This is a genomic window from Clostridium sp. JN-9 (assembly GCF_004103695.1).
Taxonomy (GTDB): Bacteria; Bacillota; Clostridia; order Clostridiales; family Clostridiaceae; genus JN-9.
The window spans coordinates 749,728-807,398 of the sequence record NZ_CP035280.1; the positions used below are offsets into that span (position 1 = coordinate 749,728).

The 57,671-nt window shown below is 32.4% G+C and carries 49 protein-coding genes and 1 other annotated feature (2 of these 50 only partly in view); of the genes, 33 read left to right on the plus strand and 16 right to left on the minus strand.

Features of this window, described 5'->3' with window-relative positions; genetic code table 11:
* Both EQM05_RS03620 and EQM05_RS03625 read right to left on the minus strand, forming a co-directional pair.
* Positions 1-645 carry the 5' portion of an ABC transporter permease gene (locus tag EQM05_RS03620; RefSeq protein ID WP_128748773.1) on the minus strand. The gene continues 159 nt to the left of window position 1, outside the view, so only the first 645 of its 804 coding nucleotides appear in the window; its start codon is at positions 643-645; its stop codon lies beyond the left edge, outside the window.
* Positions 645-1,403 (minus strand): ABC transporter ATP-binding protein, encoded by a 759-nt coding sequence (locus EQM05_RS03625; protein ID WP_128748774.1) that lies wholly within the window; start codon positions 1,401-1,403, stop codon positions 645-647. Before EQM05_RS03625 ends, EQM05_RS03620 begins: the two co-directional genes overlap by 1 nt.
* Positions 1,404-1,674: 271 nt before the next feature.
* On the opposite strand from EQM05_RS03625, the gene EQM05_RS03630 reads away from it, so the two are divergent.
* The 10 genes from EQM05_RS03630 to EQM05_RS03675 all read left to right on the plus strand — a co-directional run bounded on the left by EQM05_RS03630 (position 1,675) and on the right by EQM05_RS03675 (position 14,815).
* Complete coding sequence (locus tag EQM05_RS03630; protein WP_128748775.1) at positions 1,675-1,989, plus strand: hypothetical protein; 315 nt, start codon at positions 1,675-1,677, stop codon at positions 1,987-1,989.
* A gap of 10 nt (positions 1,990-1,999) precedes the next feature.
* The gene (locus tag EQM05_RS03635; protein WP_128748776.1) at positions 2,000-3,040 is read left to right on the plus strand and encodes a V-type ATPase subunit; all 1,041 of its coding nucleotides are present in this window, start codon (positions 2,000-2,002) and stop codon (positions 3,038-3,040) included.
* Positions 3,041-3,079: 39 nt separating this feature from the next.
* Complete coding sequence (locus tag EQM05_RS03640; protein WP_164917184.1) at positions 3,080-5,104, plus strand: V-type ATPase 116kDa subunit family protein; 2,025 nt, start codon at positions 3,080-3,082, stop codon at positions 5,102-5,104.
* Positions 5,105-5,119: 15 nt separating this feature from the next.
* Positions 5,120-5,554: an ATP synthase subunit C gene (locus tag EQM05_RS03645; RefSeq protein ID WP_347560229.1), complete on the plus strand. Its 435-nt coding sequence runs from the start codon at positions 5,120-5,122 to the stop codon at positions 5,552-5,554.
* A 30-nt stretch (positions 5,555-5,584) separates the two neighbouring features.
* Positions 5,585-5,893 carry a V-type ATP synthase subunit F gene (locus tag EQM05_RS03650; protein ID WP_128748778.1) on the plus strand — a complete coding sequence of 103 codons (309 nt, stop codon included), beginning with the start codon at positions 5,585-5,587 and terminating at the stop codon, positions 5,891-5,893.
* A 10-nt stretch (positions 5,894-5,903) separates the two neighbouring features.
* A complete protein-coding gene (locus EQM05_RS03655) occupies positions 5,904-6,515 on the plus strand; it encodes a V-type ATP synthase subunit E family protein (protein ID WP_128748779.1) in 612 nt (203 codons plus the stop codon).
* 12 nt (positions 6,516-6,527) lie between these two features.
* Positions 6,528-8,294, plus strand: a complete 1,767-nt coding sequence (locus EQM05_RS03660; protein ID WP_128748780.1) for a V-type ATP synthase subunit A — start codon at positions 6,528-6,530, stop codon at positions 8,292-8,294.
* 11 nt (positions 8,295-8,305) lie between these two features.
* Positions 8,306-9,685, plus strand: coding sequence for a V-type ATP synthase subunit B (locus EQM05_RS03665; protein ID WP_128748781.1), 1,380 nt, complete (start codon positions 8,306-8,308; stop codon positions 9,683-9,685).
* Positions 9,685-10,302 (plus strand): V-type ATP synthase subunit D, encoded by a 618-nt coding sequence (locus EQM05_RS03670; protein WP_128748782.1) that lies wholly within the window; start codon positions 9,685-9,687, stop codon positions 10,300-10,302. The genes EQM05_RS03665 and EQM05_RS03670 overlap by 1 nt, the downstream gene beginning before the upstream one ends.
* 214 nt (positions 10,303-10,516) lie before the next feature.
* Positions 10,517-14,815, plus strand: coding sequence for a 2-hydroxyacyl-CoA dehydratase (locus EQM05_RS03675; RefSeq protein WP_128748783.1), 4,299 nt, complete (start codon positions 10,517-10,519; stop codon positions 14,813-14,815).
* A gap of 817 nt (positions 14,816-15,632) precedes the next feature.
* On the opposite strand, the gene EQM05_RS03680 is transcribed toward EQM05_RS03675, so the two are convergent.
* Positions 15,633-16,115 (minus strand): hypothetical protein, encoded by a 483-nt coding sequence (locus EQM05_RS03680; RefSeq protein WP_128748784.1) that lies wholly within the window; start codon positions 16,113-16,115, stop codon positions 15,633-15,635.
* Positions 16,116-16,311: 196 nt separating this feature from the next.
* Between EQM05_RS03680 and EQM05_RS03685 the strand changes: the two genes are divergently transcribed.
* The 3 genes from EQM05_RS03685 (at position 16,312) to tnpA (ending at position 18,668) form a co-directional block, all read left to right on the plus strand.
* A complete protein-coding gene (locus EQM05_RS03685; RefSeq protein WP_128748785.1) occupies positions 16,312-16,602 on the plus strand; it encodes a hypothetical protein in 291 nt (96 codons plus the stop codon).
* A gap of 519 nt (positions 16,603-17,121) precedes the next feature.
* Positions 17,122-17,571, plus strand: a complete 450-nt coding sequence (locus EQM05_RS03690) for a helix-turn-helix domain-containing protein (RefSeq protein ID WP_128748786.1) — start codon at positions 17,122-17,124, stop codon at positions 17,569-17,571.
* A 641-nt stretch (positions 17,572-18,212) separates the two neighbouring features.
* Entirely contained in the window at positions 18,213-18,668 is a 456-nt protein-coding gene (tnpA, locus tag EQM05_RS03695) for an IS200/IS605 family transposase (protein WP_128748787.1), read from the plus strand.
* Positions 18,669-18,811: 143 nt separating this feature from the next.
* On the opposite strand, the gene EQM05_RS03700 is transcribed toward tnpA, so the two are convergent.
* Positions 18,812-19,855, minus strand: a complete 1,044-nt coding sequence (locus EQM05_RS03700) for an ABC transporter substrate-binding protein (RefSeq protein ID WP_128748788.1) — start codon at positions 19,853-19,855, stop codon at positions 18,812-18,814.
* A gap of 126 nt (positions 19,856-19,981) precedes the next feature.
* Here EQM05_RS03700 and EQM05_RS03705 point away from each other — a divergent pair, with 126 nt between their 5' ends.
* The 7 genes from EQM05_RS03705 (at position 19,982) to EQM05_RS03740 (ending at position 28,711) form a co-directional block, all read left to right on the plus strand.
* Positions 19,982-21,817 carry an ATP-binding protein gene (locus tag EQM05_RS03705; RefSeq protein ID WP_128748789.1) on the plus strand — a complete coding sequence of 612 codons (1,836 nt, stop codon included), beginning with the start codon at positions 19,982-19,984 and terminating at the stop codon, positions 21,815-21,817.
* Between the two features lie 26 nt (positions 21,818-21,843).
* Complete coding sequence (locus EQM05_RS03710; RefSeq protein ID WP_128748790.1) at positions 21,844-22,428, plus strand: tetratricopeptide repeat protein; 585 nt, start codon at positions 21,844-21,846, stop codon at positions 22,426-22,428.
* Positions 22,429-22,762: 334 nt separating this feature from the next.
* Positions 22,763-24,442: a potassium-transporting ATPase subunit KdpA gene (gene kdpA, locus EQM05_RS03720; RefSeq protein WP_128748791.1), complete on the plus strand. Its 1,680-nt coding sequence runs from the start codon at positions 22,763-22,765 to the stop codon at positions 24,440-24,442.
* A 14-nt stretch (positions 24,443-24,456) separates the two neighbouring features.
* Positions 24,457-26,466, plus strand: coding sequence for a potassium-transporting ATPase subunit KdpB (kdpB, locus tag EQM05_RS03725; RefSeq protein WP_128748792.1), 2,010 nt, complete (start codon positions 24,457-24,459; stop codon positions 26,464-26,466).
* Positions 26,467-26,507: 41 nt separating this feature from the next.
* Positions 26,508-27,068: a potassium-transporting ATPase subunit KdpC gene (gene kdpC / locus EQM05_RS03730; protein ID WP_128748793.1), complete on the plus strand. Its 561-nt coding sequence runs from the start codon at positions 26,508-26,510 to the stop codon at positions 27,066-27,068.
* Between the two features lie 20 nt (positions 27,069-27,088).
* Positions 27,089-28,213 carry a KdpD-like non-kinase potassium sensor gene (gene kdpDN, locus EQM05_RS03735; protein WP_128748794.1) on the plus strand — a complete coding sequence of 375 codons (1,125 nt, stop codon included), beginning with the start codon at positions 27,089-27,091 and terminating at the stop codon, positions 28,211-28,213.
* Between the two features lie 135 nt (positions 28,214-28,348).
* Complete coding sequence (locus EQM05_RS03740; protein WP_128748795.1) at positions 28,349-28,711, plus strand: four-helix bundle copper-binding protein; 363 nt, start codon at positions 28,349-28,351, stop codon at positions 28,709-28,711.
* 185 nt (positions 28,712-28,896) lie between these two features.
* On the opposite strand, the gene EQM05_RS03745 is transcribed toward EQM05_RS03740, so the two are convergent.
* Positions 28,897-29,196 carry a hypothetical protein gene (locus EQM05_RS03745; protein ID WP_128748796.1) on the minus strand — a complete coding sequence of 100 codons (300 nt, stop codon included), beginning with the start codon at positions 29,194-29,196 and terminating at the stop codon, positions 28,897-28,899.
* 241 nt (positions 29,197-29,437) lie between these two features.
* Positions 29,438-29,698 (plus strand) — a binding site (T-box leader).
* A gap of 71 nt (positions 29,699-29,769) precedes the next feature.
* Between EQM05_RS03745 and EQM05_RS03750 the strand changes: the two genes are divergently transcribed.
* The 3 genes from EQM05_RS03750 (at position 29,770) to EQM05_RS03760 (ending at position 35,080) form a co-directional block, all read left to right on the plus strand.
* Complete coding sequence (locus tag EQM05_RS03750; protein ID WP_128748797.1) at positions 29,770-32,418, plus strand: valine--tRNA ligase; 2,649 nt, start codon at positions 29,770-29,772, stop codon at positions 32,416-32,418.
* 25 nt (positions 32,419-32,443) lie between these two features.
* Entirely contained in the window at positions 32,444-33,781 is a 1,338-nt protein-coding gene (locus EQM05_RS03755) for a folylpolyglutamate synthase/dihydrofolate synthase family protein (protein WP_128748798.1), read from the plus strand.
* Positions 33,782-34,168: 387 nt separating this feature from the next.
* Complete coding sequence (locus EQM05_RS03760; protein ID WP_128748799.1) at positions 34,169-35,080, plus strand: IS1 family transposase; 912 nt, start codon at positions 34,169-34,171, stop codon at positions 35,078-35,080.
* 182 nt (positions 35,081-35,262) lie between these two features.
* Here the strand turns inward: EQM05_RS03760 and EQM05_RS03765 are convergent, their stop codons facing one another.
* Entirely contained in the window at positions 35,263-35,508 is a 246-nt protein-coding gene (locus EQM05_RS03765) for a TIGR03905 family TSCPD domain-containing protein (protein WP_128748800.1), read from the minus strand.
* A 175-nt stretch (positions 35,509-35,683) separates the two neighbouring features.
* Here EQM05_RS03765 and EQM05_RS03770 point away from each other — a divergent pair, with 175 nt between their 5' ends.
* On the plus strand, positions 35,684-36,574 hold the full coding sequence (locus EQM05_RS03770) for a YncE family protein (RefSeq protein ID WP_128748801.1): 891 nt from the start codon (positions 35,684-35,686) through the stop codon (positions 36,572-36,574).
* Here EQM05_RS03770 and EQM05_RS03775 read toward each other — a convergent pair.
* Entirely contained in the window at positions 36,564-37,091 is a 528-nt protein-coding gene (locus tag EQM05_RS03775) for a DUF4364 family protein (protein ID WP_128748802.1), read from the minus strand. The genes EQM05_RS03770 and EQM05_RS03775 overlap by 11 nt on opposite strands.
* 113 nt (positions 37,092-37,204) lie before the next feature.
* Positions 37,205-37,432, minus strand: a complete 228-nt coding sequence (locus EQM05_RS03780) for an alpha/beta-type small acid-soluble spore protein (RefSeq protein ID WP_128748803.1) — start codon at positions 37,430-37,432, stop codon at positions 37,205-37,207.
* Between the two features lie 341 nt (positions 37,433-37,773).
* Here EQM05_RS03780 and pdaB point away from each other — a divergent pair, with 341 nt between their 5' ends.
* The 3 genes from pdaB (at position 37,774) to EQM05_RS03795 (ending at position 40,014) form a co-directional block, all read left to right on the plus strand.
* Complete coding sequence (pdaB, locus tag EQM05_RS03785; RefSeq protein WP_128748804.1) at positions 37,774-38,499, plus strand: polysaccharide deacetylase family sporulation protein PdaB; 726 nt, start codon at positions 37,774-37,776, stop codon at positions 38,497-38,499.
* A 196-nt stretch (positions 38,500-38,695) separates the two neighbouring features.
* Entirely contained in the window at positions 38,696-39,196 is a 501-nt protein-coding gene (locus EQM05_RS03790; protein ID WP_128748805.1) for a hypothetical protein, read from the plus strand.
* Positions 39,197-39,279: 83 nt separating this feature from the next.
* On the plus strand, positions 39,280-40,014 hold the full coding sequence (locus tag EQM05_RS03795; protein WP_128748806.1) for a single-stranded DNA-binding protein: 735 nt from the start codon (positions 39,280-39,282) through the stop codon (positions 40,012-40,014).
* A 45-nt stretch (positions 40,015-40,059) separates the two neighbouring features.
* On the opposite strand, the gene dapD is transcribed toward EQM05_RS03795, so the two are convergent.
* The gene (dapD, locus tag EQM05_RS03800; RefSeq protein ID WP_128748807.1) at positions 40,060-40,770 is read right to left on the minus strand and encodes a 2,3,4,5-tetrahydropyridine-2,6-dicarboxylate N-acetyltransferase; all 711 of its coding nucleotides are present in this window, start codon (positions 40,768-40,770) and stop codon (positions 40,060-40,062) included.
* Between the two features lie 163 nt (positions 40,771-40,933).
* Between dapD and EQM05_RS03805 the strand changes: the two genes are divergently transcribed.
* On the plus strand, positions 40,934-42,103 hold the full coding sequence (locus EQM05_RS03805) for an aminotransferase class I/II-fold pyridoxal phosphate-dependent enzyme (RefSeq protein ID WP_128748808.1): 1,170 nt from the start codon (positions 40,934-40,936) through the stop codon (positions 42,101-42,103).
* Positions 42,104-42,147: 44 nt separating this feature from the next.
* Here EQM05_RS03805 and glgA read toward each other — a convergent pair whose 3' ends face one another.
* From glgA to EQM05_RS03820, 3 genes are read right to left on the minus strand one after another with little or no spacing between them, the layout of a single operon-like run.
* Positions 42,148-43,578 (minus strand): glycogen synthase GlgA, encoded by a 1,431-nt coding sequence (gene glgA / locus EQM05_RS03810; protein WP_128748809.1) that lies wholly within the window; start codon positions 43,576-43,578, stop codon positions 42,148-42,150.
* Positions 43,579-43,620: 42 nt separating this feature from the next.
* Positions 43,621-44,730, minus strand: coding sequence for a glucose-1-phosphate adenylyltransferase subunit GlgD (gene glgD, locus EQM05_RS03815; protein ID WP_128748810.1), 1,110 nt, complete (start codon positions 44,728-44,730; stop codon positions 43,621-43,623).
* A 30-nt stretch (positions 44,731-44,760) separates the two neighbouring features.
* A complete protein-coding gene (locus tag EQM05_RS03820) occupies positions 44,761-45,894 on the minus strand; it encodes a glucose-1-phosphate adenylyltransferase (RefSeq protein ID WP_128748811.1) in 1,134 nt (377 codons plus the stop codon).
* A 186-nt stretch (positions 45,895-46,080) separates the two neighbouring features.
* On the opposite strand from EQM05_RS03820, the gene addA reads away from it, so the two are divergent.
* Together addA and EQM05_RS03830 are read left to right on the plus strand one after the other, a co-directional pair.
* On the plus strand, positions 46,081-49,881 hold the full coding sequence (gene addA, locus EQM05_RS03825) for a helicase-exonuclease AddAB subunit AddA (protein ID WP_128748812.1): 3,801 nt from the start codon (positions 46,081-46,083) through the stop codon (positions 49,879-49,881).
* 103 nt (positions 49,882-49,984) lie between these two features.
* Positions 49,985-50,932, plus strand: a complete 948-nt coding sequence (locus tag EQM05_RS03830) for an L-lactate dehydrogenase (RefSeq protein ID WP_128748813.1) — start codon at positions 49,985-49,987, stop codon at positions 50,930-50,932.
* A 334-nt stretch (positions 50,933-51,266) separates the two neighbouring features.
* Here the strand turns inward: EQM05_RS03830 and EQM05_RS03835 are convergent, their stop codons facing one another.
* The 3 genes from EQM05_RS03835 to EQM05_RS03845 all read right to left on the minus strand — a co-directional run bounded on the left by EQM05_RS03835 (position 51,267) and on the right by EQM05_RS03845 (position 53,672).
* Positions 51,267-51,827 (minus strand): hypothetical protein, encoded by a 561-nt coding sequence (locus tag EQM05_RS03835; protein WP_128748814.1) that lies wholly within the window; start codon positions 51,825-51,827, stop codon positions 51,267-51,269.
* 381 nt (positions 51,828-52,208) lie between these two features.
* Complete coding sequence (locus EQM05_RS03840; RefSeq protein WP_128751023.1) at positions 52,209-52,847, minus strand: amino acid ABC transporter permease; 639 nt, start codon at positions 52,845-52,847, stop codon at positions 52,209-52,211.
* A 24-nt stretch (positions 52,848-52,871) separates the two neighbouring features.
* On the minus strand, positions 52,872-53,672 hold the full coding sequence (locus EQM05_RS03845) for an amino acid ABC transporter substrate-binding protein (protein ID WP_128748815.1): 801 nt from the start codon (positions 53,670-53,672) through the stop codon (positions 52,872-52,874).
* 213 nt (positions 53,673-53,885) lie between these two features.
* Here EQM05_RS03845 and EQM05_RS03850 point away from each other — a divergent pair, with 213 nt between their 5' ends.
* The gene (locus EQM05_RS03850; RefSeq protein ID WP_128748816.1) at positions 53,886-54,833 is read left to right on the plus strand and encodes an HD domain-containing protein; all 948 of its coding nucleotides are present in this window, start codon (positions 53,886-53,888) and stop codon (positions 54,831-54,833) included.
* Between the two features lie 73 nt (positions 54,834-54,906).
* A complete protein-coding gene (locus EQM05_RS03855) occupies positions 54,907-55,989 on the plus strand; it encodes an aminopeptidase P family protein (RefSeq protein ID WP_128748817.1) in 1,083 nt (360 codons plus the stop codon).
* Positions 55,990-56,036: 47 nt separating this feature from the next.
* Here the strand turns inward: EQM05_RS03855 and EQM05_RS03860 are convergent, their stop codons facing one another.
* Positions 56,037-57,329, minus strand: a complete 1,293-nt coding sequence (locus EQM05_RS03860) for an amidohydrolase family protein (RefSeq protein WP_128748818.1) — start codon at positions 57,327-57,329, stop codon at positions 56,037-56,039.
* 188 nt (positions 57,330-57,517) lie between these two features.
* Between EQM05_RS03860 and EQM05_RS03865 the strand changes: the two genes are divergently transcribed.
* A protein-coding gene (locus EQM05_RS03865; RefSeq protein ID WP_128748819.1) for a D-alanine--D-alanine ligase crosses the window boundary here: on the plus strand, positions 57,518-57,671 show its beginning. 752 nt of this gene lie beyond the right edge of the window; 154 of the gene's 906 nt are visible here — the first part of the coding sequence; its start codon is at positions 57,518-57,520; its stop codon lies off the right edge, out of view.

The window sequence follows — 57,671 nt, forward strand, 5'->3', positions numbered from 1 at the left end:
AACCAGGAATTCACCCATTATAACACCTACCCAGGACAATCCCACATTGATTTTAAGTGCAGACATAAAAGTAGGTATTGATGCAGGCAGAATTAAATTCGTAAGGATTTGAATTTTTTTGGCGCCAAAAGTTTTTAATAATTTAATTTTATCCTCATCTACTTCATTAAAGCCATTGAGAACTGATATTATAGTGACAACAACTGATATTAAAAGAGCTATAACAATTATTGCAGTTATACCATTACCAACCCAGAATATAATAATAGGTGCTAATGCAACTTTTGGAAGTGCATTTAAAACTACTAAATATGGTTCCAGAACTTTGTTTAAAAAATCTGACCACCATAGTAATACAGCTATTAATGTACCAAGTAATGTACCTAGGACAAATCCAATAATGGTTTCATAACATGTTATGAAAATGTGCCTGAATAAAGTACCTTCATTGTAGACTTTCACTAAGCTTTTAACCATTCTGCTTGGGGTACTTGTAAGAAAGGGATCTATAATTTTTAAGTCTCCAAGAAGTTCCCATAGAGCAAAGAAAACTATCAGAATCAGTATTCTGACAAATACTATTTTCCTTTTTCTTGACCTTACATTTTTTAAATATTTATTATGTTCCTCAAATTCATTTATCACTAATTATTCAACTCCTTCCATATATCGTTAAAGTAGTCTTTGAATTCCTTAGCTTTTCTGGATTTTAATGGAGAGTTATACTGCTCTGAAAAAGTAATATCAAATATTTTACTTATATGAGAAGGACGCCTTGTAAGAACGATTACTCTGTTGGACATACTGATTGCCTCTGAAATATCATGTGTTACCATTATAACTGTCTTTTTTTCTTTTTTTATAATATTAAATATCTCATCGCTTATATTAAGTCTTGTCTGGTAATCCAGGGCAGAAAAAGGTTCATCTAAAAGCAGTACCTCAGGGTTTAATGCCAAAGTTCGAATTAGTGCAACCTTCTGCCTCATGCCCCCTGATAATTCATTAGGATAATGACTTATAAAGTCTGAAAGGCCATAGGATTTAAGCATTTCTGTAACTTTTCCTTTTGTTTCATCATTTATTTTATGTTGAATTTTAAGGCCTAAAAGCACATTATCCAATACGCTAAGCCAGTCAAATAACTGATCTTTTTGAAACATATAGCCTATTTTTGGAGAAAAGCTGGTGCTTAATTCCTGATCTATATACACTTCACCATGGGAAGGCTTAAGAAGTCCTGCAATTATGTTCAAAAGAGTGGATTTACCACAGCCTGAAGGGCCTACAATGCTTAAAAATTCACCATCCTCAACATTAAAAGTGATATTCTCAATTGCAGTGGTTAAATTATCTATTGAATGGTAGTTCATAACAATATTATTTACTGCCACTTTATTCATAAAAATCATCTCCTAGGATTTATATTTTAGTATATGAAAGTAAATAATATAGTGTTAAAAGTATTTCATCCAGCATATAACATATGTGTACTGAATATTACAAATAACATTGTTTATTGTTACAATCTAGAGTAAAATGGCTTTTCTTCTGGTTTATAATCAGTTTTGTTGATTTATCTTTGAAAAACTATGTAATTTGCAATTTTTAAAATATATTAAAAAGTTGTAATATTTATATTATATAGTTTAGTGATTAAGGAGGGTAGGTTGTATGGAGTATACAATTAAGAAAATTATATCCATTGATAAAGATGCAGAAAATTATAGAAAATCGCTAAATCAGAGACTTACCAATGAAAAAAAGGATTTAGAGAATACCCTGGCGGATATGAGGAATGATTCTAAAAAAAATTTAGAAAAATTAAAGAAGGAAGTAATAGAAAAGAAATTAGGTGAATCAGATAAAATGGCAGAGCAGATTAGAAATGAAAAGGCTATAGAAATGGAGAATATAAATAAAAAAATCAATGACATAAAGGGAAAAATAATAAGTGATACCATGAATAATATACTAAGCTCCAGATAGGAGGGATACCTTGGGAAGCGTTGTAAAGTTTGCTGCAGTAAATACAAAGATAAAATCACTGGAGGGGAAGTTCTTAACTTCAGAGCAGTATACTAAATTACTCCAGTGTAAAAGCTATGGTGAAGCATTAAGATTTCTAAAAGAAGAAACAAGCTATGGCGAAGCTTTGAAGCCATATAATGTATCAGAAATAAACAGAGGAAAGCTTGAAATAATATTAAAAAAATATTATGTAAAGAAATTTGGAACTCTTAGGCACTATTTCGATGGTGACTATATGAAATTGTTTAATATACTTTTTATGAGATATGAAATTGAAGATCTAAAGGTAATATTAAGAGGGAAATATATTGAAAATGATAAGGAACAGATATATTCTCTTATAACCTATGAGAGCCCGCTAAATTATATTAACTATGACAATCTGATAAATGCTAAAAATATTGAGGATTTAGTGGATAAGCTAGCTGATACAAAATATTATAAATATATGAAACCTTTAGTCCAAAGTGTTGATAAAGAAGGATTATTCAGAATGGAAACTTCACTGGATTTTTCATATTTCTCTACATTTAGAAAGTTTGTTAAAAGAATTAACAAAGAAGACAGAGAAATACTTAAAAGAGTAAATGGCATTTACTGTGATCTGCTGAATATACAGTGGATTGTAAGGGGAAGGAAATATTACAATTTAATTCCGGAAGTGCTTTTTAACTACACCATTCATGACGGTAAATACTTAAATAAAGAAGAAATAAAACAATTATGTTATGCCAAGACTAATGAAGAGTTTTTTGAAATTATAAAAGGAACTCCTTATAGAAAAGTATTTAATACAGAAGAAGATTGCCTGACAGAAAGAAAAATGCTCACATATTTAAGAGATGATCTTAATAAGCTGAGAATAAGAGGTGAAATGAATATTTCCTGTTTAATTGCATATTTGGAATTATTTCAAATTGAAATACGGGACTTAATTTCCATAGTGGAAAACAAGAGATATAATATAAATTTTGATGAAGCAGTAAAACATTTGACAGTTACTATTTAGATGGCTGGGGGAACCCCATATGTATTGCGAGGTGGTTATGTGTCAATAGAAAGAATGCTCATGGTAGATATGGTGGGGCACATTGATGATTTGGATATTATGGCTAAGAAAGTTGTAATTTCAGGATGCCTTCACCCTGTAAGTGCACTTCAGGAAATTGAAGCCACAAACTTTACTATATCTACTACGGAGAATAATTTAGATGCTTTAGTGGATGTATGCTATATAAGACCATATGTTGAAGAAAAAGACTATACAGCATTAAGCAGCACACTAAAAATAATAAAAAGCAGCAGTTATAATTTTAACAAGGGTGTAAGTACAGATGAGCTCATATTAGATAACGATGAATTAGAAAAAGATATTAATGAAGTTGGAAGTTCCGTAATAAATCTTCATGATGCCTTAAATGCTAAAACAGCTGAAAAAAATGATACAGAAAAGTATATTGAATATTTTAGTTACTTAAGCAGATTAGATTTTCCAATTGATGAATTCATCAATCTTAAAAATTTCAATTTTAGTATATACAGGGTATCAAAGGAAAACATGGTAAAGATTAAGGAGAATTATGAAAATATCCCTTCCATTATATATAAAATATATGAAGAAAACGAATGTAATATAATAATGGCATTTACTCCAGTATTATTAAAAGCAGAGGCAGATAGAATATTCAGATCTCTGAATTGTGAGGTACTGGACATTGACAGTGATTTTAAGGGAACTCCAAAATCCATAGTCAGCAATTTAAAGGAAAAGCTTATAGATATCAATAAAGAAATATCCAGCTTAAATGAAAAATTAGATTCTTTGGAAAAAGAAAATATGAAGAAAATAAAAATTCTTGATAAGAGCCTGGAACTTGAGCTGAAAGCATCAGAAATAAAATCAAATATGGCATGTACAAATGAATTTTTTTATCTTTGCGGATGGATACCGGAAGATACATTGCAGAGGTTTAAAGACAGTCTTGGAGAAATTGCAGACAGGACTATAATAATTGAAAAAAGTGTAGATGAAATTCAAGATAAAAGTATGGTGCCTCCAACAAAAATGAAAAATAATGCTTTGGTCAGGCCTTTTGAATCAATGGTTGGAATGTATGGTATTCCATCCTATAATGAACTTGATCCAACTACATTTTTAGGTATAAGCTATATGATTATGTTTGGAGCAATGTTTGGAGATCTTGGACAAGGACTTGTTTTTGTAATTGCAGGGCTTTTATTGAAGTATAAAGGAAGAAGGCCTAATTTTGGAGGGGTACTTTCAAGGCTTGGTGTAGCATCAAGTTTCTTTGGAGTTATGTATGGAAGCTTCTTTGGATTTGAAAATGTGATACCAGCTCTTGTGGTAAGGCCAATGGAAGATATTAAGGATATGCTTCTTTATGCAGTAGCCTTTGGCTGCGGCCTTTTAATAATTGGTTACATTTACAACTTAATAAATAGCGCAAAGAGAAAAGACATTGAAAATGGAGTGTTTGGTAAAAATGGACTGGCAGGCTTAATATTTTATGTGTCTGCGCTTATTTTTACTATAACTAAAGTCATGGGCATTAACACAATGCCAAACTCAGTTTGGATTACAATTTTCATTGTTCTTCTAGCTTTAATATTGCTTAAAGAGCCATTAACAAATATTATTCTGAAAAAAGAACCATTATATTCTGAAAGTAAACAGGATTATTTTATTGAGGAAGGTTTTGGAGTTATAGAAACTTTGCTCAGTATGTTTTCAAACACTGTGTCTTTTATAAGAGTTGGTGCATTTGCTCTTAACCATGTGGGATTGTTCGTGGCTTTTGCAGCACTGGCAAATATGATGAGTAACAGTGCTGGAAGCGCATTTATGTATGTGCTTGGTAATTTAATAATTATTGGGCTTGAGGGTCTGATAGTATTTATACAAGGGTTAAGGTTAGAGTACTACGAGTTGTTCAGCAAATATTATGAAGGAGCTGGAGTAGCATTTAATCCTGTAAAGCTGTTTGACGAAACTTCCGATGTGGAAGTAAAAGTTTATAAAAAAATTATTACAAGTAAATTAGTAAACGAATAATAGGAGGATGTTAATATGATGTATATTATTTTATTAATTACTTTAGCAGTTGTGATCAGTACTATTACTTATGGATTTGTTGTTAGAGCCAAGGGGGATTTAAATGGTAAATCCAAAATAAGAAAAGCCTTAAAAATAAACTTAGCTTCCTTTATTCCTGTAATTGGAACTATGATAATATTCTTCATTGCACCAGGAATCGTTCATGCAGCTGGTGCAGGTACTGCAAATTCATCTGCTGCAGGCCTTGGATATATAGGTGCAGCATTATCTACAGGACTTGCTACAGTTGGTGCCGGATATGCTGTTGGAGCCGTTGGCTCATCAGCACTTGGAGCAATTTCAGAGGATCCTAAGTTACTTGGTAAAACACTTATATATGTAGGACTTGGTGAAGGTATTGCCATATATGGCTTAATAATTTCAATTATGATTTTATCAAAACTTTAATAATTAGCCCTTTGAATGGGAGAGATTAAAATGAAAGCATATTTTATAAGTGATAACAATGACAGCTTTGTAGGCTTAAAAATAGCAGGAATCAGAGGTATTGTATTACACGAAAGAAAACAGGTTTTAGAAAAATTAGAAGAAATAAAAATGGACAATTCAATTGGAATTATTATATTGACTGAGAAGATATCCATGCTTGTTCCAGATGAGGTTAAAGAAATGAAGCTGAAAAAGCATGCACCATTAATTGTAGAAATACCCGATAGGCATGGCTCAATGAAGGGTGATGATTCAATAGTGAGGTATGTTAAGGAATCAATTGGTTTAAAGATATGAGGTGATTTTTATGACTACAATTGAAGATAAAATAAAACTGTTTTCTAAAATAGTATACGATAAAATTCAAAAAGAAGAACAGGGAGAGATCGATAAATTTATTAAAGAAAAAGAAATCACTATTAAAAATGAAAAAGCTAAAATTCAAAATGAAGAAGATAAGGTAATAAAGGAAATAGAAAAAAAGGCAGAACTTAAAGCAAATGAAATTGTTGCTAAGGAAAAACTTATTAAGCAGCAGGAATTAATTAATTTAAAGGAAAATATTATTGAAAATATAATGACCGAAATAAAGGATCAATTAGCTGAATATACAAAAACTCAGCAGTATTTTGACTATTTAAAAAAAGAAATACTAAATATACTGAATACTCTTCAGCCTGGTGAATACTATTTATTCTTAACTGAAAGAGATGTAAATAAATACAAGGACTCCTTAAATCCGATCTTATCAGATTATAATGGATTTAATGTTTTAATTAAAACAAGCTCCGTGGATTTAATCGGAGGATTTATAATTGAAAACAGCAATGGAAAGGTAAGAATAGATAACAGCATTTTAGAAAAACTAGAGGAAAATAAAGAAAGTGTTGGAGTTAAAGTAATGGAGACAGTGGCGTAGGGGAGTGATAACATGTCAGACAAGATTGGAACTATAATAGGAATAAATGGTCCCGTAATTGAAGCAGACGGAATGAGCAGCTTTAAAATGAGAGAGATGGTCATGGTTGGAAACAAAAAGCTCATTGGTGAAATAATTATCCTTCAGGATGATCATGCTACAATACAGGTTTATGAGGAAACCTCAGGACTTAAGGTTGGAGAAAAGATAATTTCCACCGGAAGACCATTATCACTTAAATTAGGACCAGGAATTATAGGAAATATATTTGATGGTATTGAAAGACCTCTTGTGAAGATTAATGAAGAAAACTTTGGATATATACCTGAAGGTGTTGGATTGATTTCTCTGGATGAGAAGAAGCAATGGGATGTGGACATAATTGTTAAACAGGGACAGTTTCTAAAGGCTGGAGATTTTTACGCTGAGATTCAGGAAACTCCTTTGATAAAGCATAAACTTATGATACCACCTGATGTACAGGGCACAGTTGTGAAGGCAAAGGAAAATGGCAAATATACCATTGATGATGTAGTGGTAGAGCTGGAAAACTCCGGTGAAAAATATAGTCTGCCTCTTTATCAGATGTGGCCTGTAAGAAAGCCCAGACCTGTTAAGAAAAGAAAGAGGATTGAGACACCTCTTATTACAGGGCAGAGAGTATTAGATACCTTTTTCCCTATAGCTAAGGGTGGAACCGTTGCTATTCCAGGTGGATTTGGTACAGGAAAAACCATGACTCAGCATCAGCTGGCAAAATGGTCTGATGCAGATATAATTATTTATATAGGCTGTGGTGAAAGAGGAAATGAAATGACAGAGGTTCTGGAGGACTTTCCAAAGCTGTCAGATCCTAAAACGGGAATGACTTTAATGAATAGAACAGTTTTAATTGCCAATACTTCCAATATGCCTGTGGCAGCCAGAGAGGCAAGTATATACACAGGTATTACCCTTGGAGAGTATTTTAGAGATATGGGTTACCATGTAGCAATAATGGCTGATTCAACTTCAAGATGGGCAGAAGCCTTAAGAGAAATTTCAGGAAGACTTGAAGAGATGCCTGCAGAAGAGGGCTATCCAGCTTATCTGCCTTCAAGAATTGCTGAATTTTATGAAAGAGCAGGTTATGTAGAAAATCTAAATGGTACAGATGGATCTGTTACAGTTATAGGAGCAGTATCGCCAGCAGGAGGAGATTTTTCTGAACCAGTAACACAAAATACTAAAAGATTTGTCAGTGCATTTTTGAGCCTTGATAAAAAACTTGCCTATGCAAGGCATTACCCTGCAATTAACTGGCTGTCCAGTTACAGTGGATACACTACTATGCTTAGAGACTGGTTTGAGGAAAACGTAGCTCCAGACTTTTTTGAACTTAGAGGAAAAATGCTTAAAATATTATTTGAAGAAAACAAACTCCAGGAAATAGTCAAGCTGGTTGGTGAAGATGTTCTGCCTGATGATCAGAGACTTATATTAGAGGTTGCCAAAATTCTTAAAGTTGGATTTTTGCAGCAAAATGCTTATCACAAGGAAGATACATTTGTACCGCTGGAAAAGCAGTATAAAATGCTTAAAACCATTGAAATATTTAATGATAATGCATATAAAGCAGTAAAATTAGGTGCTCCTATATCTACAATTAAAGACAAAGATATTTTTGACCAGCTGTATAAAATGAAGTATAATATCCCAAATGATGATTTATCTGGACTAGACGAGCTTCAAAAGAATATAGTGGAATTTTATAGTAAACTTTGTGAAAAGTATGCATAGGGGGTGTTATCATGAAAAAGCAATATTTAACTTTAGATAAAGTTCAGGGTCCTTTAATAATTTTATCTGATGTAAGCGATGTATCTTATGATGAAATTGTTGATATAGTAATAGATGGTAAAGAAAGTAAAAAAGGAAAAGTAGTTCAAATTCAGGGCGATAAAGCAATAATTCAGGTATTCGAACCTACTTCGGGTATTTCAGTTAAAAATGCAGCAGTTTCTTTTTCTGGTAAACCCTTGGAAATAGGACTTTCAAAGGATGTTTTAGGAAGAGAGTTTAATGGTATCGGAGAGCCAATAGATGGCGGAGGAGAAATATATAGCTCAAAAAAATATAATGTCAATGGAAGACCTATGAATCCTGTGGCAAGAAAATACCCTAGGAATTTTATTCAAACAGGTATTTCATCCATAGATTGTTTAACTACATTAATCAGGGGACAAAAGCTGCCTATTTTCTCAGGCAATGGTATGCCTCATAATGAACTGGCAGCTCAGATAGTAAGACAGGCTAAGATAAGCGATGATGAGAACAGTAAATTTGCAGTGGTATTTGCTGCAATGGGTATAAAACACGATGACGCTGATTTCTTTAGAAGAAGTTTTCAGGAAGCAGGTGTTCTTGAGAGAGTTGTAATGTATGTAAACCTGGCAGATGACCCAATAGTTGAAAGGATAATTACTCCAAGGTGTGCTCTTACTGCTGCGGAATATTTAGCTTTTGAGGAAAATATGCATATACTTGTTATTATGACGGATATGACAAGCTACTGCGAAGCCTTAAGAGAATTGTCATCATCAAGAGAGGAAGTTCCAAGCAGAAAAGGATATCCAGGATATTTATATTCAGATTTGGCATCATTATATGAAAGGGCAGGAATGCTTCAGGGAGTAAACGGATCTATAACTCAAATCCCAATTTTAACAATGCCAAATGACGATATAACTCATCCTGTACCTGATTTAACAGGATATATAACAGAGGGACAGATTGTTTTAAGCAGAGGAGTTTATCAGAGGAACATATATCCTCCTGTAAGTATACTGCCTTCATTATCAAGACTTATGAAAGATGGCATAGGTGAAGGTTATACAAGAGAAGACCATGCAGAGGTATCAAACCAGATTTTTGCTTCATATTCCCATGTGCAGGATGTTATAGCTTTAGCACAGGTAATAGGAGAAGATGAGCTTTCTGATGTGGATAGAGAATATATGGAATTTGGAAGGCAGTTTGAAGAGAGATTTTTAAAACAGGGTTATGACGAGGACAGGAGCATTGATGAAACTTTGGATTTAGCATGGGAGATGCTATCTATTCTGCCAAAATCTGAACTTGACAGAGTAAGCCCTGAAAGTCTGGAGAAGCATTACAGAGGTGATAAGTAATGGAAAATATCGCCCCTACAAAATCAAATTTAATGAGTGCACAAAATTCATTGGAGTTTTCTGTAAAAGGTTTTGAATTATTAGATAAAAAGAGAAATGTGCTCATTAGAGAAATGATGTCATATATGGGAAGGGCAGAGAAATTACAAAGCAGAATAAATGTTACATTTAAAGATGCTTATGATGCTTTAAGACAGGCTAATATTTCCATAGGAATTAATACTGTTGAAGATATTGCCATGTCAGTTCCTGAAGCTTCAGATTATTCTGTATTATTTAAAAGTGTAATGGGGGTAGAGGTATCTCATGTTAACTTTGAAAAAAAGGATATTGAGCCAAAATACAGCTTTTACAGAAGCAATGCCACCATGGACCTGGCTTTTAAAAAATTTAATGAAGTAAAGTACCTCATATATGAGCTGGCTGAGGTTGAAAATGCAGTATATAAATTAGCCGTGGAGGTTAAGAAAACGCAGAAAAGGGCTAATGCGCTGGAAAATATACAAATACCTAAATTTAAGGTAATAGTGAAGGGAATAGGGGAAGTCCTTGAAGAAAAGGAAAGAGAAGACTTCTTCAGATTAAAAGTGGTTAAGAAGAAAAAGAACAGGAAATAACATAAAACTATTAATTTAGCCCATAGGATAAAATATCTTGTAAAAGTCAGCTAAAACTAAAGTTGATTTGTAGTAACATAAATTATATAATATAGTAACCATAATTTATTTTACATTATAATATTATGGTTATTTTTTTTATTTTGTTGTATTATTATATAGTAAGTAATATTAATTATTTGTATTGAGATTTTGGGGTTAAGGGTGAGAAATTATGAAAAATTTATTTCACGTGGGACTGGATGTAGGGTCAACTACTGTAAAAATAGTTATAAATGATAAAAATGATAAAACAATTTACAGTAAGTATCAAAGGCATTTTGCTGATATAAAAAACACTATAATCCAGCTTATATCAGAAGCATATAATATAATTAAAGATCAGTATGTAACCATCATGGTAACAGGATCAGGCGGATTGTCTGTATCCAAGTGGATGAATATCTCATTTATACAGGAAGTAATAGCCTGCACAACTACTATAGAAAAATATATACCTGAAACAGATGTGGCTATTGAACTTGGTGGTGAGGATGCAAAAATAACATTTTTTGATGGCGATGGCGGTGTAGATCAAAGAATGAATGGAAGCTGTGCTGGTGGTACAGGTGCCTTCATAGATCAAATGGCTGCACTGCTGCAGACAGATGCTCAGGGAGTTAATGAACTGGCTAAAAGTCATAAAATGATTTATCCTATTGCTGCAAGATGCGGAGTATTTGCAAAAACGGATATTCAGCCTTTATTAAATGAAGGTGCAGCCAGAGAAGATATTGCAGCTTCAGTGTTTCAGTCTGTAGTTAATCAGACTATCAGCGGACTTGCCTGCGGAAAAACCATTAAGGGTAACGTGGCATTCTTAGGAGGACCGTTGTATTTCATGTCAGAGCTTAGAAACAGATTTATAGAAACATTAAAGCTTACACCTGAGCAGGTTATTTTTCCTGAAAATTCACAGCTTTTTGTGGCTATGGGAGCTGCTTTGGCATCTAAAAAAGAACAGGTAATTGAATTTAAATCATTAATTGATAAGATACCAACTCTGAGAGATGCTCATAGCGATGATATTCAAAGCGTAAGAGCATTATTTGAAAATGAACAGGAATTTTCGGAGTTTACCAAAAGACATGATAAATATAAGGTTAAAAAGGGACAATTATCTTCTGCAAAAGGAGGATGCTACTTAGGAATAGATGTGGGTTCTACTACTACAAAGGCAGTTATAGTAGATAAGGAAGGCACTTTGCTTTATTCATACTATGGAAGCAATGAGGGAAGTCCTTTAAAAGCTACTGTAAAAATATTGAAGGAAGTTTATAAATTGATGCCTAAGGAAGCTTATCTGGCAAATTCGGCAGTAACAGGCTATGGTGAAGCACTGGTAAAAGCCGCCCTCAATGTAGATATAGGAGAAGTGGAGACAGTAGCTCACTTCAAGGCAGCAGAATTTTTCCAGCCTGGTGTGGATTCTATCCTAGACATAGGCGGACAGGATATGAAATATCTTAAGATAAAAGACGGTGTAATTGACAGCATAATGTTAAATGAAGCATGTTCTGCAGGCTGTGGCTCATTTATAGAAAACTTTGCAAATTCAATGAACATGCCTGTGCAGCAGTTTGCAAAAGAAGCATTGTTTGCAAAAAAACCCGTGGATTTAGGCTCCAGATGTACAGTATTTATGAACTCAAAAGTTAAACAGGCCCAAAAAGAAGGGGCAACTGTAGGAGATATATCTGCAGGACTATCATACTCAGTAATAAGAAATGCACTGCAAAAGGTTATTAAAATCAGAAACCCAAAGGATATGGGGAAAAAGATAATAGTTCAGGGAGGCACTTTTTATAATGATGCCATTTTAAGAGCCTTTGAGCTTATATCTGAAAGAGAAGTTGTAAGACCTGATATAGCAGGACTTATGGGTGCCTTTGGAGCTGCAATAATTGCAAAAGAGGCTTCTAATCAGGAAAGCAGAAGTTCCATTGCTACCTTGGAGAAACTTGGCAAATTTAGTACCACTGTTACCATGAAAAGATGCGGCAAGTGCGGGAACAACTGTTTAATGACAATTAATAAATTTTCTGACGGCAGGGAATTTATATCAGGAAACAGATGTGAAAGAGGTCTTGGAAAGGAAATAACAAATTCAGATATTCCTAATTTATATGATTACAAATATAAAAGAGTATTTAATTATATACCATTAAAAAAACAGGAAGCAAAAAGAGGAGTAGTAGGAATACCAAGGGTTTTAAACATTTATGACAATTATCCTTTCTGGTTTACCTTCTTCACTAATTTGGGCTTTAGGGTGGAAATTTCACCAAGATCATCAAAGAATATATATAACCTTGGAATTGAAACAATTCCATCTGAATCAGCTTGTTATCCTGCTAAACTGTCACATGGACATATAATGAGCTTAATAAACAGAAATGTAGATATAATATTTTATCCATGTATTCCTTATGAACAAAAGGAACAGGAGAAGGCAGACAACCATTATAACTGCCCAATTGTAACTTCATATCCTGAAGTTATTAAAAATAACATGGATATAATAAGAGAAAAAAATATAAAGTTCATGAATCCATTTCTGTCTTTAGATGATCCAGGAAGGCTAAAAAAGAGACTATATGAGGAATTTAGTGAATTTAATATAACTAAAAAGGAAATTAATAATGCAGTTGATCTTGCCTTTGCTGAGCTTGCAAATATGAAAAATGACATAAGGAGAAAAGGCGAAGAGGTAGTTAAGTATCTAAAGGATAATAATAAAAAGGGTATTGTTTTAGCTGGAAGACCATATCATATTGATCCGGAAATAAACCACGGCATACCAAATTTAATTACTTCATTTGGTTTAGCGGTTTTAACAGAGGATTCTGTGGCACATTTAGGTGATGTGGAAAGACCATTAAGAGTAGTGGATCAATGGGCTTATCATTCCAGGCTGTATGCAGCTGCAAGCTTTGTAGCTAAACAAAAAAACCTTGAATTGATTCAGCTTAATTCCTTTGGCTGCGGTTTGGATGCAGTTACAACGGATCAGGTTCAGGAAATACTTAAGGCATACGATAAAGTTTATACTGTTCTAAAAATAGATGAAGGCAGCAATTTAGGTGCAATAAAAATAAGAATAAGATCTCTTCTGGCAGCTATGGATGAAAGGGATAAAAATGGCTTTGTGCCAACTAAAGTAATTAATGCACCTAAGAGGATTCTTTTTACAGAAGAAATGAGAAAACAACACACAATACTGGTGCCTCAAATGTCTCCTATTCATTTTCAATTTATTGAGGAGGCATTGAAGTCCTGTGGCTATAATGTAGTAGTTCTTCCTTCTGTGGATAAGAATGCTGTAAATGAAGGCTTGAAATATGTAAACAATGATGCATGCTATCCTTCAATTATTGTTGTGGGTCAGATGATTGCAGCTTTGAAAAGCGGAAAGTACGACTTAAATAACACTTCTGTGTTAATGTCTCAGACCGGCGGCGGATGCAGGGCTACAAACTACATTGGATTTTTAAGAAAGGCCTTAAAGGATGCAGGTTTTGGAAATGTTCCTGTTATATCTGTAAATACAGTAGGAATGGAGAAAAATCCAGGATTCAAGTTAACAATTGGTCTTGGAATAAAAAGCTTAATGGCTGTGATTTATGGTGATCTATTTATGAAAGTGCTTTACAAAGTCAGACCTTATGAGAAAATTAAGGGATCTGCAAATTTACTATATGAAAAATGGATCGAAAAATGTAAAGAAAATATAAGAAATGAAAATCATAAAGAGTTCATAAGCAATATAAGAAGTATAATTCAAGAATTCGATGATCTTGAGATTAACAATGTAGAAAAGCCAAGGGTGGGAGTAGTTGGAGAAATACTTGTGAAATATCACCCTACAGCTAATAACGATATAGTTTCAGTAATTGAAAATGAAGGCGCTGAAGCTGTATTACCGGATCTTCTGGGATTTGTTCTGTATAGTGCCTATAATTATAACTTTAAATATAAATATTTGTCAGGTTCCAGAAAAGCAAAAGTAATTGGTAACATGGTGATTAAATTTATTGAGTATTATACCAGAGAAATGAACAGTGCATTAAGCAAGAGTAAAAGATTCGAACCATCTAAACCTATTGAAGAACTGGTAGATAAGGCTTCTAAAATTGTATCAATAGGCAATCAGACTGGAGAGGGCTGGTTCCTCACAGCAGAGATGATAGAGCTTATTGAAAGCGGTACAAAAAATATACTATGTGTACAGCCCTTTGCCTGCCTTCCAAACCATGTCACAGGTAAAGGCATGATAAAAGAACTAAAGAGAAAATATCCAGGATCCAATATTGCTGCAATTGATTATGATCCAGGAGCATCTGAGGTAAATCAATTAAACAGGATTAAATTAATGCTATCAGTGGCATTTAAAGCACTGGAAAAGGATGATAAATTTGACCTGGAGGAAGCACAAAACCAGGTTGCGGCAACAGACAGTAATAAAACATCATAAAAGAGGCCAGATGGCCTCTTTTTTGATGTTTTATTAAAAGAACAAAGACTTAAATCAAAGAACAAAGATTAAAGATTAAAGAACAAAGAATGTAGATTTTCTTACAGAAAATCTTAAAATCAATTGATTGAGTGAATCATGCGTTTTAATAACCGAGGATGATGTTAATAATGGGCTACCTTTATTGTGTCCTATAAGAAGATTGTGAACTAAACTTTTCTTTTGATAATTACTTCTTTAATTTCATAAATGCACCATATGATAAAGTAAACAGGTAAACAAAATAAAAACACATGAAAAATGAACTCAAATATACTTATTGACCACACACTAATCACTTCCGTTATTGATATTACTTTAATATATATTATTCGGGAATCATAGATAGTACGCAATTTTCTACTAATACGTCACAGGATAAGAAAATTACTGGGTAGTATCACCATAAAATTATTTTATCATCTATATACATAATAGTAGAGTATTGGAAATCGGAGGGACTTATGTTTTCAGGAAACCTTTATCTCAGGAAGCTAATGATATACACTTTATAAAAGCATCCTGTTTTAAGGTACAAAGCAAAAAAATACCGTAAATAATAACACAAAAACAGCGTTAATATTCACATGCATTAACGCTGTTTTTATCTTTTTGCTTATCTAAAAAAGCACATATAATCGCAATCACAATATATAGACAAGGTTCTAATTTAATTACTAGGTTATCATTAGAAGAAATATTAATTGCTGTTTTAATGGAGAATTTACAAAAAACTTTTCTTATGCCATTAAAAATTACCAAGCCAACGATAGGGCTATTAAGCGTAAAAATAAAAAGTTTGTATATGAGTGTAATTAGCAGATTTATAATTGTAGCTAAAGTTTAATTTTACACTATAATATGAACCATCAGCTGATATTCCTTCACTTATTTCGGTAACACTATTGGCAGTTGAATCTAGAGAGTAATTTGCCCGAATAACTTTATTCTTGGATGATATCATGCTATATTTATTACCATATTCATCAACATTCCAAAGTTCTGTTGTACTAACTTGTGCATTTATTATCAGTTTACCAAGATAAAAAGATCTGCCAAGTGGGTATGCATATATATTTGAAGTCGAACCAGTCCAATAAGTGTATGTGAAGGCTTCTGGATGTAGAACAACTTGAGGAGAAATAATACTACTTTTTACTGCCGCAGCATGCACTTTTCCATTAAATTTTCCACTAAAAGTAAATGGAATCAAAAATATAAGCACCAAAGCAATTTTTGATAAAAACTTTTTTGTTTTCAAAATAACACCTCCATAAAAATACTTAATTACTATATTCTATATGATACTCATTATTCCTCCAAATTTTATGAAACTTTATAACTTCTTTATTATATGTATGGAATTGCCAATAATTATATATGAAAAGCTATTATTTAAGCTCAACTTGTGGTAATATATGTATAATTAAGATATAAATAATAGGAGGGAAATTATAATGAATGATAAAGTTAATAAAATTTTATTATCAGGAATATTGATATGCCTAATAATTATTGCATTAAAAACAACTAATAAACAATATATCTCACCTAGTCCTAATATTAACATTAGTAAAAGTGAAACAGTTATACAACTAGCACCTAACAGGATTGCTGTTATAGATAATATTAATAATTCTGGAACTAGAGGAACTGTATTAGTATTTGATTATGATACCGTTTCTAAAAAATTTAATTATGCAGGTTCTATGAATTATGTGGATTACTTTAACAAACCATTAAAATAGGCATAATCGTTAATGTATGATTTTAATAAAAGGATTACATTTATAGAAGGTATATAAAGCATTGATATACAAAGGCTTATAGTGATTTTAACTGTAGGCCTTTTTATTATATTAATTATTAATGTACTGTTTTATATTTGCCTGAAATAAGAGTTTTAATATCATCAAATTCAATTTCTGAATTATCATTGCATCTTTTATCATATTGCATTACAGATTATTCCCCCAGAATAATCTTTCTCGCAATTTCCTACTAATACGGCAGCCCCTTATAACTTATTTTTTGTTATCGATATTTGTTAATTTACGTTCTTTATTCTTTAATCTTTGTTATTTTATTCAAAGGGAAGCACCCGAAATATGTCGGTAATTTACCTTGATCTATTTTCCCTATTGATGCATATATGATAAGTAAGAAGTAAGAGGTAAGAGGTAAGAGGTAAAAAGTAAAATTTTATGCTAATCAACTTTCAACTTCTAACCTTTAACTTATAACTGGATTTCGGGGGTGTGTATATAATGACCGATTTTACAATGATTCCAAATGAAATTATATCTAATAAAAACATCAGCCAGGGGGCATTTAAATTGTATTGTATTTTAAACAACTACTGTTATGGAAATAAGGATACCTGTTTTCCATCTCAGAGAACCTTAGCTGATCAAATGAAAAAGTGCATGAGAACAATTCAAAGGTATATAAAAGAATTAATAGAAAATGGAATAATTATAATAAAAAGAAGAGGCTCCATAAGCAATTTATATCAGATCTTAACAAAGACAGCAGAAAAGGCAAAACAAACTGCTGACTCTCTATTTGGAAAATCTCCAAATAAAAATACAAAATCAAAAAATAAAACAGCACCCGCCTATTTCGAAATAGAAGAAGAAGATGATGATGAATTTAAAGACTGCTTCTACAGCGAAAAGGAAAAGGAATATTTCAGGAAAATAAAAAAGAAAAGTTAATCATATCTAAAATTCTATAAATTTTCAGCACTTTCAACGAAGTGCTTTTTGTGCTTCCTAAAAAAAGATTATTCCATAGAAGATTTCTGCCATAGGCAAAAATCCACCTTATTTAATCTTTGTTCTTTAATCTTTAATCTTTGCTGATAAAAAATGTCGTATTAAAAGCGGCATTTTTATATCAGCTTAACGACATGGGTTAGCCGCGAATAAATACAAAAAAATAATATTTTATTAAAAAAAATCAAATCATTACTCCCAGTCTTAACCAAGTAACAGGTACTTAAAGAATACTTCCATCTACATATACAAAAAGAACGTAAATAGATTTAATTTTACACAATCTATTTACGTTCTTTATGCTAATTGGCTGCCTACCGGCACAGGATTTTTACAAATCCTTTTCTTATTACCTAACAAAACTGTAATTGAAATCATTTTTAGTTATTAAAACCTATGATCCACTTAATCAATTTAGTTTTTGGTTTTTCTGTAAAGAAAAACTACCTTATTGTCTTAAGAAAACCACCTGCTATGCAGGTGTGTTCAGAAAAGCTTAAGCGATGAGCAAAAAAGACCTCACTTTGGTATAATAGATATGGTTTCGCTAGCCAATCTAAAACTAAAGGAGGTCTGCCCAAATGGACAGTAATAGTTTAGCACACACAAAGTGGAATTGTAAATATCATATAGTTTTTGCACCAAAATACAGAAGGAAAGAAATATATGGAGAAAAGAAAAAAGAAATAGGAAAGATACCGAGAAAATTATGTGATTGGAAGGGGGTAGATATAATAGAAGCGAATGCTTGTGAAGATCACATACATATGCTTGTATCAATACCGCCTAAGATGAGTGTATCAGGATTTGTAGGATTTTTAAAAGGGAAAAGTAGTCTGGTGATATTTGAGAAATATGCAAATCTGAAATATAAATATGGAAATAGACATTTTTGGTGTAGAGGCTTTTATGTTGATACAGTTGGAAGAAATAAAAAGGCAATAGAAGAGTATATAAAAAATCAGCAAAATGAAGATATGATCGCTGACCAAATAAGTATTAAAGAATATACTGACCCTTTTAAGGGTAGCAAGTAACATGAAATGCGGCTGGCGGAACTATCACGTGCCTTAAGGCACAACGCTGGAAAGGTGCCCTTATAGGGCTGAGGAAATACCACCAGCTAAGCTGGTGGATTTTTATTGTTCTTTATTCTTTAATCTTTAAATTTAGTTCTTTGTTATTTAGCATTAACTACTTTTGTAGCAAAGCTTGTGTTTACAATCTTTGAAAAGGCTGGTCTTTGAGGAATAAGTGATGAATTATAGGATTGAATTATGTCCATTAATCTGCTTAAATCATCCTCTTTTAATATTGGGTTTGCTGCAAATGCATTTATATCTCTGTAATTTTTAACTACTGACATAATTATGTCTTCATCTGTGCCTGGGAAAAATGATTTTATGGAAGCTGCAACTTCTTGGTCATTGTGATTAGCCACCCATATCTGACCTTTGTAAATTGCCTTTGTAAATCTTTCGATTATATCCGGATTTTTTTCAATGTAAGACTTAGTTGCAAAGTAACAGGTATAAGGAATTACACCGGCTGATTTTCCAACAGAAGCTACTATATATCCAGACTTATCTTTTTGAAGCATACTTCCTGTAGGCTCAAAGAGAGCAACATAGTCACCTGTACCGGCCTTGAATGCACCTGCAGTGGCGGTGTAGGCTATGTTGGTTACAATATTTACATCCTTGCCCGGTTGAATGCCATGATTTCTAAGTACATATTCCAGGCTCATTTCAGGAACTCCGCCGGGTCTTGCTCCTATAATAGTTTTTCCTTTAACATCCTCCCAGTTAAAATCAGGCTCACTCTTTCTTCCTACAAGGAATGATCCGTCAGTTTGGGTAAGCTGTGCAAAAATTACAGGGTAATTCTCCTTATTTTGATTGTAAATATAGATTACCTGCTCTGGACCGCAGAAGCCAATGTCATCGCTTCCGCTTAATACCTGCTGCATAGTCTTATCTGCGCCCTGTCCTGTACTTAAATCAATTTCTATTCCCTGTTCTTTAAAAAATCCCTGTTTTATTGCTGCATACATTGGAGCATAAAAAACTGAACGTGCCACTTCATTAAGCTTTATCTTTACTGTTTTCACAGTGGTATTGTTATCTACAGTTGTGCTTGCTTTTTTACCGCAGCCTGTGGACAATGTTACAATTAATAAAAAAGAAAACATTATACACAGTGGTGAAATAAATTTTTTATTCATGGGCACCTCCGCCTAATTTATTTTCTATTTATAATATGTAAGAAACATTAAACTTGCTACTAATGTAGAATATGCAGTAATTTGTAGTATAATATTTTTAGCATATACATAAATTGGAGGTGTATCATGATTAGGACTTTAAAAGCTAAGTTTTCTATAGTTTATCTTTTTATGGTGGTAATAACATTAATAGTAGGTATTGTATCTGCCGTTAATGTATACAGCCTGGGCAAGTCTATTGATGGCCTTATGGTAGATAATTATAAGAGCATAAGTGTGGCTAATAAAATGCTGGAGGCCCTGGAAAATGAAAATAGTTCTATTTTAACATACATAAACATAAGCAGAGATAAAGGTATTGTGGATTTTCATAATTACAGCAGTGTATTTTTTAATGAATTTTATATAGAATCTAATAATATTACTGAAAAAGGTGAAAAGGAGCTTGTATCTGATATTCATGCATCCTATATTAATTATCTGCAGCTGTTTTCAAAATTTCAGGAGATATCAGCAGATAAAAACGATGCAGCTATGGAACAGTTTTATAATAAGGAAATAACACCAGAATTTAATCATTTAAGAGATCTTTTAAAAAAATTAATAGTGTTAAATGAAAAAAGCATGTCCAGCAGTAAAAACAGGGTAACTCAGGATGCTCAGGATTCCATGTATGCCATACTTATTTTAAGTGGAATTGGCATAGTTATGGCTTTTATTTTATCATCCTATTCTTTAAAGAGATTTCTAAGCCCCCTTTATGCATTAAGAGAAAATATGAAGGCTGTTAAGGAAGGAAATATAAATCAGCAGATACCCATTGAAACACAGGATGAGATAGGAGAGCTTTCAATGGAATTTAACAACATGACCAATAGACTTACGCAGTTTGAACAAAGCACGTTAGGCAGAGTCATAGCTGAAAAAAATAAATCTCTTGCCATTGTAAAGAGTATATCTGACCCCATAATAGTTTTGGATACAAACTATAAGGTGCTTCTTATAAATAATGCCTTAGAGGATTTGTTTGAAATAAAAGAAGAAGATGCATTAAATAAATATTTTTTGGAGGTAATAAGAAGCGGAGAACTGTATGATTATATTCAAAGCGCTTATAAAACACATTATGAAGTACCTGAAAATAAAATAATGTATTTCAAATTTAATGATAAGGATTTTTATTTTAATGTAGTTGTTACAGTTTTAAATGATTCAGAAAAAAACTCAGCAGGAATGGTGGTTTTATTTCAGAATATTACCGGCATTAAACAGGTAGAAAAAATAAAGAGTGACTTTATTGCAACTGTTTCTCATGAGTTTAAAACTCCATTAACCTCATTAATGATGGGAACAAGCTTAATAAATGAAGAGAGCATAGGAACACTCAATCATCAGCAGAAGGATATTATAGCAGCAATTAAAGAGGATAGTGAAAAACTGCTGAGTCTTGTAAATAATTTGCTGACCCTTTCAAAAATTGAATCAAATAACTCAATATTTAACATGGAGCCTAACTCCATTAATGAAATTATTCAGGAAAGTATGAAAGGATTTATGGAGCAGGCAAAAAACTCCGGTGTTAAGCTAAGCTGTAAATTAGATAATGACATTCCTATGGTAAAAGCAGATTTTGAAAAAGTTACCTGGGTTATAAATAATCTTATTTCCAATGCGTTAAAATTTACTAAATCAGGAGATTCAATTTTTATTTCGGCTTTTAGAAATCAGGATAAACTTTGTGTTTCAGTTAAGGATACAGGTATAGGCATACCAGAGGAATACAGAGAAAAGATATTTGATAAATTTGTACAGGTAAAGCAGGGGGATGATACTTCCACTGGAACAGGCCTTGGATTGTCAATTGCTAAGGAAATAGTTGAAGCTCACGGCGGTGAAATATGGTGTGAAAGTAAGCTGGCATCTGGAAGTGAATTTTTATTTACACTGCCAATAGCAAAGTAGTATTTAAATATGGAGGAATAGATATAATGAAAACAGTGCTTGTGGTAGATGACACAAAAAACATAAAAAATCTTTTGACTACCTGTTTAACTTTAAATGGATATAGTGTTTTAACTGCCAGTAATGGTTTTGATGCTATGGAAATATTAAAAAAGAACAAAGTTAACCTGGTATTTTTAGATATAAAAATGCCTGAGCTAAGCGGAACAGAGGTTTTAAAGAGAATCAGAGCTATGGGAATAGATACTCCTGTAATAATTATGACAGCCTTTGCCACAGTAAAAAACGCAGTGGAGTGCACTAAGCTGGGTGCTGTTACATATCTTCAAAAACCTTTTACCACAGATAAGGTTAAAAGTGTGCTGAAGGAAATTGAGCCATATATAAATGAAAACTCCTTAAGCATAGATGGATATATTATGAGAGCTAAGGAATTAATGAAAATGGGTGAACTGGATGATGCCTTTGACATTCTGAAAAAGGCCTTGTGCATAAATGTAAACAGTAAGGCTGTATATGAGCTTCTTGGCAATATATATGAGCTTAGAGGAGACAATAAAGAAGCTGAAAGATTTAAAAATATAAGTAATTTATTTGACAGCGGTGAATAAAAATCACCGCTGTTTTATTTTTTAAAACAATGTTTAAAACCTATTAACTTAAATATTGGGAGAGATAACAAGTAATGCAATCAATTACATGATATAAATCAAGGTTTTTTGAAGAATGAAGTTATGGATAGTAAAATTGTCTATTTATATATAGGGGTATATTATATGTTATGCACAGATGATAAGGCTGATTTAATACTAAATCCATAGATATTGAGGTGACACATCATGATATTTTTAAATATTATTTTTTTAGCATTGATAATTTATTTGTTTTATGCTCTGTTAGAGCCTGAAAAGTTTTAGCTGATTATAGCAGCAAGGAGGATTTTATATGACTTATTTGGAACTGGCAATAATAATTTTAATTTTAATAGCAGTGACTAAACCACTGGGAACATATCTTTATAAAATAGCAGGATGTGATGATATATCAAAAAAAGGAATATTTAATTCCATTGATAATTTTATTTACAAAGCTATTGGTATTGATAAAATGTCTGTAATGGACTGGAAGAAGTATTCAAAGGCTTTTTTTATTACAAACATTATTATGATTTTTATAGCTTTTATTATTTTATTTGTACAGGCATTACTTCCCTTTAACCCAACAGGTGCCAAGGGAATGAATGTGGCATTAGCATTTAATACCGCAGTAAGCTTTATGACAAATACAAATCTGCAGCATTATGCAGGAGAAAATGGGATAACATTTTTATCTCAGATGCTGGTCATTGTATTTTTAATGTTTGCTTCAGCAGCTTCAGGTATAGCAACTGCATTTGCCATAATGAGAGGTATTGCACAGAAGAGAGATAACCTTGGAAACTTTTATGTGGATTTTACAAGAATAATTACAAGGCTGCTGCTTCCATTTTCAATAGTAATAACTTTGATTCTGGTATCTCAGGGTGTGCCTGATACTTTCAGTGCAGTTCATAAAGCCAGCACTTTGCAGGGAGGAGTACAAACTATAATAACAGGACCTGTGGCAGTATTGGAATCTATAAAGCACATTGGCACAAATGGAGGAGGATTTTTTGCAGCCAATTCAGCTCATCCTTTTGAGAATCCAAATCCATTTACTAATTTAATAGAAATGTTATCTATGATGATGATTCCTGCGGCTTTGGTGTATACCTTCGGACTTATGACAGGAAGTAAGAAACACTCAAGGGTGTTATTTATTTCCCTTATGATTATTTTTGTAACATTGACTTCTGTAGGAATTTATTCTGAAGCACATGCAGGAAAGCCATTTACACAGATGTCCATAAATAATTCTCTTGGAAATATGGAGGGAAAGGAAACCAGGTTTGGCTCAGGTGATTCTGCAATTTTTGCCGGGGTGACTACAGCCTTTACTACAGGATCAGTAAATTCTATGCATGATTCATACACTCCATTAGGAGGCGGAGTACCATTAATATTTATGATGCTTAACACCATATTTGGAGGAGACGGATCAGGTATTCAAAACATTATACTCTATGCCATATTAACAGTTTTTATAACAGGACTTATGGTAGGAAGAACACCGGAATATCTGGGCAATAAGATTGAAACAAGGGAAATAAAATTTGCAGCTCTGGCTATACTTATTCATCCTTTGTTAATATTATTTGCATCTGCTATAACTATAGTTTCGGGTAATGCAGTATCTTCCATAACAAATCCAGGTTTTCATGGACTTACCCAGATGATTTATGAGTTTACTACAGCTTCAGCAAATAATGGTTCGGAATTTGCAGGATTTGCTGGCAATACAGCTTATATGAATATGCTTACAGGTGTAGTTATGTTTATAGGAAGATATGCAACTATAATTTTGCTTATGGCCATAGCAGGATCAATGGCTAAAAAGACTAAGCTTGAACCATCTAAAGGAACCTTCAGAACGGACAATGCTCTCTTTGGAGTTTTATTTGTTTCAATTATTATAATTGTCGGTGCACTGACATTTTTCCCAGCTTTAATTCTGGGGCCAATATCAGAATTTCTCAGCTTAGTTTAAGGAGGATTAATACTATGAGTAAAGGCATAATGAAAAATTCTATAATTAGTTCATTTAAGAAAATGAATCCCAAATTTATGATAAAAAATCCTATTATGTTTATTGTTGAACTAGGTGCGTTACTTACTCTGCTTGTTACTATTTTTCCAGGAGTCTTTAAATCCACCCAAAGCTTTGGATATAATTTAACCATATCTTTGGTATTGTTTATTACAGTGTTCTTTGCAAATTTTGCAGAATCTATAGCAGAAGGAAGAGGAAAGGCACAGGCAGATACACTTAAGAAAACTAAAAAGGATACACAGGCAAAATTAATAGATAAGAATGGAAATATAAAAATAGTAAGTTCATCTGAGCTTAAAAAGGGTGATGTTGTTCAGGTTTCTGCAGGAGAAATAATACCAAGCGATGGTGAGATTATTGAAGGTATTGCATCTGTAGATGAATCTGCCATTACCGGTGAATCAGCTCCCGTAATAAAAGAGGCTGATGGTGATTTCAATTCAGTTACAGGCGGTACAAAGGTTATGACAAACAGCCTTAAAATAAGAATATCTGTAAGTGCCGGCGAATCCTTTCTGGATAAGATGATAAGTCTTGTGGAGGGAGCTGCCAGGCAGAAGACACCCAATGAGCTTGCATTAAGCACTCTTTTAATAAGCCTCACCATTATTTTTCTAGTGGTAGTATGGACAATTATTCCTATTGCTGGATTTGTAAAAATAAATATAGATATATCTACTCTTATAGCACTTTTGGTATGCTTAATTCCTACCACCATAGGAGGACTTTTATCAGCCATTGGTATTGCAGGAATGGACAGGGTAACTAAGTTTAATGTTATTGCCATGTCCGGCCGTGCAGTTGAAGTAACAGGTGATATAAGCGCTATGCTTTTGGACAAAACAGGAACTATTACATTTGGTAACAGAATGGCAGATGAATTTATTCCTGTTGGAGGACACACTTCAAAGGAGGTAACATATTATGCTCTTCTTTCTTCACTTAAAGATAATACACCTGAAGGGCGTTCAGTTGTAGAGCTGGCACATAAGCTGGGAGTAAAGGCTGAAGCAGGCATAGAGGAAGATGCTGAAGTAATAGATTTTACAGCTGAAACAAGGATGAGCGGTATGAATTTTAAAAATGGTATGGCTGTGAGAAAAGGAGCCTCAGCTTCAGTGGAGGAATATGTAAAATCAAATAATGGGGTTATTCCAGCTGATTTGGATAGTGAAGTTGAAAGAATATCAAAATTAGGGGGAACACCTTTAGTAGTAGTAAAAGAAAATGATATAATGGGAGTTATTTACCTTAAGGATATAATTAAACCCGGAATGCAGGAAAGGTTTAAGCAGCTGAGAGCCATGGGAATAAAAACCATAATGGTAACAGGAGACAATCCTCTTACAGCACAAACCATAGCAAGAGAAGCTGGAGTTGATGATTTTATAGCACAGGCCAAGCCTGAAGATAAAATAACTGCAATAAAAAAAGAGCAGTCTCAGGGAAGGCTTGTTGCTATGACAGGAGACGGAACCAATGATGCTCCTGCACTTGCCCAGGCAGATGTGGGACTTGCCATGAACAGCGGGACTATGGCTGCCAAGGAAGCTGCCAATATGATAGATTTGGATTCAGACCCTACAAAAATTATTGAGGTAGTTGAAATAGGGAAGCAGCTTCTTATGACAAGAGGATCCCTTACAACATTCAGCATAGCAAATGATGTTGCAAAATACTTTGCAATACTGCCTGCTATTATGTCAGCTACTCTGCCATCTATAGGAGTATTGAATATAATGGGATTAGCATCTTCTAATAGTGCCATACTTTCAGCTTTGATTTTTAATGCAGTTGTAATACCAGCATTAATACCAATTGCCATGAGAGGCATTAAGTATAAACCTGCATCTGCAAATGCAATACTTGCAAAGAATATGCTGTTGTATGGTGTGGGAGGAGTCATAACTCCATTTATAGGTATAAAGTTAATAGATATGATAGTCAGGTTATTCGTTTAGATCTTGATATATCTTTCGTAAAGTGAAAAGAGGGAATTTATATGAATGAAGTTAAAAAAGGGTTAAGGCTTACTTTAATTTTTGTTATAATATTAGGTGTAATATATCCGCTTGTTGTCACCGGAATTTCAAATCTGTTTTTCCCTAAGCAGGCAAAAGGAAGTTTAGTATATAATAAAAATGTACTTGTTGGTTCTTCATTAATAGGGGAAAGCTTTACTGATAACAAATGGTTTCAGGGAAGACCTTCAGCTGTTAATTATGATGCTTCCAAATCAGGAGGTACTAATACTGCAATGTCAAATCCTGAATTTAAAAAGAATCTTGAAAAAAATCTTCAGGATTTTTTAGCCAAGAATCCAACTGTTAAAAAACAGGATGTGCCTGCAGATATGATAACAGCTTCTGCCTCAGGACTAGACCCGGAAATATCTGTGCAATCAGCCAGACTCCAGGCAGAAAGAGTTGCTAAGGCAAATGGAATGTCTGTTAATGATGTAAATAAATTAATAGACAGTACTAAGAGTGGTAAATTTTTAGGATTATTCGGGCAGGAAAGAGTTAATGTATTAACACTTAATTTAAAACTATTAAATAAATAAACAACTTTTCGAGGTGTGTTATGAACAATAAGTCGCCGGATCAATTCTTAAAAGAAATTGAAAGAGCAAGCAAGGGCAGACTAAAAATATATATAGGCGCTGCACCGGGAGTGGGAAAAACCTATCAGATGCTGAGGGATGCCCATGAAATGAAGGAAAATGGAATAGACATTGTTATAGGTCTCATTGAAACCTATGGAAGAAAGGGCACCATAGACCAGATAGGTGATCTTGAAGTGGTTCCTTTAAAACAGGTAGTTTATAAGAATGTTACACTAAAAGAAATGGATCTTGAGTCTATACTAAAAAGAAAACCTCAGATTGTAATTGTAGATGAACTTGCTCATACCAATGTACCTTACAGTAAAAATGAAAAGAGATATGAGGACGTACTGGAAATAATAGATAATGGTATTAGTGTAATGACAGCAGTAAATATACAGCATTTCGAGAGCCTAAATGATTATGTAAACAGGATGACTGGAGTAAAGGTAAGGGAAACCATTCCAGACACTATAATGGACTATGCTGATGAGGTTGAAGTTATTGATATTTCCATAGATGCCTTAAGGGATAGGCTGAGACAGGGGAAAATATACAGCAGTGACAAAGTGGAAACTGCCTTAAATAACTTCTTTAGGGTAGGCAACCTTAATGCATTAAGAGAATTAACATTAAGAGAAGTGGCAAACGAAGTTGATGAGCACCTTATGGAATATAAGAATGAAAAAAGCGTTGATGGACTTATTGGGGCACAGGAAAAAATACTAGTATGCGTGAATTTAAATTTTAATGCAGAATACCTTATAAGACGTGGCTACAGATTGTCAAAAATGCTAAAGGCTCCTCTTTTTATTTTAAATATAAAAAGTGAGAAATATACCACAGATAGGGAAACACTTAAAAAATTAGATGATTTAAGTGCACTATGCATGAAGCTTGGAGCAGAATTTAAGGTTGCTGCTGCACGAGATCCCGCAGAGGCTATTATTGAATTTGCTAAAGAAAATGCCATAACTCAGGTAATAATAGGTCAGTCTGCCAGAACCAGGACACATGAAATTTTAAAGGGATCCATTGTGAGAAAAATAATGAGAGGCACAAAATATGTGGATGTTATGGTAGTTGCGGATCCAAGAACTTAAAGGTTATAATATAACATTGAAATTTTATAAAAAATGTCCTCACATCAGGGCATTTTTATTTATACAATGAATATTTTCTAAATGATGAGTAAAAGATAAATTTAAGTTTAATAACTTAAATTGGAGGAAAATAATATGAATACAACAATGGATCTTCTGCCCTTATCCCTTATGAAAAATGATAATCCCCATCAGATATGTATAGATGCATGTGTTAAATGTGTTCAGATATGCCAGGAGTGTTTTCATCTGTGCTTGTCAGAAAATGATGTTAAGGAAAGAACAAACTGTATTAAAACACTTCAGGACTGCTCTGAAATATGTACAGCAGCATATTGTTTTATGTCAAGGGTAAGCACAAGCATAAAGGAAGTCTGCAGCTTATGTGCTGAAATTTGTGAAAGATGTGCAACTGAATGTGATATGTTTCAGGATCAGCACTGCAAAACCTGTGCAGACACCTGCAGGCAATGTGCAAATGAATGCAGACTTATTTAAAAGAATAAAGATTAAAGATCAAAGAACAAAGATTAAAGAATGTTCTTTAATCTTTCCTGCTTTAGATATATGGCTCTTTTATTCAATAGTGTTGATAAAGTAACAAATTCCCGTTAGGGACAAGCTAATTAAATATATTTCAGCATTTCTCATATTTATATATGTATTTTCCATATTAATTTTACTTATGTTTCTATAAATTTAAGTTTTTCTGTTAGTTCAATATATTTTTGTTCATATTTTTTCCATTGTCTTAAACTACATAATGTTATAGGAATAAAAAGCAAAGTTATTTGACAAAAGGTTTTCACCAAAAATGTTTTATTTGTAAGGCGATTTATACCAAATGCTAAAAGTATAAAAAATATATAAAGTATTAGTACTACTAATGCAACAGTAAAATTATTAATCAATATATATAAAAGCTTACCTCTTTTTCTTTTAACTGACCACTCTTTTAAAAATTTATAATTTTTATTTTCCATAATAATAACGTTCATTCCTTTCGCTGTGCTTAGGGCACAAAGTTTTATTAAAGTGATTAATTTACAAAATCCTGTGAATAATATAGACAAGTATATTTTATATTATACATATTCAATTATGATATATATAATAACTTTATTACTTTCTCAATTAATGATCAGAAAAAAGCCTTGACTTTTTTAGATAATTTTTCTTGACAGTTTTTTTAATAAGGTTATAATATACTTAAAATGTAATAGTTGTGATGCTGAGAAGAAGAGGAGTAGAGGATGTAAATATTAAGAGAGGAAAGTTCTGTGGATGAAAAACTTTCTATATGTAAAGCCTTGAAGGTAGCTTTGGAGCATCTTTACAGAACCACGGCTGTGTGCTGTACAGTAAGTAAAGACGGTTTTCTTAACCGTTATTAATTAAGAGCCTGGTATGATAAACAATACGTAAACATGCATAGTTTATCTTAAAGCAGGAAAAAAGGTGGTACCGCGAGTTTTCGTCCTTTTATGGATGAAGGCTTTTTTTATTGGTAAAAATTATTATTTAAATATATAAACATATTTAGCGGGGTGTATAAAGTGGAAGATTCAAAAAATATCAGCAAAACATATGATCCAAAAGAATTCGAAGACAAAATATATGAATGGTGGCAGGAAAAAAAGTTATTTACACCTAAAGTGGATAAAAGTAAAAAGCCATACACAATTATGATGCCTCCTCCTAATATTACAGGAAAACTGCATTTAGGTCATGCACTGGATAATGCCATGCAGGATTTCTTAATAAGGGTAAAAAGAATGCAGGGATACAGCACTTTGTGGCTTCCAGGTGAGGATCATGCCAGCATTGCAACTGAGGTCAAGGTAGAAAATGAGCTTCTTAAAAAAGGACTTAAGAAAAAAGAAATGGGAAGGGAAGCTTTCCTTGAAAAAGTGTGGCAGTGGACTGATGAATACAGGGAAAGAATCAGAAAACAGCTTAAGAAAATGGGATGTTCCGCAGATTTTACAAGAGAAAGCTTTACTATGGATGAAAAGCTTGATAAAGCTGTTAAGACGGTGTTTGTAAAATTATATAATGAAGGGTTAATTTATCAGGGAAACAGATTAATAAACTGGTGTCCAAAATGTAAAACAGCATTGTCAGATGCTGAAATTGAATACAGTGAGCAGGAAGGGCACTTCTGGCATATTAAATATCCAGTAGTAGGAAGCGATGAATTCTTAGAGATAGCTACCACAAGGCCTGAAACCATGCTTGGAGATTCTGCAGTAGCAGTAAATCCAAGGGATTCAAGATATACTCATTTAGTTGGAAATAAATTAATACTTCCACTGGTTAACAGAGAAATACCAATAATAGCTGATGACTACGTGGACATGGAATTTGGAACAGGTGCAGTTAAAATAACTCCTGCTCATGATCCAAATGATTATCAGGTTGGAAAGAGACATAACCTTGATGAAATCATAATAATGAATGAGGATGGCACTATAAGACAGCCTGGTACAAAATATGACGGCCTGGACAGATATGAGGGGAGAAAATTAATTGTTTCAGACTTAGAAAAGCTTGGACTGCTGGTTAAAGTAAAAGAACACAGTCATAATGTAGGCTGTCACGACAGATGCGGTACAGTTGTGGAGCCAATGGTTTCAAAACAGTGGTTTGTAAAAATGGAAGGCCTTGCAAAGCCGGCTATTGAAGCTGTAAGAAACAAGGAAACAAAGTTTGTGCCTGAAAGATTTGATAAAATATATTTTAACTGGATGGAAAATATTCAGGACTGGTGTATTTCAAGACAGCTGTGGTGGGGACACAGAATACCTGTATGGTACTGTAAAGACTGCGGAAAGGTTATAGTTTCAGTAGATGCACCGAAGAAATGTGATGGCTGTGGAAGCAGTAATTTACAGCAGGATAAGGATGTACTTGATACCTGGTTCTCATCGGCACTGTGGCCATTTTCAACATTAGGCTGGCCTGATGAAACTGAGGACTTAAAATATTTTTATCCAACATCAACTTTGGTAACAGGCTATGATATTATATTCTTCTGGGTGGCCAGAATGATATTCTCAGGTATTCATAATATGGGAGAGGTACCTTTTGAAACTGTGCTGATTCATGGCATAGTAAGAGATTCTCAGGGCAGAAAAATGTCAAAATCTCTTGGTAATGGCGTGGATCCACTGGATGTAATTGATAAATATGGTGCTGATGCATTAAGATTTATGCTGATTACAGGTAATGCAGCAGGCAGTGATATAAGATTCTATGAGGAAAAGGTAGAATCAGCAAGAAATTTTGCAAACAAGATCTGGAATGCATCAAGGTTTGTACTAATGAACTTAGACAGAGATCTTATGGAAAAATATAAAAACTGCCATAATTACTCACTGGCAGATAAATGGATATTATCAAGAACAAATACTATAGTAGAAGAGGTTACTTCCAATATTGATAAATATGAACTGGGAATAGCTTCACAGAAGGTTTATGACTTTATGTGGGGAGAATTCTGTGACTGGTACATTGAACTTGTAAAGCCGGTTATGTATGGTGATGATGAAGAGGCAAAGGGTGTTGCTTATAATGTATTAAACAAAGTATTAACCATTGGACTGCAGCTCCTTCACCCAGTAATGCCATTTATTACAGAGGAAATTTATCTTCATCTGGAAAGACAATATGAATCCATAACAATATCAAAATGGCCTGAATATGAGGAAGCACTGCACAATGAAAAAGCTGAGAAAGAAATGGAATATATAATTGAAGCCATTAAATCCATAAGAAATGTGAGAACAGAAATGAATGTACCACCTTCCAGAAAGGCTAAGATAATGGCATTCATTACAGAAAATGAATCTAAGCCTGCCTTTGAAGAAGGAAAAGTTTACTTTGAAAAACTGGCTTCTGCAAGCTCCGTTGAATTTTTAAATTCCAAGGAACAGGTACCTGATAATGCAGTTTCAGTAGTTACCTCGGCAGGTGAAATATTTATTCCTCTATTTGACTTAATAGATAAGGAAAAAGAGCTGGAAAGATTAAATAAGGAAAAAGAAAAACTGGAAAGTGAAATTAAAAGAGTTGAAAATAAACTTTCAAATGAGAAGTTTGTATCCAGAGCTCCTGAATCAGTAGTCAATGAAGAAAGAGCAAAGGGCGATAAATATAATGAAATGCTGAAAGCTGTTCTTCAAAGATTACAGGGCTTAAAGTAAATATGTAATTGGGGGCGCATTACAAATGAATTATCATGAAGCCATGGAGTATATAAATGATACAGCTAAATTTGGGAGCAACCTTGGACTTTCCAGAACTGAAAAACTTCTGGAACACCTGGGGAATCCCCATAAAAAGTTAAAATGTGTACACATTGCCGGAACTAACGGGAAAGGCTCTATTACTGTTATGCTCAGCACAATGCTGAGAGAAGCAGGGTATAAAGTTGGTATGTATACATCACCATACCTTGAGGAATTTGAAGAGAGAATTCAAATTAATGGAGTTAATATACCAAAATCTGATTTAGCTGAAGCAGTAACTCAGGTGGCAGAGGCTGTAGACAAGGTACTTAAGGAAGGCTATGACAATCCAACGGAATTTGAAATTATAACCTGTGCCATGTTCTATTACTTTTATAAAATGAAGGTTGATTATGCCGTTATGGAGGTTGGATTAGGGGGGAGACTTGATTCCACCAATGTACTTACAGCAGGAAACGGATTTGGAACACTGGTTAGTGTAATAGCTTCCATAAGCTATGATCATATGAATATTCTGGGAAATACATTAGGTGAAATAGCACATGAAAAGGCAGGTATAATTAAAAAGAATATACCTTTGGTGCTTTATCCTCAGGAGCCTGAGGCACAGCAGGTCATAGAAGACACTGCCTTAAAAATGAACAGTAAAATAATTAATGTAAATAAAAACTCTGTGGCTTATGAAGATGAATTAAATCCTATGAATAGTGACTTTACACAATCCATAGTGGTAAAATCCAATAAAGATACTTATCATATTAAGTTATCACTTCTGGGACAGCACCAGCTTCTTAACTGTGCTACTGCAATATATGCAGCAGAGCAGTTAATTCAGGCAGGAGCAGTAAAGCTTAAGAAAGGCAGCATAGAAACTGCTTTGAGCAAAGTAAAATGGCCTGGAAGACTGGAAGTAATGAGTAAAGAGCCATTTATAGTAATTGATGGGGCACATAATATTGATGGAATCACAAAGCTCACAGACAGCGTTAAAACATATTTCAAATATAATAAAATGATTTTGATTTTAGGAATATTGGCGGATAAACAAATTGATGCCATGATTAGTCAAATTGCTCCCATGGCAGATAAAATAATAACAGTGAGCCCTCACAGTTCAAGGGCAGAGAGCTCAGATAAGCTTAAGAATGCAATTTTGAATTATAACAGAAATTGTGAGAACATTGATGATTATGAAAAGGCACTGAAAAAGGCAGTTTCATATATGCAAAAAGGTGATTTGCTCCTTATAAGCGGTTCATTATACATGATAGGTGATATGAGGAAAACAATAAAAAGGAGTATTTCAGAACTACTTTAAAAGTAGTTCTGAAATACTCCTTTTTAAATAACAAAGATTAAATAACAAATAATGTTGTTTTGCCTTTGGGCAAAACTTAAATTTAGGGAGCTGTGGCACTAACGAATTTACATACAATATATTGTATAGTATTTATTTTTATTTTTTAGTTTTAGCTCTATCCTTCTCCGATACTGTTAGCTATATAGAAAGTAATAAATATCTTCACCGTAGCTGTCATAAAATATCCAATCCTCAAGGATTTTTGGGACTGCTAAAGGTGATTAGATATTTACTTTCTATAGACACATATAGCTCTTTTAAATAATAGTGTTGATGTGATTAGGACAAACCTATACTGGCAATAATTAAGTTAAGTATATATTACTGAAGGGATATAAAATTATTATGGAGATAAAAAAATGTGCTGATATAAATATGTTATCTTATTTTGCTGCATTAAGGCAGACACCTGAGAGAAAATGCCCGTACTGTGACTGCACCCACACTGTATTATATGGGAAATACTATGGTAAACAAAGATATATATGCAGAGGCTGCAAAAAAACTTTTAATGACTTTACAAATACACCAATTGCAAGGACTCACTTTCCTGAAAAGTGGGAAGCATTCATTAGGTGTACCCTTGATGGCTTGTCCCTTAAGGCGGCAGCCAGGGAAATTGGCATTTCTTATGTAACACTATTTTACTGGAGACACAAGTTGCTCTCTGCTTTAAAAACGATTAAACAAAATAAAATGCATGGAGAGTTTGAACTTGAAAATTTCTTCTTAAAATTTTCCCGGAAGGGACAGAAAAATATTGAACATGATGAAAAAAGAGTACATGACAAAAGTGTAAGCCATATAAATATTACAAATAAAAAGGTTTGTGTACTTACAGCTCTGGATTTGCATAATAATATTTATTCCAGAGCTGTGGGTACAGGCAGAATGTATGCAAATGATATTGACAATTTTATTGGCAAAATACTCAATAATAATAAAAAGGCATGTTCAAGGCCAAAGCAATTTTTTGCTCTGTTCTTTAAAAGAAAGAAAATAAGGGAGATCAATAAACCTCTTGATAATAGCTCTGAAGCAGTAAAATATAGACGTGACTGCATGGAATGGATGTACCGTTTTAGAGGAGTAGCAACAAAGTATTTAAATAATTATTTGAGCTTATTCAAATTCTTAAAGAGTTCTAATTTTAATAATATTTCATTTGCAATAAATATATTTATAGAAGAAATAAGTAAAATTAATATTCAAAATACATATATAAATATGAGAAATGCTGAAATCAGTTTTAATTGACATGTCCCTAACGGGAATTTGTTACTCCATCAACACTATTGAATAAAAGAGCCTTATACCCAAAGCATAAAAGATTAAAGAACAGGGAACAAATATTGCTGTTTTGCTTACAGCAAAACTCAAATTAAAGATTTTCGGCCAAAGCCGAAAATCCACATTATTTGTTCTTTAATCTTTAATCTTTATTCTTTGTTATAAAGTTCTAAGGCTTTAGCCAATTGATCTGGGCAGGAAGTTACCTTTGAACCACATCTGATTCCCTTTAATCTTTTAATTGCTTCATTTACGTCCATACCTTCTATTAAAGAAGCTATTCCCTGTAAATTTCCTTCACAGCCCCCTGAAAAATTAACCTTTACCACTTTGTTGTCAACTATATCAAAATTAACAGTTCTTGAGCAAACTCCAGTAGGATTATGGCTGTACATAATATCACCTCACCGTAAAGTTATATGCGTGTATAAACAAATAAATTATACCCTACATGGGCATGTTTTTCAATATTATTTATAGTTCAGAGTATATATAACTAAAATTTTTAGCGATTTCTATTAACTTTATTATGTAATTTTCATAGTATATTTTAGAGGAGGTTAGATTCATATGAGTTATATATATGTTTGTAATACTTCATCGGATTGCATATCAAAAGTTAATGTTGAAGAGTTTAGAGAGGAAAGCAAGATAACCTTGAATACCGGCTTATCCGACAGAATTGGGCCTCATGGAATATGTGAATACCATGATAAAATAATAACTGCAAATAGTTATAGTAATAATATTTCTGTTATAGATACAAAGCAGGGGAGAGAGGAATCGAAGCACTTCATAGGTATGCACTGTAACGATGTAATTGTATATGATAATAATGCTTACATCATATGCGGAGAATCAAACAATGTAGTAGTATTTGATTTAATAAAAAATAAAATATCCGAGGAAATTCCATGCGGCAATTTACCGCACAGCATTGCAATTAATAAAGAGACAGGAATTTTAGTTGTTTCTAATATGGAAAACGATAGCATAACACTTATTGACTGTCATAATAAGGATGAAACTAAAAGTATTAAGGTGGGTTCATATCCTACAAAGGCCATATTTACTGTGGACAATAAATATATACTTGTTTGTGAAAGCAACATTGGTTCAGATTACAGAGGAAGTATTGGAATAATTTCTATGAAAAACTTCAAAATGATATATAGGATTCCTGTTGGAAACTGCCCTGTGGATATGGTTTGTGATGAAAGATACTGCTTTGTTTCAAACTTTGGAGAGGGATTTATAAGTGTGGTGGATATTAATTATTATGAGGTAATGAAAAAAATAAATATTGGTGGTATGCCTCGTGGAATAATTAAATATAATCAATTTGTATTTGTTGGAGACAATTATAATAATCTGCTTATTAAGGTAAACATTTTTAGTGAAGATAAAAAAATTATACCTATAGGTGGAGAGCCTACAGGTATGATACTATCTAATTATTAATTAGAATATTAATTATTTCATTGTAAAGCTTTGAAGAATTATTTTTCCACTTTGTGCAAAGCTCTCTTGCCTGTTTATTGGAGCCTACTGATAATTTTAAATCTATTAATAATAAGTCATTTTCCAAAGCCCTTAAATCAACTATAAAATTGTTTTTATTATCAATGGTATAGTCTGCAGTACAAGTTACCTCTTTTTTAATATTTTCCATATGTTTTTTTAAATAGTCGTCTATTTTATCTATTTTATTTTTAGATATTCTCTCTTGAAATAAGGAAAGAACCTTTTTACCTTTATTGGTAATTGAATATTTGTGTCTATTACCTTCCTTAATATTTATTATAAAATTAGCAGATACCAATTCCGTCAGATATTGCTGCAGAGTAAAATAGTTTATAAAGTTATTTTCAAGAATTATTTGAGTAATCTGAGTATTGGATACAGAAAATTTCATTTTACTAAATATATACAAAAGCAAAAGCTTGTTTTCAGCTAATTCTAAGGTATCTTTACACATTATTCAACCTCCACAGAAAATGTTTCATAAGTTTTTTCTTTAATTATTATAACATATACAAATGATATTATGAAATAAAATAAAAAATTGCACCTGGTTAGGTGCAATTTTTGTTACTTACCATGAGTTAAATCATTTTCAGCTTTGGAAATGAGACGTTTAACCATTTCTCCTCCAACTCTTCCGCAGTTTCTAGAAGTTACTTTACCCCAGTAATCTTCAGAGCCCTGATGAACTCCTAAATTAAAACCCTCAGCAATTTCATATTTCATATTATCAAGTATTGGATGTACATCAGGAATCAATTGTGTTCTACCGTTACCAGATTCTCCAAGTGCCATAATAAAAGCCTCCTTTATCTGAAACTCCCATGCCTAAAGGCGTGGGGCTCTTAAATACTAATAACTTTCTTTATTAACTCGAAAATTAATAAAACTGAGTTATATTCTTTAAGACTTTCACTATCAAGAATTGCAACCAATTCATTAACGATAGCATAACGCCCGTTTCAAGACGTTTGATTTTAATAATATTATATACACATATTCCATATTTTATTCAAGCGGTATAAGCATTCATCCCACTGAAAATATTAAATAAAGTGGAATATTAATGAAACCAGGGCAATATAAATCAGTTTAGGGGTGTAAAATTTGATTAATAAAGAAATAAAAAAATAATTATGGTTTTAATACTGTTGTTTTTTGGTGCAGCATCATCAATATTATTTAATTATAAGAATACTGGAGCATTTATGCCAGTAAAAAGGAAATTGCCCATTTACAGTGTAGACACTGCAGATAAAAAAGTATCAATAACCTTTGATGTGAGCTGGGGACAGGATCATACTAAAGAGATTCTTGATATACTGGACAAATACAATATAAAATGCACATTTTTTATTGTAGGTGCCTGGGCAGAGGACAATAAAGAGCTTGTACGACAGATATATGAAAGAGGCCATGAAATAGGAAATCACTCCTATAATCACCCTGACTTTACAAGGGTATCAAAGGATAGAATAATTCAGGAAATAAATAAAAACGATAATCTTATTGAAAAAATAACCGGCGAGAAACCTACATTGGTAAGATGTCCTGAAGGAAACTATAATGATTCTGTAATAAATATAATTGAATCAACTAATCATTACTGTATTCAGTGGGATGCAGACAGTATTGACTGGATGCAGCAGGGAGAAGAAATAGAATATGAAAGAATTATGAAGAAAACCCAAAATGGATCCATTTTCCTTTTTCATAATTATGGTAATCATACTACTAAAACACTGCCAAGGATAATAGAAAAACTTAAAAGTTCAGGATATACTTTTGTAAAGGCTGGAGATCTAATTTATAAGGATAATTATTATTTTAATAGTGAGGGAAAACAATTTAAACAAAGGTAATCTATATGTTTTCTGCAAATTGTGCAGCATTTTTTTACAAAGTATATAAATTTGGAATTTTATACTGTAAAATATTGAAAATAGTAATCCATTTGTATTATAATGGAAGAGGACAGTATATGTATAATTTATTAGGTATAAAAAATTAACTGCAGTTAAAACTAACATTAAGTATATGTTAATGGGAGTTGTTAATATGAACACTGTGGTTATATTAGAGGACAGTCCTGATTTTACCAGGAGCATTAGCCTTTTAATAGATAAATTAAAATTAAATTTAGAGATAATTCCATGCAATCTTGTAAAAGACAATGGAGTCTATAATTATATTATTGTAAATAATAATTTAAAAACAAAAGCTAAAAATTTAAATTGCAGCTACTGCCTGGTAAATGTAGATAACCTAAGTGAAAAAGAAATAAGTACCAGTATATATGGGAATATTATAACTTACGGCTATGGCAATAAAAACACTGTTACCGTTTCCAGTGTGGGAGATGAAGAGGGTCATTTAATTTACTGCCTCCAGAGAAATTTAAATAATAATTCTTTTGGAATGCTGGAACCCATAGAGATTCCAATTCATGGGGAATATCACAATGAAGATGAAATATATGCTGTTATTTCATTAATTACAATTTCTTTAATAGAAGGAATAGATATAGATTACTTAAGAAAAAAAATAATAGAAAAATAATTTACATAGTATATTTTTAATTCCATGGGAATAGATATATGTTGTATAAAAGTTTTAAGAAACCAAGGGAAAGAGGGGGTACAATGGACAATTTAATGCTAAACAATAAAATTTATTTAGAGGGACAGGTTCAATCAGAGCTGACTTTTAGTCACGAAATGTATGGAGAAGGATTTTATACATTTTACTTTGAGGTTCCAAGGCTTAGTGATGCAAAGGACATTTTACTGATAACTGTTTCTGAAAGATTAATAGGGGGAATGAACATAAGCATAGGCTCAGAATTAGCTATTGATGGTCAGTTAAGGTCTTATAATAAGTTTGTAGATGGAGCTAACAGGCTCATATTAACAGTATTTGCAAGAAACATTCAATATTGTATTGAAAAAAGTAAAAATCCAAATCAGATATTCCTTGATGGATATATTTGTAAGGAGCCAGTGTATAGGACAACTCCCTTTGGAAGGGAAATTGCAGATATGCTTATAGCAGTTAACCGTGCATATAATAAATCAGATTATATACCAACCATAGCTTGGGGGAGAAATTCCAGGTTCTGTAATGACTTAACAGTTGGTGACAATATAAGAATATGGGGAAGACTGCAGAGCAGAGAATATCAAAAGAAAATTAATGATACTGAAGTAATAAAAAAGGTAGCTTATGAGGTATCTATTTCTAAAATGGAAAAGGTAAGCAAAGAAGACAATGAGGAAAGTGAAGAAGTAAAAGATCAGCAAAGTACAACTGAAGATGTCAGTGAAAATGACAGTACTTTGGATGATGCAGAAAAAGAAAAGGTATATGACATAGTATAATGAAATTCCAGTAAAATATCGCAACTGATACTTTACTGGAGTTTTTTACTTTCTTAAATCATTTAAAATCTTGGTTTTATCCTTGGTCTTAACATCTACAGATTTAATTATTTTAGCTGGTGTACCTGCAACTACAACTCCGCAGGGAACATCCTCTATTACTACAGATCCTGCTGCAACCACAGAGCCATTGCCAATTTTTACTCCTTCAAGTATAACTGAATTTGCTCCTATTAAAACATCATCGCCTATTTCACATGGTGACTTGCTTGGCGGCTCAAGAACACCTGCCACAACTGCTCCTGCACCTAAATGAACTCTTTTACCAAGCTTTCCTCTGGCACCAACTACAGCATTCATATCCACCATAGTTTCTTCACCTATTTCAGCACCTATGTTTATTACAGCACCCATCATAATTACGGCATTTTTTCCTATGGTTACTCTATCCCTTATAATTGCACCTGGTTCAATTCTTGCATCAACACTTAGTAGATTTAAAAGGGGAATTGCAGAATTTCTTCTATCCTGCTCTATCCTGTATTTTTTAATTTTATCTTTATTCTTTAATAAAAAATCTGAAACCTCATTACTTTCACCAAAAAGTATATTAAAGTTTTCAGAGCTGTAGCTTTCTATATTCCCAAAGTCACAGGAAGATAAGTTTCCGCTTATATAAACTTTAACAGGTGTTGCTTTTTTAGATTCTTTTATGAACTTAGCTATTTCATAAGGATCTGTTAAATTCAATTCCATAATATTACCTCCAACATAATATATTCCAACATATTATAACAAAATCTGCTTATAATGAATAATATTATTATAATAAATAAATTTAGTAATTTAAAGGGGTAATACCACTTTTTTTACTGATAGGTTATAATATATACATTATAAATGAGGGGGCATATTATATATGGATAAAAACAAATTTGAACAAATCATGTCAAGCAATGTGAATAATATTGAAATTTCAGGTATAAGAAAATTCTTTAATAAGGTGTATAAATATAAAAATGCTGTTTCTCTTACTCTGGGGCAGCCTGATTTTCCTGTGCCTGCAAAGATAAAAGAGGCAATGATTGGGGCCATAAATGAAAACAAAACTACATATACTTCAAATGCAGGCATTGAAGAGCTGAGAGTAGAAATAAGCAGATATTTAAAAAGTAACTCCATTGAGTATAAAGCAGATGAAATATGTGTCACCGTTGGGGGCAGTGAAGGTCTCATGGATGTATTTGCAGCACTAATTAACAGCGGAGATAAAGTACTTATTCCAACCATAGCATATCCGGCTTATGAAAGCTGCGTAAAGTTATTTGGAGGAAAAGTTATTAATTATGATTTGGAAAAAGACTTTACAATAGATGCAAAAAGTTTATCACAGCTAATGGATTCTGAAAAGCCTAAAGTACTGGTTATTTCCTATCCATGTAATCCAACAGGTACAATTTTATCAAAAGAAAAAAGAGATAAAATAGCAGAGCTTTTGAAACAAAAGGATATAATTGTAGTAACTGATGAAATGTATGGCTCTATGATATTTGACAGCAAGTATTATTCCATAGCACAAAACAATGAAATAAGAGACAAAGTAATATTAGTAAGCGGATTTTCTAAAATGTTTTCAATGACTGGATTAAGACTTGGGTATGTATGTGCAGATGAAAATTTAATGAAAGGAATTATGAAAGTTCATCAGTATAATGTTTCCTGCGCTCCATCCATTGTTCAGTGGGGAGCTTTGGCGGGATTAAAATACTGCCTTCAGGATGCAGAGCAAATGTGCAGAGAATTCAAAAATAGAAGAGATTATATGTATGACAGATTAATTAAAATGGGAATTGAAGTTAATCTGCCCCAGGGTGCTTTTTATATGTTTCCAAGGATCAGCAGTAAATTTAAAAGCAGTGAAGAGTTTTGCGAAAAAATGCTTCAGGAAGCCCTTGTGGCAGCAGTACCAGGCTCTGCATTTGGAAAAGGGGGAGAGGGCTATTTCAGAATTTCTTATGCATACAGCATGGATCAGTTAAAGGTATGCTGTGACAGAATGGAACAGTGGCTAATGTCATATAAAGAATAGAATATAAAAGCCCCCATGTGATAAAAACATGGGGGCTGCTTAAGTTACAATATTTCACTATAAAGTTTTAAGTATTTGTCGGCAGAATTATTCCAGCTATTATCTTCATTCATTGCTGTTATAACCAACTTGTTCCAAATATCTTTATTTTTATAAAAGTTAAGTGCTCTTCTAATTGTGTATAGCATATCATGAGCATTGTAGTTAGTAAATGAAAATCCATTTCCCCCACAGGTATTTTCATTATAGGAATGCACAGTATCTTTTAATCCGCCTGTTTCACGTACAATAGGCAGGCTGCCATATCTTAATGCTATAAGCTGACCAATACCGCAGGGCTCGAACAAGGATGGCATTAAAAATAAATCTGAAGCTGCATAAATTTTTTGAGCTAAGTTATTATCAAATAATATATTAGCTGAAACTTTAGATGGATATTTCCATTTGAAAAATTTAAACATGTCCTCATATTGCTGCTCACCTGTGCCCAGTACCACCAATTGCAGATTTTCCTGCAGTATTTCTTCAATGACACACTTAATTAAATCAAAGCCCTTTTGACTGACTAATCTTGATACAATGCCTATCATAGGAATATCAGCATCTTCAGGAAGTCCAAGATCTTTTTGAAGACGCGTCTTATTAATATTTTTTTTGTCTATGCTTGAAGAATCATAGTTTACATAAATATCCTTGTCAACTACAGGATTGTATAAATCATAGTCTATACCATTTACGATTCCCTGTAACTTTGAATTTTGAGAACGCAGCAGACCATCAAGCTTTTCACCATATTCCGGGGTTTGAATTTCACTGGCATAACTGCAGCTTACCGTAGTTATTCTATCGGAATAATTTATGCCGCCTTTCATAAATGATACCCCATCATAAAATTTTAATGCACTTTCATTATAATAACCGGAATTTAAACATAACAGTTCCGAAAGAACACTTTCTCCAAAAACTCCCTGATATTTCAGGTTATGAATAGTATAAACCGTTTTAATATTTCTATGGCTTTGAGAATCTTTATACAGGTCTTTTAATAAAACAGGAACTATGGCTGTCTGCCAATCATTACAGTGTATAATATCAGGAGTAAAGTCATCCATATAGTAGATGGATTGAAGTATTGCCTTTGAAAAATAAGAAAATCTTTCTCCATCATCGTAATATCCATAAGCACCCCCTCGTTTAAAGTAATATTCGTTGTCTATAAAATAGAATGGAACTGAGTCATATTCAAGATACTCCAGCCCGCCGAATTTATTGCGCCAGCCAACTGGTACATTAAAACTGCCCTTATGGATCATTGAATTTTTAAATTCTTCTTTTATATCATTATATTTTGGAAGAATAACTCTTGCATCTATGCCGAGTTTCCTAAGTGCCTTTGGCAGAGCATAGGCTACATCTGCTAAACCCCCGGTTTTTAAAAAAGGGTAACATTCGGATGCTGCAAAAAGTATTTTCATAATCTCATTACTCCTTATAGTATATTTTTATTAAGTTTTGAATTATACTAAGGTCCTTTTTTCTATGACAAGAGGGAATTCCAAGTCACCTTTTAATTCTGAGTTTTCCTCAATAATAATATTTTTATCTATAATTACATTTTTTAGTCTGGAACCTTTTTTTACTATAGAATTCTGCATTATTATACAATTTTCTATTTCAGCATTTTCTTCCACTACTACGCGTCTGCTTATTACACTATTTTTAATGCTGCCCTTAATAATACAGCCATTGGCAATCAATCCATTTGAAACAGATGAGCCATTTACATATTTAGTAGGTGCTTCATCTTTAACTTTTGTATAAATCAAGCCATTTTTAAAGAATAACTCTTTGTTTATATCCAGATTGAGCATGTCCATATTTGCTTTGTAATATGAATTAATGGAGCTGACACATTGAAGATATCCATTAAATTCAAATGCATTTACATTTAATTTTTCGATGTTCTTATAGATCCATTCCCTTATAGATCCAAAGTAACCAGTTTCAATACATTTATTTAATATATCTATAAGAAGCTTTTTACTCATAATAAACATGTCCATGGATATATTAAGTTCATTCTTTGTGCCGATATTTTTACCTACTCCAAGCACATTATTATTATTATCCAGATTTAATACATTTCTATCTTTAAAATTTAATTTACCATCATTAATTTTTTTATATATAATTGTAATATCTTTTCCTGACTTTTCATGAAATTTTGCAGCATCTATATAGCTTAAATTAGCAATCATGTAAGAACAGGTAAGTATTACTTTATCTTCTTTACTTCTGTATAAGTATTCCAGGTTGTTTTTTAACATTTCTATATCATTAAAGTATGAAGAGCCCATGCCATAATTAAAAATAAACAGTCCATTAAGTTTTCTGTCTAAATCCCAGGGCTTTCCTGATCCCAAATGATCAATTAATGATCTTGATTTGCTTTGAGTAAGTATTCCAACATTTCTTATTCCTGAATTAACCAGGTTTGACAAAGTAAAATCTATTATTCTGTATCTTCCTCCAATTGGTATAGAAGCCAGCGGTCTGTTTTTTGTAATACTTTTAATTTGATCTTCATTTTCAGTTAAGCTAACTATGGACATATAGTCTGACAGCATAATAAAACCTCTCTTCTTAAATATATTAATTTAGATTCTCTTTACTTTACCATTATCAGGTATTACTACAATTTCGTTATTATTTCCTATTGTACATTCAGCAGCAATATCTGCATTGGTTCCTATAATAGCCTTACTAATTAAAGAGCCCTTACCTATTCTTGTATTCTGCATTATTACTGAATCCTTTATAGTAGAATCTTCACTAACATAAACTCCAGGGAAAAGCACAGAATTATATACTTTACCAAGCACAATACAGCCTTCAGCTATAAATGAGTCCTTTATATCAGAGCCAGGGCCTATATATTGAGGAGGTCTTGTTGGATTTACAGAATATATTTTCCAGCTTTGGTCATGCATATCTAAGCCATTCTCATCGTGGAGCAGATCCATGTTGGCCTCCCAGTAGCTTTCTATTGTGCCAACGTCTTTCCAATAGCCCTCAAATGGATAAGCATAAACATTTTTTGAACCTTCAAGAAGCCTTGGTATTATATTCCTGCCAAAATCGTTGCTTGATTTTTCATCATTTTCATCTTCATGCATATACTTTTTCAGCAATTTCCAATTAAAAATATATATACCCATAGAAGCCAGATTGTTTTTTGGTTTCTTTGGCTTTTCTTCAAATTCATATATCTTATTATTTTCATCAGTATTCATTATTCCAAATCGGCTGGCTTCAGATATAGGGACCTGAAATACAGCTATTGTAGCATCAGAATTTTTTTCTTTATGATATTCAAGCATTTTTGCATAATTCATTTTATAAATATGATCACCTGATAAAATAAGAACATAATCAGGATTAAATGAATCAATATAATGTCTGTTTTGAAAAATGGCATCTGCTGTTCCTTTGTACCACTTTCCACCTGATTCTTTCATATATGGCTGAAGGATACTTACACCGCCTGTATTTCTATCTAAATCCCAGGGACTCCCTATGCCTATATGAGTGTTTAATATCTGAGGTCTGTATTGAGTAAGCACACCAACGGTATCAATACCAGAATTAGAACAATTACTTAAGGTAAAATCAATAATCCTGTATTTGCCTCCAAAAGGTACAGCTGGTTTTGCATTTCCTTTGGTGAGAGCTCCAAGCCTGCTGCCTTGCCCGCCGGCGAGAATCATGGCAATAATTTCTTTTTTTTGCATATTTACAACCCCCTTTTGTAAAAATAAAATTGAATCAATATAAAATATACCTTAATTTTATTTTACATTATTTTATAATAAAATGGCACAAAAAAGTAAAATAAATTGAAGAAATGGATTCATACTATACAAATTATGAGATTTCTAATATATATATGATAAAATATTATTGAAGAAGGTGATATTGTGCCAGGTACTAAATGGACAAAAGAACAAAGTGAAGCAATAAATTCAAGGAACTGCAATCTTCTGGTAGCCGCAGGGGCAGGTGCTGGGAAAACTGCAGTACTGGTAGAGAGAATAATTAGAAGAATAATGGATGAAAATGATCCAGTTGATATAGATAACCTGCTTGTAGTGACATTTACCAATGCCGCAGCATCAGAAATGCGTGAAAGGATAGGAGAGGCTATTTCAAAAGAGTTGGATAAAAACCCTGAAAACAGAAGACTTCAGACACAGCTCACATTGTTAAACAAGTCCAATATTATGACTATCCACTCTTTCTGTCTCCAGGTTATCAGAAATAATTTTCACTGTATTGATTTAGACCCCAATTTTAGAATTGCTGATGAAACTGAGGGAATCCTATTAAAAAGTGAAGTGCTGGAAGAACTTTTTGATGATATGTATAAAGAGGACAATGTAACAGATGATTTTCTTCAATTAGTTGATGCCTTCGGTGGAAAAGATGATAAAAAGGTTCAGGATATGATACTCAATGTATATAGATTTGCTGAAAGTTCACCATGGCCGGAGAAATGGCTGCGTGATTCTGCTGAGCAGTTTAATTTGGATGAAAACTATAATTTTGGAGAAACAAAATGGGCAGAGATATTAATGGAAGATGTAAATATAGAACTTCAGGGCTGTAAAGATAAACTTGAAAAAAGCATAGAAATGATAAAAGATTCTCCTGGATTAGAATACTACATGCCTGTATTTATAGAGGACCTTGGAAATATAAATGATTTAATACATGCAAAAGATTTTGATGAGCTGACTTATAAATTTACTAATATTGAGTTTTCAAAGCTTCCAGGTAAAAAGAGTAAGGATGTGGATACAAGCGTTAAGGAATATGTAAAAAAGCAGAGGGATGAAGTTAAAAAGAAAATTACTGAACTTAAAGAGAGTATTTTTTTAAATTTAAGTAACAATAATAAGGATTTAAAGTATATGTACCCAATGATGAAATGTTTATCATATCTTGTATCAGAATTTAAAAGAAGGTACTCAGTAAAGAAAAGGGAAAGACTTATAATAGACTTTAATGACATAGAACATTTTGCATTAAACATTTTAACTGAGTTGGATAGCCATGGATACATAAAGCCTTCAAGTGCAGCATTAGAATACAGAAAGAAATTTGAAGAGATCTTTGTGGATGAATATCAGGACAGTAATTTAGTGCAGGAAGTACTGCTGAATATGGTAGCCAGAATAGATGTTTCCGGTAAATGGCTATTGGATGAAGAATATAAAAGTACTTGTAATCATGATGACATAAGTGTAACAGAAAATGCAGCTCAAAATATGTTTATGGTTGGGGATGTTAAGCAGAGCATATATAAATTCAGGCAGGCAAAACCAGAGCTTTTCCTTGAAAAGTATAATAATTATAGTGAAGAGAGAGGTGCAGAGAATAGAAGAATCAAGCTGTTTAGGAATTTTAGAAGCAGAGAAGAAATAATCAATGGTGTAAACTTTATTTTCAAACAGATTATGTCTGAAAACATTGGAGAATTAAATTATAACAGTGAAGAAGAATTGATTCCTTCAGCAGATTATCCTATTGATAAAGAAGCAGAAAAGGATTCTGTATATGGCGGTGAAATTCAGGTTGATATCATTGAAAAAAATAAAACAGATATTTCAAACCAGGACACTGATGAAGAACAAAAAGATGATATGGAAGATGAAGAAACTCTGGATAATATTCAGCTGGAAGCAAGGCTTGCGGCAGATAGGATAAATGATATTATAAATGGCTCAAATGGAATGCCAATGAAAGTCTATGATAAAAGCACAGGAAAATACAGATTTGCTAAGTACAAAGATATAGTAATATTAATGCGTTCAACTAAAGATTATTCAAAGACATTTACTGAAGAATTAACTAAGAAAAATATACCTGTATTTGCTGATACAAACAGCGGCTATTTTGAAACAGTAGAAGTTAAAACCATGATATCATTGCTGCAGATAATAGATAATCCTTATCAGGATATACCTCTGCTTTCAGTTCTGCGTTCTCCAATTTCATTTTTATCTGCAGAAGAATTAATTGATATAAGGAATGTAGACTTTGATAAATCCATATATGAAAATATGCTGGCAATATGTAATGAAGAAAATCTCTGCAGTGATGAATTAAAAGATAAGGTTCAATCATTTATTGCAAAACTTAAGCAGTGGAGAAATGATTCACTGCATACGGCCTTAGATGAATTCATATGGAAGTTGTATACTGAAACTGGATATTATGGCTTTATAGGTGCTCTGCCAGGAGGAATGCAGAGGCAGGCAAATCTAAGGATTTTATTTCAGAGAGCAAAGGAGTTTGAAAAAACCAGTCTTAAGGGATTATTTAATTTTGTAAATTTTATTGACAAACTAAAGAAAAATAGTGGAGATATGGGAAGCGCAAAGATACTTGGAGAAAATGAAAATGTTGTAAGAATTATGAGTATTCATAAAAGTAAGGGGCTGGAATTTCCTGTGGTAATACTTTCAGCATGCGGAAAAAGATTTAATTTTATGGATTTAAACAGCAGTCTGCTGCTTCACCAGGATCTTGGATATGGACCTGATTTTATTGATATAAAAAGAAGAGTGAGCTATCCCACAATATATAAGTCAATAATGAGAAAAAAAATTAAACTGGAACTAATTGCTGAAGAAATGAGAATATTATACGTTGCTTTTACCAGGGCAAAGGAAAAGCTAATAATAACTGGAATGGTAAGTAATGTAGAAGGAAAATGCAGACAGTGGGCATCAATAAGCAATAGCACAGAAGAAAAGATTTCTGAATATGACATATTAAATTCCAAGTGCTATTTGGACTGGATAGGCTTAGCTCTTGTAAGGCATACTGATGGAACTGTTTTAAGAAGTAAAGGCGGTAAAAAAGATTTTAAGCATTTAATTGATGATAAATCAAAATGGAAAATAAAAATCTGGAATAAGGAACAGTTTTTAAATACAGCAGAATCTCCTGCTGAAGAAGAACATGTTGAAAATCAACTTGAGAATCTTCTTAAAGTAAAAAATGAAGTATACTTTGAAGAAGTAAACAGAAGATTAAAATGGGAATATAAATATGTTAAATCCTCTAATATTCCTGCAAAGCTTTCAGTATCAGAAATAAAGAGAAGATTTCAGGTTATTGATGACACAGACAGCAGCAGCCTGATCTCTCCCATTGAATTTAGAAAACCAGGTTTCTTAGAGAATACAAAAAAATTTACAGCGTCAGAAAGAGGAACTATACTGCATCTGGTAATGCAGCATTTAGATATTAATAAGGTTTCATCTAAGGAAGAAATACAGCAGCAATTGATTCATCTTATAAATAAACAGTTTATTACAGAGGAGCAAAGCAAAATCGTAAATATTAATAATATCTTTAAATTTTATCAGTCAGATATAGGAAAAAGAATAAAGAAAGCACATAAGATATATAGGGAACAGCCATTTTATATAAAGGTTCCCAGTACAAGTTTATATAATGACTTAGATATGGAAACATATAAGGATGAGGAAATTTTAATACAAGGTATAATTGACTGCTACTTTGAAGAAAATGACGGCCTTGTTCTGCTTGATTATAAAACCGATTATGTTGAAGATGAGCAGCAGATAATTGAAAAATATAAAATTCAGATTCAGTACTATGCAAAAGCACTGGAGGTGATAACCGGCAAAACTGTTAAGGAAAAATATATATATTTATTTTATAATGGAAATTTAATAAGTTTTTAAGGTGTGATAATAATTATTAGTTGAAAATTATTGTATATTAGTATATAATAAATGCATGAGATATTTTAAATTTTGACATAATAATATTAATGAAGGTGATTGTATGGAAAAGAAAGGTACAAAAATATCAATTATAGGAGCTGGATTTGTAGGGTCAACAACAGCTTATGCATTGATGATGGAGGGTCTTGCTTCTGAAATTGTAATAGTAGATATAAACAAAGATAAAGCTTTTGCAGAATCAATGGATCTATCACATGGAGCATCATTTGTAAAACCTGTAGAAATAAAAGCTGGTGATTACAGCGATACTTCTGATTCTGATATAGTTATTATAACTGCTGGAGTTGGACCAAAACCTGGTGAAACAAGGTTAGATATTATAAATAAGAATTTAGGTGTATTTAAATCAATAGTGCCCGAAGTTGTAAAGTACAGCCCTAATAGTATTTTATTAGTGGTTTCAAATCCTGTTGATGTATTAACATATATAACATATAAACTATCAGGATTTCCTGCATCCAGAGTTATTGGCTCCGGTACAGTACTGGATACATCCAGATTCAGATATATGTTAGGAAAACATTTTGAAGTAGATGCAAGGAACATCCACACTTATATTATGGGTGAGCATGGTGATTCAGAGATTGCTGCATGGAGTATAACAAGTATAGCAGGTATGAGTGTTGATCAATATTGTTCTAAGATGTGCAGCAATTGTGATGATAAATTCAAATATAACATAGCAGAAGATGTTAAAAATGCTGCATATGAAATATTAAATAAGAAAGGATACACTAATTATGCAGTAGCTCTGGCTATTAGAAGAATCGTAGAAGCTATTTTAAGAGATGAGAATGCTATATTAACAGTTTCAAGCCTGCTAACTGGTGAGTATGGTATTGAAGGAGTATATATGGGAATGCCAACTGTAGTAGGTGCTTCCGGAGCCAAGAGAAGGCTTGAGGTTCCTCTTGATGATGGAGAACTAAAGGAATTAAAAAGTTCTGCTTCAGTTCTTAAGGAATACTTAGATAAAGCAAGAATTTAAATAAAAAAAGTTCAAAGATTAACTTTGAACTTTTTTTATTTAAATTAAAGATTAGAGAACAAAGAACAAATAATGTAGATTTTCTGCTTTGGCAGAAAATCTTAAAATTCAATTGGTTGAGTGAATCATGCATTTTAAGAACCAAGAATGGTGCTAATTATGGTTTTTAACTATATAATTTTATTTAGTATGGTTAAAAAAGGATTTGAAAAATCCAAAGCCGGTAGGCAAAACAACAATCTTTGTTCTCTGTTCTTTAATCTTTCCTTCTTTAGGTATATGGCTCTTTTATTCAATAGTGTTGATAAAGTAACAGATTCCCATTAGGGACAAGTCAATTAAAACTGACTTCAGCATTTCTCATATTTATATATGTATTTTGGATATTAATTTTACTTATTTCTTTTATAAATTTATTTATCGCAGATAAAATATTATTAAAATTAACGTTCTTTAAAAATTTGAATAAGCTTAAATAATTATTTAAATACTTCGTTGCTACACCTCTAAAACGGTACATCCATTCCATGCAGTCACGTCTATATTTTACTGCTTCAGAGCTATTATCAAGATATTTATTGATCTCTCTTATTTTCTTTCTCTTAAAGAACATGGCAAAAAAGCTTTTTGGTCTTGAGACTGCCTGCTTATTTTTATTTAATATTTTTCCAATATAATTTTCCATATCAATTGCATTCATACGTCCTGTGCCCACTGCCATGGAATAAATATTTTTATGTGAATCCAGTGCTGTAATAACGCAAACTTTATTATTGCCGATATTAATGTAACTTACGCTTTGATCATGAACTCTCTTTTCATCATGTTCAATGCTTTTCTGTCCCTTCCGGGAAAATTTTAAGAAGAAATTTTCAAGTTCAAACTTTCCCTGCATTTTATTTGTTTAACCATTTTTAGTTATTAAAACCTATGATTCACTTAATCAATTGAGTTTTTGGTTTTTCTGTAAAGAAAAACTACCTTATTTAATCTTTGTTCTTTAATCTTTGTTCTTTTAATGAAGTCCTATTCACATCAACATTATTATTTAAAAGAGCCATAAGTGTCTGTTAGAAAATAAATATCTAATCACCGTAGCAGTCCCAAAAATCTTTGAGGATTGGATATTTTATGACAGCTACAGTGAAGATATTTATTACTTTCTATATAGTTAACAGTATCGGAAAGGGATAGAGCTAAAATAAAAATTAAAAATAAATACTAAAATATATTGTATGTAAATTTATTAGTGCTACAGCTTCTTTTTTTATTGTAATCAGCTTCTTATAGCATATTTTTTCTCCAGCTGTCTAAAAATCAGTACAATAAACATGGTTATTGTTAAATATATTGCTGCAGCAGCTGCAAATGGTGTAATAGTAAAATCTCTTGTTACAATTTCCTTTGCAGCTCTGGACAGCTCTCCAATACCAATTACAGATACCAGGGCTGTGTCCTTTATTAAATTTATTGCTTCACTGCAGACTGGCGGGAATACCCTTATAACGGCCTGAGGCAATATAATTAATGACATGGTCTGATAATAATTCATTCCCAATACTTTTGCAGCTTCAAATTGACCAATGTCAATTGAATTTATGCCGCTTCTGAAAATCTCTGCAAGATAAGCAGAATAATTTAGTACAAAAGCTATTGAAGCCGCTGTTAGAGGCTTAAATTTTATACCGAAGACTGGAAGACCAAAATATACAAAGAAAATTTGCAGCAGCAGAGGTGTTCCTCTAAAGCACCATGTATATGCACTTAAAATGTAATTTAAAATTTTCAATGTGGAAACTTTACCTAAGGCAATAAGCACACCTAAAGGAATGGAAAAGATTATTGTTATTAAGGAAAGTTTTAAAGTTATTCCGCTTCCTTTTAGTATATATATAAAAATATCTATAGTATTAATTTTGAACACCTCACAAATAATTCTTTATTTTACGATAATACTTTTGCCAAACCATTTTTCAGATATTTTATCTGCTGTGCCGTCCTTTTTCATATCATCCAGAACCTTGTCCAATTCTGTTTTAAAGGATGTATCGGATTTCCTGATTCCCACTCCATAGGATTCTTTTCCAAAGTTATCATTTAATATTTTATAGGTATCTGGCTTCTTCTGCATATAGTACCTTGCAACTACTTCATCTATTACTACAGCATCTATTCTTCCAGCTGATAAATCCATTAGAGCTTCAGTATTATTAGAGTATTTTCTAATTTCTTTTAATGATTTAGTAAAGCCTGAATCTTTATTCAAAGCTTCTTCTGAACTGCTTCCCAGCTGAACACCAATGGTTTTATTAGAAAAATCATTTTTGGAATTATATGAAGAAGAAGCATTAACAACTATTACCTGGCTGTTATTTAAATAAGGCTTAGAGAAGTCTATCTTTTGTTTCCTTTCATCAGTTATTGTGAGACCATTCCATATTAAATCAATGTCCTTATTATTAAGACTCATCAGCACCCCATCCCAGTCTACAGGTTTAAAAACTGCCTTTACTCCCATTCTTTTTGCAGCTTCTTTTGCTAAATCTATATCAAACCCCGCTATTTGTCCTTTGTCATCTTTAAAACCCATTGGGGGAAAACTGTCGTCCAGTCCAACTACCAACTGACCCTTTGATTTAATATAGTTTAGAGAGTTATCTGCTGATTGTTTTTTGCTGCATCCAGTAAAAAGTGTTAATACAAAAGTAGTTAAGATTATTGCTGTAATTAATTTTTTCATTTAATTTGCCTCCTGCATTTATTTTATATAATTATAATTTATTACACTAAAGTTGTAAAGCACTAAATTGATAAGACATAATATTTTTTTATTGTAATGAAATTAATCTGTGAATAATGGTATAATTGTCTATGATAAAAGTAATTTTTATATTAATCACTAATCAATAAAGGAGGCATTTGATTTTAAATCTTTTTAAAATCGAGTAAATTTATGGAATATAAAACTATTAGTCAGCTTGAGGCAGGTACAAAAATTGATGGATTTTATATAATCAAATCTGTGGAAGTAAAGACTTCCTCCACAAATAAAAAATATCTGGATTTTACTTTAGGAGATAAGACTGGAGAAATAAATGCAAAGCTATGGGACTGTTCAGATGAGGATTTAGATACCTATAAAGCTAATACTCTTGTAAAAGTCAGAGCAGTAGTAGCAGACTGGCAAAGCAGATTACAATTAAAATTAGAAAGAATAAGATTATCAGTTCCTGAGGACAATGTAAATATTGAGGATTTTGTTCCAGTTGCTCCATATTCATCTGAAGATATGTATAGCACATTACTTGGTTATATAAATAATATGAAAGATGAAGATATAAAAAATATAGTAATGTACATTATTGAAGAAAAGGAAGAAAAGCTGAAGCATTACCCGGCTGCCATGAAAAATCACCACTCTATAAGGGGGGGACTTCTATACCATGTTACTACAATGCTGAAAGTTGGAGAAAAAATATGTGAAGTTTATACATCACTAAATAAAGATCTGCTGTTCGGTGGTATAATTCTTCATGATATTGCCAAAATAGAAGAAATGGATGCCAGTGAACTTGGCATTGTTAATGGTTATACAGTAGAGGGTCAGCTTTTAGGGCATATAATTCAAGGCATTAAGCAGGTTGAAATTGCTGCTGATGCATTAGGTGTAGATAAGGAAAAATCCATGCTTTTACAGCATTTAATTTTAACTCATCATTATGAGCCTGAGTATGGAAGCCCTAAGAAACCAATGATTCCTGAAGGAGAGATACTGCACCATCTGGATGAAATGGATGCCGTTATGTTTGATATGAACAAAGCACTTAAGAGTACTGAAAAAGGCTGTTTCAGCGATAAAGTATGGACACTTCAGAGGAAGGTTTACAAACCAGAAGATTAATATTATTTAATATTAATATATAAAATTTACTTTAAGTTAAAAAATAAATAACTAAATTTTGGAGGGTTGTATTATGAATGAACAAAGGATACAAAGAGTTATAGAAAGAATGAAGGAATTAAATGTCACTCAGACAATAGTTACTTCAACTCCGGATTTATTTTATCTTCTTGGAAAATGGATAGAATCTGGTGAGAGAATGATAGCCTTATATTTAAACACCAATGGAGAGAAAAAATTAATTATTAATGAAATAGTAACAAATTTGAAAGCTTTATCAGGAGTAGAGATTTTAGCCTATAATGATGACGGCAATCCAGTAGAAATATTAAGCAATGTAATTAATCCAAAGGAGCCTTTAGCTATAGATAAATTCTGGCATGCACATTTTTTAATTGAACTTATGGAAAAGATGCCTGAATTAAAACCTATTAATTCAAAAGCTGTTGATGCCGTAAGAATGGAAAAGGATGCTGAAGAAAGAAAACTGCTTCTGGAAGCTGCAGATGTAGTTGATAAGGCTGTAACAGATTTAATTGATTATTTAAAGAAAAATCCACATGTTACTGAAAATAAAGCTGCAGAAAAGTTAAAGGAGATTTTTGCTTCATATGGAACTAACGAGTACTCCTTTGATCCAATTATTGCATATGGTGAAAATGGAGCTGATCCTCATCATACAACAGATTCAGTTTCTACACTTAAAAAAGGAGATTCCATTGTAATAGACATTGGAGGAAGAACTAATGTTTACTGTTCTGATACTACAAGAACAGTTTTCTATGATCACTGCTCAGATGAAGAAGAAAAAGTATATAATACTGTAAAAGCTGCAAATTTAGCAGGAATTGCTGCAGTGAAACCTGGAGTAAGATTCTGTGATATAGATAAAGCAGCAAGAAAGGTAATAGAAGATGCAGGCTATGGCAAGTACTTTACACATAGAACTGGACATTCCATTGGTATAGAAGACCACGAAAATCCATCAGTAAGTTCTACTGATGAGACAATTGTAAGAGAAGGAATGGCATTTTCTATTGAACCTGGAATTTATCTGCCAGGCAAGTTTGGAGTTAGAATTGAAGATATTGTTATAGCAACAAAAGACGGCTGTGATATACTTAATAAAACTTCAAAGGACTTAAAAGTAATCTAAATCAAAAATGCCGGTCTCTCATATAAAAAAGAGATCGGCATTTTATACTATTTAATTTTCAAATTCAGCTCTTGTAAACTTTTCTTAAGGTTTTCATCAATACTGTTTTCCAGAGCTGTATTTAATAGTTTACCATCTTCAACTACTTTTTTACCACTTACAAAAACATCCTTGACTTTGTTATTTTTCATTATCTTTAAGTCACAGAAAGCCCCAATACCAATGTCTTCAATACAGCCATTGTTAAACTCAACAGCTTCACTTCCAAGCATATCAATGATATCTTCAGGAATATCTTTATAGTTATCTTTTAGAAATGTTTTTTCATCCTCAATTGAAAGTGAATAGTTGCTTGCTTCGCCGTCTGTTCCCAGATAAGTTACTATTCCATGCTTTAAAAAACAAGGAATATCAGCAGTACCAACCCCCATTTTTTTATTCATTCTGGCATTGATAACTATCTTCATATTGTATTTAGCTATAAGCTCTATTTCCTTTTCATTCAGCCAGATACAGTCTGACAACAATAAATTTTTTAAACTGCTTATATAATTTTTTTTATATAAATCCACTAAAAATTCAACAGGCCTTAAACCATATTTTTTAAGGCATAATGAAACATCATTTTTATCTTCAGAAAGATGAATTTGTACTAATCTGTTATATTTGTTTCCTAAATTTACAGCATTGATAATTGACTCCATAGATGACCCATGCAGACTATGTACTGCAGGTGCAATAACTATATTATTGCTTTTTATACCATCCAATAAAGATGTAAAATTACTGGTATATTCCTCTACTGATTCAAAATAACTTCTTTGTGATAAAATTTTACCTTCATAAGAATCCTTATTAATAACATCATAGTTTACTCTTCCAAAATATAATCTTATACCAGTATCCTCTGCAGCTTTTATCACCTGCTGATCATAAAGATTGTCTGCATTATTATGACAGTAAAATGAAACAATTACAGAGGTTATTCCATTTAAAAGCATTGTTCTAAATGCACTTACACATCCATAATAAATATGTGAAGGTTCAAGTAAAGCACTATATTTGTAAATTGTATTTTTACACCAAGTGGATAAATCCCAGTCTTTATTTACAATATTTTTGTACAGTGACTGTTCTGGATGGCTGTGACAGTTAAAATCACCACATTCAATTAAATATTCAGGTCCATAGGACAAAATATCAAACTCTTTATTTTTAGGAATATCACATGATAAGATAAAATCTTTAATTATTCCTGTAGAACTATCCACAGCTAAGTATCCGCTTTTCACCTTATCCTGTATTTTAAATTGCCCAGAGATAATAGTAGTTTTTTTCATATTTACCACCCCTTTGAAAGTGAGTAATATTATTATAAACCAATGAGCAGAAATTTGCCATAAAAGTGTAAATAAATGTTAATAATAGAGAACCACATGTAATTTAAACTGCAATAAAGGTGGTACTTTAATTATTATGGGCTGTATGAGAAAATATAATCAAATAAAAAAAGTGGAGGCATAATTTTATGAAGGTTGGAGTAATAATGGGTGGAATCTCTTCAGAAAGAGAAGTATCATTAAAAAGCGGAGAAGAAGTAATAAGAAATATAAATAACTCTAAATATGAAGCAGTTCCAATTATTATAGATGAAAAACAGGATATATTTAATAAAGTTAAAG

Coding starts and splice junctions, on each gene's coding strand:
- EQM05_RS03775 (WP_128748802.1), bottom strand. CDS start 37,091: ATGTGTAAAGATACCTTAGAATTAGCTGAAAACAAGCTTTTGCTTTTG.
- EQM05_RS03675 (WP_128748783.1), top strand. CDS start 10,517: ATGAAAAATTTATTTCACGTGGGACTGGATGTAGGGTCAACTACTGTA.
- EQM05_RS03780 (WP_128748803.1), bottom strand. CDS start 37,432: ATGGCACTTGGAGAATCTGGTAACGGTAGAACACAATTGATTCCTGAT.
- kdpDN (WP_128748794.1), top strand. CDS start 27,089: ATGAACAATAAGTCGCCGGATCAATTCTTAAAAGAAATTGAAAGAGCA.
- EQM05_RS03710 (WP_128748790.1), top strand. CDS start 21,844: ATGAAAACAGTGCTTGTGGTAGATGACACAAAAAACATAAAAAATCTT.
- EQM05_RS03705 (WP_128748789.1), top strand. CDS start 19,982: ATGATTAGGACTTTAAAAGCTAAGTTTTCTATAGTTTATCTTTTTATG.
- EQM05_RS03670 (WP_128748782.1), top strand. CDS start 9,685: ATGGAAAATATCGCCCCTACAAAATCAAATTTAATGAGTGCACAAAAT.
- EQM05_RS03795 (WP_128748806.1), top strand. CDS start 39,280: ATGGACAATTTAATGCTAAACAATAAAATTTATTTAGAGGGACAGGTT.
- EQM05_RS03740 (WP_128748795.1), top strand. CDS start 28,349: ATGAATACAACAATGGATCTTCTGCCCTTATCCCTTATGAAAAATGAT.
- EQM05_RS03755 (WP_128748798.1), top strand. CDS start 32,444: ATGAATTATCATGAAGCCATGGAGTATATAAATGATACAGCTAAATTT.
- EQM05_RS03685 (WP_128748785.1), top strand. CDS start 16,312: ATGAATGATAAAGTTAATAAAATTTTATTATCAGGAATATTGATATGC.
- EQM05_RS03860 (WP_128748818.1), bottom strand. CDS start 57,329: ATGAAAAAAACTACTATTATCTCTGGGCAATTTAAAATACAGGATAAG.
- EQM05_RS03625 (WP_128748774.1), bottom strand. CDS start 1,403: ATGAATAAAGTGGCAGTAAATAATATTGTTATGAACTACCATTCAATA.
- EQM05_RS03700 (WP_128748788.1), bottom strand. CDS start 19,855: ATGAATAAAAAATTTATTTCACCACTGTGTATAATGTTTTCTTTTTTA.
- pdaB (WP_128748804.1), top strand. CDS start 37,774: ATGGTTTTAATACTGTTGTTTTTTGGTGCAGCATCATCAATATTATTT.
- EQM05_RS03655 (WP_128748779.1), top strand. CDS start 5,904: ATGACTACAATTGAAGATAAAATAAAACTGTTTTCTAAAATAGTATAC.
- EQM05_RS03690 (WP_128748786.1), top strand. CDS start 17,122: ATGACCGATTTTACAATGATTCCAAATGAAATTATATCTAATAAAAAC.
- EQM05_RS03855 (WP_128748817.1), top strand. CDS start 54,907: ATGAATGAACAAAGGATACAAAGAGTTATAGAAAGAATGAAGGAATTA.
- EQM05_RS03805 (WP_128748808.1), top strand. CDS start 40,934: ATGGATAAAAACAAATTTGAACAAATCATGTCAAGCAATGTGAATAAT.
- EQM05_RS03630 (WP_128748775.1), top strand. CDS start 1,675: ATGGAGTATACAATTAAGAAAATTATATCCATTGATAAAGATGCAGAA.
- EQM05_RS03830 (WP_128748813.1), top strand. CDS start 49,985: ATGGAAAAGAAAGGTACAAAAATATCAATTATAGGAGCTGGATTTGTA.
- EQM05_RS03770 (WP_128748801.1), top strand. CDS start 35,684: ATGAGTTATATATATGTTTGTAATACTTCATCGGATTGCATATCAAAA.
- dapD (WP_128748807.1), bottom strand. CDS start 40,770: ATGGAATTGAATTTAACAGATCCTTATGAAATAGCTAAGTTCATAAAA.
- EQM05_RS03760 (WP_128748799.1), top strand. CDS start 34,169: ATGGAGATAAAAAAATGTGCTGATATAAATATGTTATCTTATTTTGCT.
- EQM05_RS03850 (WP_128748816.1), top strand. CDS start 53,886: ATGGAATATAAAACTATTAGTCAGCTTGAGGCAGGTACAAAAATTGAT.
- EQM05_RS03745 (WP_128748796.1), bottom strand. CDS start 29,196: ATGGAAAATAAAAATTATAAATTTTTAAAAGAGTGGTCAGTTAAAAGA.
- EQM05_RS03660 (WP_128748780.1), top strand. CDS start 6,528: ATGTCAGACAAGATTGGAACTATAATAGGAATAAATGGTCCCGTAATT.
- glgA (WP_128748809.1), bottom strand. CDS start 43,578: ATGAAAATACTTTTTGCAGCATCCGAATGTTACCCTTTTTTAAAAACC.
- EQM05_RS03665 (WP_128748781.1), top strand. CDS start 8,306: ATGAAAAAGCAATATTTAACTTTAGATAAAGTTCAGGGTCCTTTAATA.
- EQM05_RS03790 (WP_128748805.1), top strand. CDS start 38,696: ATGAACACTGTGGTTATATTAGAGGACAGTCCTGATTTTACCAGGAGC.
- EQM05_RS03845 (WP_128748815.1), bottom strand. CDS start 53,672: ATGAAAAAATTAATTACAGCAATAATCTTAACTACTTTTGTATTAACA.
- EQM05_RS03645 (WP_347560229.1), top strand. CDS start 5,120: ATGATGTATATTATTTTATTAATTACTTTAGCAGTTGTGATCAGTACT.
- kdpA (WP_128748791.1), top strand. CDS start 22,763: ATGACTTATTTGGAACTGGCAATAATAATTTTAATTTTAATAGCAGTG.
- kdpC (WP_128748793.1), top strand. CDS start 26,508: ATGAATGAAGTTAAAAAAGGGTTAAGGCTTACTTTAATTTTTGTTATA.
- kdpB (WP_128748792.1), top strand. CDS start 24,457: ATGAGTAAAGGCATAATGAAAAATTCTATAATTAGTTCATTTAAGAAA.
- EQM05_RS03650 (WP_128748778.1), top strand. CDS start 5,585: ATGAAAGCATATTTTATAAGTGATAACAATGACAGCTTTGTAGGCTTA.
- EQM05_RS03835 (WP_128748814.1), bottom strand. CDS start 51,827: ATGCAGGGAAAGTTTGAACTTGAAAATTTCTTCTTAAAATTTTCCCGG.
- EQM05_RS03820 (WP_128748811.1), bottom strand. CDS start 45,894: ATGCAAAAAAAAGAAATTATTGCCATGATTCTCGCCGGCGGGCAAGGC.
- EQM05_RS03765 (WP_128748800.1), bottom strand. CDS start 35,508: ATGTACAGCCATAATCCTACTGGAGTTTGCTCAAGAACTGTTAATTTT.
- glgD (WP_128748810.1), bottom strand. CDS start 44,730: ATGCTGTCAGACTATATGTCCATAGTTAGCTTAACTGAAAATGAAGAT.
- tnpA (WP_128748787.1), top strand. CDS start 18,213: ATGGACAGTAATAGTTTAGCACACACAAAGTGGAATTGTAAATATCAT.